The sequence below is a fragment of the Longimycelium tulufanense genome, from assembly GCF_014645795.1.
In the GTDB taxonomy this organism is placed as follows: domain Bacteria; phylum Actinomycetota; class Actinomycetes; order Mycobacteriales; family Pseudonocardiaceae; genus Longimycelium; species Longimycelium tulufanense.
The window spans coordinates 1-52,547 of record NZ_BMMK01000036.1 but is presented as its reverse complement, the minus strand read 5'-3'; the positions used below and the strand labels follow the sequence as shown (position 1 = coordinate 52,547).

The 52,547-nt window shown below is 70.1% G+C and carries 46 protein-coding genes; 31 read left to right on the top strand and 15 right to left on the bottom strand.

The genetic code is table 11. The features are described 5' to 3' along the window. Positions 1-172 precede the first annotated feature (172 nt). The gene (locus tag IEY55_RS26205) at positions 173-1,384 is read right to left on the bottom strand and encodes a sensor histidine kinase (protein WP_189061222.1); all 1,212 of its coding nucleotides are present in this window, start codon (positions 1,382-1,384) and stop codon (positions 173-175) included. A gap of 601 nt (positions 1,385-1,985) precedes the next feature. On the opposite strand from IEY55_RS26205, the gene IEY55_RS26200 reads away from it, so the two are divergent. The 14 genes from IEY55_RS26200 to IEY55_RS26135 all read left to right on the top strand — a co-directional run bounded on the left by IEY55_RS26200 (position 1,986) and on the right by IEY55_RS26135 (position 19,575). After that, positions 1,986-3,551, top strand: coding sequence for a dynamin family protein (locus IEY55_RS26200; RefSeq protein WP_189061221.1), 1,566 nt, complete (start codon positions 1,986-1,988; stop codon positions 3,549-3,551). A gap of 34 nt (positions 3,552-3,585) precedes the next feature. Beyond that, positions 3,586-4,050, top strand: coding sequence for a nucleotide exchange factor GrpE (locus tag IEY55_RS26195; RefSeq protein ID WP_189061220.1), 465 nt, complete (start codon positions 3,586-3,588; stop codon positions 4,048-4,050). Next, positions 4,047-5,885 (top strand): dynamin family protein, encoded by a 1,839-nt coding sequence (locus IEY55_RS26190; protein WP_189061219.1) that lies wholly within the window; start codon positions 4,047-4,049, stop codon positions 5,883-5,885. The genes IEY55_RS26195 and IEY55_RS26190 overlap by 4 nt, the downstream gene beginning before the upstream one ends. Before the next feature lie 168 nt (positions 5,886-6,053). Beyond that, positions 6,054-6,761 (top strand): DUF6802 family protein, encoded by a 708-nt coding sequence (locus IEY55_RS26185; RefSeq protein ID WP_189061218.1) that lies wholly within the window; start codon positions 6,054-6,056, stop codon positions 6,759-6,761. A gap of 902 nt (positions 6,762-7,663) precedes the next feature. Then, positions 7,664-9,478 (top strand): phosphoenolpyruvate carboxykinase (GTP), encoded by a 1,815-nt coding sequence (locus IEY55_RS26180; protein WP_189061217.1) that lies wholly within the window; start codon positions 7,664-7,666, stop codon positions 9,476-9,478. Between the two features lie 823 nt (positions 9,479-10,301). Further along, positions 10,302-10,475 carry a hypothetical protein gene (locus IEY55_RS26175; RefSeq protein WP_189061216.1) on the top strand — a complete coding sequence of 58 codons (174 nt, stop codon included), beginning with the start codon at positions 10,302-10,304 and terminating at the stop codon, positions 10,473-10,475. 348 nt (positions 10,476-10,823) lie between these two features. Further along, positions 10,824-11,657, top strand: coding sequence for a LytR/AlgR family response regulator transcription factor (locus tag IEY55_RS26170; protein ID WP_189061215.1), 834 nt, complete (start codon positions 10,824-10,826; stop codon positions 11,655-11,657). Beyond that, complete coding sequence (locus tag IEY55_RS26165; RefSeq protein ID WP_229686765.1) at positions 11,654-12,082, top strand: hypothetical protein; 429 nt, start codon at positions 11,654-11,656, stop codon at positions 12,080-12,082. Before IEY55_RS26170 ends, IEY55_RS26165 begins: the two co-directional genes overlap by 4 nt. Before the next feature lie 9 nt (positions 12,083-12,091). Then, positions 12,092-13,867, top strand: coding sequence for a sodium/solute symporter (locus IEY55_RS26160; protein ID WP_189061214.1), 1,776 nt, complete (start codon positions 12,092-12,094; stop codon positions 13,865-13,867). A gap of 258 nt (positions 13,868-14,125) precedes the next feature. Continuing rightward, positions 14,126-14,476: a DUF485 domain-containing protein gene (locus IEY55_RS26155; RefSeq protein WP_189061213.1), complete on the top strand. Its 351-nt coding sequence runs from the start codon at positions 14,126-14,128 to the stop codon at positions 14,474-14,476. After that, on the top strand, positions 14,473-16,104 hold the full coding sequence (locus IEY55_RS26150) for a monocarboxylic acid transporter (RefSeq protein WP_189061212.1): 1,632 nt from the start codon (positions 14,473-14,475) through the stop codon (positions 16,102-16,104). The genes IEY55_RS26155 and IEY55_RS26150 overlap by 4 nt, the downstream gene beginning before the upstream one ends. 453 nt (positions 16,105-16,557) lie before the next feature. Further along, positions 16,558-16,896, top strand: a complete 339-nt coding sequence (locus IEY55_RS26145; RefSeq protein WP_373290063.1) for a rhodanese-like domain-containing protein — start codon at positions 16,558-16,560, stop codon at positions 16,894-16,896. 3 nt (positions 16,897-16,899) lie between these two features. After that, positions 16,900-17,817 carry a DUF4328 domain-containing protein gene (locus tag IEY55_RS26140; protein ID WP_189061210.1) on the top strand — a complete coding sequence of 306 codons (918 nt, stop codon included), beginning with the start codon at positions 16,900-16,902 and terminating at the stop codon, positions 17,815-17,817. A 780-nt stretch (positions 17,818-18,597) separates the two neighbouring features. Continuing rightward, positions 18,598-19,575, top strand: coding sequence for a choice-of-anchor P family protein (locus tag IEY55_RS26135; RefSeq protein ID WP_189061209.1), 978 nt, complete (start codon positions 18,598-18,600; stop codon positions 19,573-19,575). Between the two features lie 112 nt (positions 19,576-19,687). On the opposite strand, the gene IEY55_RS26130 is transcribed toward IEY55_RS26135, so the two are convergent. Continuing rightward, positions 19,688-20,677, bottom strand: coding sequence for a TIGR03557 family F420-dependent LLM class oxidoreductase (locus tag IEY55_RS26130; RefSeq protein WP_189061208.1), 990 nt, complete (start codon positions 20,675-20,677; stop codon positions 19,688-19,690). A gap of 642 nt (positions 20,678-21,319) precedes the next feature. Continuing rightward, the gene (locus IEY55_RS26125) at positions 21,320-22,558 is read right to left on the bottom strand and encodes a cytochrome P450 (RefSeq protein ID WP_229686764.1); all 1,239 of its coding nucleotides are present in this window, start codon (positions 22,556-22,558) and stop codon (positions 21,320-21,322) included. A 120-nt stretch (positions 22,559-22,678) separates the two neighbouring features. Between IEY55_RS26125 and IEY55_RS26120 the strand changes: the two genes are divergently transcribed. Next, entirely contained in the window at positions 22,679-23,533 is an 855-nt protein-coding gene (locus tag IEY55_RS26120) for a glycerophosphodiester phosphodiesterase family protein (RefSeq protein ID WP_229686763.1), read from the top strand. A gap of 59 nt (positions 23,534-23,592) precedes the next feature. Beyond that, a complete protein-coding gene (locus tag IEY55_RS26115) occupies positions 23,593-24,543 on the top strand; it encodes a DUF5926 family protein (RefSeq protein WP_189061206.1) in 951 nt (316 codons plus the stop codon). Positions 24,544-24,803: 260 nt separating this feature from the next. Here the strand turns inward: IEY55_RS26115 and IEY55_RS26110 are convergent, their stop codons facing one another. Further along, positions 24,804-25,364: a ferritin gene (locus IEY55_RS26110; protein WP_189061205.1), complete on the bottom strand. Its 561-nt coding sequence runs from the start codon at positions 25,362-25,364 to the stop codon at positions 24,804-24,806. Positions 25,365-25,604: 240 nt separating this feature from the next. Here IEY55_RS26110 and IEY55_RS26105 point away from each other — a divergent pair, with 240 nt between their 5' ends. The 4 genes from IEY55_RS26105 to IEY55_RS26090 all read left to right on the top strand — a co-directional run bounded on the left by IEY55_RS26105 (position 25,605) and on the right by IEY55_RS26090 (position 28,388). After that, complete coding sequence (locus IEY55_RS26105) at positions 25,605-26,378, top strand: putative hydro-lyase (protein ID WP_189061227.1); 774 nt, start codon at positions 25,605-25,607, stop codon at positions 26,376-26,378. A 263-nt stretch (positions 26,379-26,641) separates the two neighbouring features. Next, positions 26,642-27,145 carry a hypothetical protein gene (locus tag IEY55_RS26100; RefSeq protein WP_189061204.1) on the top strand — a complete coding sequence of 168 codons (504 nt, stop codon included), beginning with the start codon at positions 26,642-26,644 and terminating at the stop codon, positions 27,143-27,145. Then, positions 27,133-27,810 carry a hypothetical protein gene (locus IEY55_RS26095; protein WP_189061203.1) on the top strand — a complete coding sequence of 226 codons (678 nt, stop codon included), beginning with the start codon at positions 27,133-27,135 and terminating at the stop codon, positions 27,808-27,810. The genes IEY55_RS26100 and IEY55_RS26095 overlap by 13 nt, the downstream gene beginning before the upstream one ends. An 11-nt stretch (positions 27,811-27,821) precedes the next feature. After that, positions 27,822-28,388: a hypothetical protein gene (locus IEY55_RS26090; RefSeq protein WP_189061202.1), complete on the top strand. Its 567-nt coding sequence runs from the start codon at positions 27,822-27,824 to the stop codon at positions 28,386-28,388. Between the two features lie 54 nt (positions 28,389-28,442). Here the strand turns inward: IEY55_RS26090 and IEY55_RS26085 are convergent, their stop codons facing one another. Together IEY55_RS26085 and IEY55_RS26080 are read right to left on the bottom strand one after the other, a co-directional pair. Then, entirely contained in the window at positions 28,443-28,601 is a 159-nt protein-coding gene (locus IEY55_RS26085) for a hypothetical protein (RefSeq protein WP_189061201.1), read from the bottom strand. A 104-nt stretch (positions 28,602-28,705) separates the two neighbouring features. Continuing rightward, positions 28,706-29,953 carry an arginine deiminase gene (locus IEY55_RS26080; RefSeq protein WP_229686762.1) on the bottom strand — a complete coding sequence of 416 codons (1,248 nt, stop codon included), beginning with the start codon at positions 29,951-29,953 and terminating at the stop codon, positions 28,706-28,708. A 95-nt stretch (positions 29,954-30,048) separates the two neighbouring features. On the opposite strand from IEY55_RS26080, the gene IEY55_RS26075 reads away from it, so the two are divergent. Then, complete coding sequence (locus IEY55_RS26075; RefSeq protein ID WP_229686761.1) at positions 30,049-30,591, top strand: DM13 domain-containing protein; 543 nt, start codon at positions 30,049-30,051, stop codon at positions 30,589-30,591. A gap of 66 nt (positions 30,592-30,657) precedes the next feature. On the opposite strand, the gene IEY55_RS26070 is transcribed toward IEY55_RS26075, so the two are convergent. The 3 genes from IEY55_RS26070 to IEY55_RS26060 all read right to left on the bottom strand — a co-directional run bounded on the left by IEY55_RS26070 (position 30,658) and on the right by IEY55_RS26060 (position 33,938). Then, complete coding sequence (locus IEY55_RS26070) at positions 30,658-31,416, bottom strand: CPBP family intramembrane glutamic endopeptidase (RefSeq protein ID WP_189061200.1); 759 nt, start codon at positions 31,414-31,416, stop codon at positions 30,658-30,660. A 107-nt stretch (positions 31,417-31,523) separates the two neighbouring features. After that, positions 31,524-32,342: a DUF2470 domain-containing protein gene (locus IEY55_RS26065; protein ID WP_229686760.1), complete on the bottom strand. Its 819-nt coding sequence runs from the start codon at positions 32,340-32,342 to the stop codon at positions 31,524-31,526. A 399-nt stretch (positions 32,343-32,741) separates the two neighbouring features. Next, positions 32,742-33,938, bottom strand: a complete 1,197-nt coding sequence (locus IEY55_RS26060; protein ID WP_189061198.1) for a homogentisate 1,2-dioxygenase — start codon at positions 33,936-33,938, stop codon at positions 32,742-32,744. A 69-nt stretch (positions 33,939-34,007) separates the two neighbouring features. Between IEY55_RS26060 and IEY55_RS26055 the strand changes: the two genes are divergently transcribed. The 3 genes from IEY55_RS26055 (at position 34,008) to IEY55_RS26045 (ending at position 36,877) form a co-directional block, all read left to right on the top strand. After that, on the top strand, positions 34,008-34,886 hold the full coding sequence (locus IEY55_RS26055) for a hypothetical protein (RefSeq protein ID WP_189061197.1): 879 nt from the start codon (positions 34,008-34,010) through the stop codon (positions 34,884-34,886). Next, entirely contained in the window at positions 34,883-36,088 is a 1,206-nt protein-coding gene (gene fahA / locus IEY55_RS26050; RefSeq protein WP_189061196.1) for a fumarylacetoacetase, read from the top strand. Before IEY55_RS26055 ends, fahA begins: the two co-directional genes overlap by 4 nt. Before the next feature lie 129 nt (positions 36,089-36,217). Continuing rightward, positions 36,218-36,877: an IclR family transcriptional regulator gene (locus tag IEY55_RS26045; protein WP_189061224.1), complete on the top strand. Its 660-nt coding sequence runs from the start codon at positions 36,218-36,220 to the stop codon at positions 36,875-36,877. A gap of 259 nt (positions 36,878-37,136) precedes the next feature. Here the strand turns inward: IEY55_RS26045 and IEY55_RS26040 are convergent, their stop codons facing one another. After that, positions 37,137-37,739 (bottom strand): TMEM165/GDT1 family protein, encoded by a 603-nt coding sequence (locus IEY55_RS26040; protein WP_189061195.1) that lies wholly within the window; start codon positions 37,737-37,739, stop codon positions 37,137-37,139. A gap of 609 nt (positions 37,740-38,348) precedes the next feature. Here IEY55_RS26040 and IEY55_RS26035 point away from each other — a divergent pair. The 4 genes from IEY55_RS26035 to IEY55_RS26020 are packed head-to-tail and all read left to right on the top strand — an operon-like array spanning position 38,349 to position 45,308. Further along, the gene (locus tag IEY55_RS26035; protein WP_189061194.1) at positions 38,349-39,863 is read left to right on the top strand and encodes a cytochrome ubiquinol oxidase subunit I; all 1,515 of its coding nucleotides are present in this window, start codon (positions 38,349-38,351) and stop codon (positions 39,861-39,863) included. 14 nt (positions 39,864-39,877) lie between these two features. Further along, the gene (gene cydB, locus IEY55_RS26030; RefSeq protein ID WP_189061193.1) at positions 39,878-40,885 is read left to right on the top strand and encodes a cytochrome d ubiquinol oxidase subunit II; all 1,008 of its coding nucleotides are present in this window, start codon (positions 39,878-39,880) and stop codon (positions 40,883-40,885) included. Further along, entirely contained in the window at positions 40,882-44,160 is a 3,279-nt protein-coding gene (gene cydD / locus IEY55_RS26025; RefSeq protein ID WP_189061192.1) for a thiol reductant ABC exporter subunit CydD, read from the top strand. Before cydB ends, cydD begins: the two co-directional genes overlap by 4 nt. Before the next feature lie 5 nt (positions 44,161-44,165). Further along, positions 44,166-45,308 carry a GAF domain-containing sensor histidine kinase gene (locus tag IEY55_RS26020; RefSeq protein ID WP_189061191.1) on the top strand — a complete coding sequence of 381 codons (1,143 nt, stop codon included), beginning with the start codon at positions 44,166-44,168 and terminating at the stop codon, positions 45,306-45,308. Positions 45,309-45,368: 60 nt separating this feature from the next. Here the strand turns inward: IEY55_RS26020 and IEY55_RS26015 are convergent, their stop codons facing one another. From IEY55_RS26015 to IEY55_RS26005, 3 genes are all read right to left on the bottom strand, one after another. After that, positions 45,369-45,893: a DinB family protein gene (locus IEY55_RS26015; protein ID WP_189061190.1), complete on the bottom strand. Its 525-nt coding sequence runs from the start codon at positions 45,891-45,893 to the stop codon at positions 45,369-45,371. A 98-nt stretch (positions 45,894-45,991) separates the two neighbouring features. Further along, a complete protein-coding gene (locus IEY55_RS26010) occupies positions 45,992-47,035 on the bottom strand; it encodes a zinc-binding dehydrogenase (RefSeq protein WP_189061189.1) in 1,044 nt (347 codons plus the stop codon). Positions 47,036-47,222: 187 nt separating this feature from the next. Continuing rightward, entirely contained in the window at positions 47,223-47,876 is a 654-nt protein-coding gene (locus IEY55_RS26005) for a response regulator (protein WP_229686759.1), read from the bottom strand. A gap of 147 nt (positions 47,877-48,023) precedes the next feature. Between IEY55_RS26005 and IEY55_RS26000 the strand changes: the two genes are divergently transcribed. Continuing rightward, on the top strand, positions 48,024-48,575 hold the full coding sequence (locus IEY55_RS26000; RefSeq protein WP_189061187.1) for an Hsp20/alpha crystallin family protein: 552 nt from the start codon (positions 48,024-48,026) through the stop codon (positions 48,573-48,575). 306 nt (positions 48,576-48,881) lie between these two features. On the opposite strand, the gene IEY55_RS25995 is transcribed toward IEY55_RS26000, so the two are convergent. Beyond that, positions 48,882-49,496, bottom strand: coding sequence for a macro domain-containing protein (locus IEY55_RS25995; protein WP_189061223.1), 615 nt, complete (start codon positions 49,494-49,496; stop codon positions 48,882-48,884). Positions 49,497-49,645: 149 nt separating this feature from the next. Between IEY55_RS25995 and pheA the strand changes: the two genes are divergently transcribed. Beyond that, positions 49,646-50,581, top strand: coding sequence for a prephenate dehydratase (gene pheA / locus IEY55_RS25990; protein WP_189061186.1), 936 nt, complete (start codon positions 49,646-49,648; stop codon positions 50,579-50,581). Between the two features lie 270 nt (positions 50,582-50,851). On the opposite strand, the gene IEY55_RS25985 is transcribed toward pheA, so the two are convergent. Further along, positions 50,852-50,992, bottom strand: a complete 141-nt coding sequence (locus IEY55_RS25985; RefSeq protein ID WP_229686758.1) for a metallopeptidase family protein — start codon at positions 50,990-50,992, stop codon at positions 50,852-50,854. On the opposite strand from IEY55_RS25985, the gene IEY55_RS25980 reads away from it, so the two are divergent. Further along, entirely contained in the window at positions 50,991-52,514 is a 1,524-nt protein-coding gene (locus IEY55_RS25980; RefSeq protein ID WP_189061185.1) for a recombinase family protein, read from the top strand. The two genes, IEY55_RS25985 and IEY55_RS25980, sit on opposite strands and share 2 nt — an antisense overlap. Positions 52,515-52,547: the final 33 nt, after the last annotated feature.

Below are 52,547 nucleotides of genomic sequence, written 5' to 3'. Positions count from 1 at the left end.
ACACCTACAACCATCACCGCCACCACACCGCGATCGGCGGCCCACCCGCCCACCGCATCCCCAACCTCACGGGACAGAACACCTAGGCCGTGTCCAGGTGTTCCTGCTGCGAGCCCTATGACAGGTGGCCCAGGTCGCTCTCGCGGTCTTACCTCGGAGCAGCGGAAGCGCCCTACGACGCCTCCTCACCACGGAACGGCAACACGGCACGTACGCGCCAACCGCCGCCGGTCCGCGGCCCGGCCTCCAACGTGCCGTTGTAGACCGCGACCCGCTCCCGCATCCCGATCAGGCCGTTCCCACCCGAGACCATCCCCGGGCCGACGGTGCCCGACCCGTCGTCGATCACCTCGACCTCGACCCGGTCCTCGAAGCGTTGCACGGTCACCTGCGCCGAAGCCCCCGGACCCGCGTGCTTGAGCGTGTTCGTCAACGCCTCCTGCACCAGCCGGTACGCGGTCAACCCCACGCCGGCCGGCACACCGCTCAGGTCACCGCTCATGCTCAACCGGACCGGCAGCCCGACCTGGTGCATCTTCTCCACCAGCTCGCCAAGCGCCTTGGCATCGGGCTGTGGCGCATATTCGGCGCTGCCCTCCTCCGCACTGCGGAGCACCCCGACGAGCCGACGCAGTTCCCCGAGCGCCTTGCGCCCGGTCTCGGAGATGGTGCCCAACGCCTTGCCGGCCAGATCCGGGTTGCTCTTGATCGCATAGGTGGCCCCATCTGCCTGCACGATCATCACGCTCACCGCATGCGCGACCACGTCGTGCAGCTCCCGCGCGATCCGGTTGCGCTCCTCGACGACCGCGATCTTCGCCTGCTGGTCCCGCTCGTGTTCCAGCAGCCGCAGCCGCTGCTCGACCTCGCGCTGGTAGGCCCGTCGCGCACCGATGAACTCACCGGTCAGCCAGAACACCGCGAAGGTCAACGGGGCGAAGACCAACACGGCGAACGCCCCACCCACGTCGCCGCCCCGCGCGACGACCCCGGCGTAGAGCACGGTGCCCAGCAGCAACCAGGCCGCGTACGCGACGGCGGACCGCCGGGTCGCCTGCGTGAGCAGCGTGTACAGCATGATCCCCAGCGCGAAAGCACCGGGACGCACCGCCGCCTCCCCGTGGGTCACCAGCACGAAAATGCCGCCGACGAGCGTGATGTAGGCGGCCACCAGCGGTCTTCGTCGCCGGATGACGATCGGGCAGATCAGCAGGAGCCCGCCGATCAGGTAGTCGGCGCCGGTGACGATGGTGACGTACGACTCGGTCACGGGGTCGTAGCGCTGACGCCCGGCGACCAGCAGGTCGGACGAGAGCAGGAAGAAGGCGAGCAGGGAGTCACCCACCACGGGATGGGCGCGCAGCCACAGACTCAGCCTTCGCACCCCATGAGGTTAGGTGCGGCCGTTCGGCCGATGCGTCGGTCCAGGGGCTGAGATACGCGTACGACCAGCGGCGGACCCGGATCGGGCGACACCGCGCGGTGTCCTCAGTGGCCTGGTCCGGGCCTCGACGGGCTGGCCCACATGATCGGCTGTCCCGGTCCGCCCGGGCGCTCCCCGGTACCCGTGGTGCGCCCCGCCCCGTCGCCCCAATGCTCTCCTGGCGGTTGCGGTCACATGGTCGGTCAGCAACGTTGTGTGCCCCGAGCCCGTGAAGCTGGTACCCCGAGCCGGGGTAGGTGGAACGGCACGGCGACCAGCCGACCGGCCGAGTCGACGATGAGGCCGGGACAACGCCGCGGAGCATGGCCCACCCGCTACCACGCCTACTGCCATCGTCGACATCAACATCGCCCCGAGCAGCAGGAACAACAGCAAGCCCGCTGTCCCTGGCCCGCGGCCGGGCGAAGTCATCGCCGACTACCTACCGCGAGACCTGCGGGCGAACGCATCTGTGGTGTCACCCGGCGCGGACCTGCACGTAGCGCGATCGTGGCACGATTTCCGGCGTAGGTGCCCGGATCGGCGAGGGGTGCGACAAGGCGTGAGCACGGCATCGCAGGAGCAGCGCTTCGCCGGTCCGCTGTCGGCCGCGGTGGCGCAGCTGTGCCACGGGCTGCTGCCCCAGATCTCCCAGCGCACGTCCGCCGGCTTCCGTGAGGTCCTGCGCCGGCTGTCGGCCCCGCTGCAGGTGGCCGTCGCCGGCCGCATCAAGTCGGGCAAGTCCACACTGGTCAACGCCCTCATCGGGCGGCGGGTGGCGCGCACCGACGTCGGGGAGTGCACCCGTCTGGTGACCCGCTTCCAGTACGGGACCGTCGACCGGGTCGAGGTGGTCTTCACCGACGGCCGCAAGCAGGTGCTGCCGTTCGACGCCGACGGGACGATCCCGGCCGACCTGGGGGTGGACATCGCCCAGGTCTCACATCTGGAGGCCTACCTCACGAACGCGGTCCTGCAGGAGCTGACCGTCATCGACACCCCCGGGCTCGGCTCGCTCGATGCCGCCTCGGTCTCCCGCACCGAGCAGCTCCTCGGCGCGGCCCGGGCTCGGCACGCCGACGAGAGCGGCAGCGACGAGCTCGACCCGGTGTCCCGCAGCGCGGTCGCGGGCGCGGAGGCCGTGCTATACGTCGTCACGCAGGCGGTGCGCGCCGACGACCACCAGGTGCTGGCCGCGTTCACGGCGGCGACCGCCAGCCGGGATGCCGGCCCGGTGAACGCCATCGCGGTGCTGAACAAGGCGGACACCGTCGCACCGGAGTCCGTCGAAGGCGCCGACGGCGATGTCTGGAAGGCCGCCAGCATCCTGGCCGAGCGGCAGGCGAGCAGCCTGCAACCGCGGGTGGCGGACGTGCTGCCGGTCATCGGCCTGCTTGCGGAGACCGCCGAGAGCGGCGGCTTCACCTCCGCCGACGCCGACGCGTTGCGGCGGCTCGCCGAGCTGGACGGCGCCACGCGCGAGACGATGCTCGTCTCGGCCGATCTGTTCACCACCTGGGAGTGCGACGTTCCCGCGCCGGTCCGCACCCGGCTGCTCGAACGACTCGACCTGCACGGCATCCGCTGTGCTTTGTCGGCCCTGGAGGCCGAACCCCAGATCACTGCCGGCGCCCTGCGCCGCAAGCTGCTCGACGCCTCCGGCCTGGCGGGTGTACGCGAGCGGCTGGACAACGTCTTCCGGGCACGCGCGGACGGCATCAAGGCCGCCGCCGCGCTGGCCTCGGTCACCGCACTCGTGCACGCGTCCGGCGATCCGGGCGAGCGGCAACGTGTGCACGATGCGATCGAGGTGTTACTGGCCAAGCCCGAAGCCCACCAGTTGCGGGTCCTGGAGGCGTTGACCCTGGTCGCCTCCGGTGCGGTCGACATGCCGCCGGACCTGGCCGCCGAGGTGGTGCGGGTCGGCAGCACCGCCGATGTCGGCGCACAGCTCGGGTTGCCCGGGCGGCCCCGGCACGAGCTGGAGGCATACGCCCTGGAGCGGGCCGGTTGGTGGCGCTCGTTCGCCGCGTTCGGCGCCACCCCGGCGCAGAGCCGCGTCGCGCACGTCGTCCATCGGGCGTACTTCCTGATCTGGCAGCAGCTGAGGGGGACGCGTGCGACGTGATGCCGGCGTCGTCGCGACGGGGAGAGGTCGGGACGTGAGTTGGTTCCGCAGGCGTGACCGCGACAACGGTGTTTCCGGGCGATCCCTCGGCGAGGGGAACGCGTCGGCGTCGCCGAACGTCGATGACGGTGTGCGAGGTAGTGAGGGGGCGGCGGGGAACCCACTCGCCGCGGCAGACCTGCCGGTAAACCGGCTCGAGCAGGTGACGCAGGAGCGGGACGAGCTGGTTCGGCTCTGCCTCTATGCGCTGGACCGCGCCCGGAGCGCGGGTGTCGCGGAGCGCATCGAGCAGGGCCTGGCCCGGGTGGGGGTGATGCCCATCCGGCCGGACGGGGAGCGTTTCGACCCCGGCAGGCACGAGGCCGGCGGGACGGTACCCACCGACGACCCGGCCCTGAACGGCGTCATCGCCGAGACCGAGCTGGTCGGGTTCGCCGATCAGGGGCGCCTGCTGCGCGCCCCGATCGTCACCGTCTACACCGCCCGGGGCACCTCATGACCTCGGCCGCTCCGACGTTGCCCCAGTTGGTCAAGCAAACCCGGGAACGCATGGTCGGCCTGGTCCGGGAGATCCAGCCGCAGGCCGCCGACTGGGTGGAGCGGGTGCGGCGGACGCGGCCGCCCGAACCCACGGTGGTGGTCGTCGGCGAGACGAACCGCGGCAAGAGTGCACTGGTCAACGCGTTGCTGGCTGCGCCGGGACTGTCCCCTGTGGACGCCGACGTGGCCACCGCGGTGTACCTGGTGTTCCGGTACGCCGAGGAATGGGGCGCGAAGGCGTGCTATCCCGGCGACACCCCACCGGTGCCGTTCGAGCTGAACGACCTCCCGTCGTGGGTCTGCGCGACGAAGGAACTGCCCCAGGGCCAGCTTCCACCCCGCCACGTGGAGGTCAGCGCCCCGATCCCGTTGCTGGAGCGGGTGCGAGTGGTGGACACCCCGGGCGTGGGCGGCCTGGACGAAGCGCACGGCGAGCTGGCAGCGGAGGCCGCTGCCGCGGCGACGGCCCTGCTGTTCGTGGTCGACGCCTCGGCCCCGTTCACCCAGGGCGAGCTGCGCTTTCTTCGAGACGTGGGCGAGCGCGTGGAAACCGTCGTCTTCGCGCTCACCAAGACCGACCAGTACCGGGGCTGGCGCGAGGTCCTGGAAGCGGACCGCCGGCTCCTGGCGGAGCACGCTCCCCGGTTCGCCGAAGCGGTGTTCCATCCGGTCTCCGCGCGCATGGTGGAGATGGCGAGCAAGGCCCCCAACCCAGAAGCTGCCGCCCTGCTCCGTGAGCGGTCGGGCGTCGCCGAGTTGCAGACAGCTCTCCAGCAGCTGCTGATCGGGCGCTCGCGGATGCTGGCCGAGGCGAACACGTTGCGTGCGCTGGCCACCGCCCTGGACGAGGCCGTGGTGCGGCTGGAATCCGAGAAGCGGGTGCTCAGCACGGGCGAGGCCGAGGCTGAGTCGCTGCGCGCGCGGCGGGACGAGCTGAACTCGCAGCGCCGGTCGTCGACACGCGGTTGGCAGGTGAAACTGCGCGGCGCCGTGCAGCGCTGCCGGGTGGAGACCAGCCACGAGGTCGCCCGCCAGATGCTCGACGTCACCTCGTGGTTCCGGCGCGCCATCGACGCGGCCGACCGGGAACAGCTCCAGCAGCTCCCCTACCACGTGGATGCTGCGCTGCAGATGGCGTCGGCACGGGTGAGCGGCGCGCTCGCGACGCGGCTGGGCGCGGTGGCGGACGCCGCGCTGGCCGAGCTGTTCTCCGCCGAGGAGCTGGCGGTCATCCGGGCGCAACTGGCGCGTGGCACCGGTCCCCCGGTGGTGCTGCGGCCACCGGACCGCCGGCCGCCGACCTCGGAGGACAAGCTGCTGGTCTTCATGGGTCTCTCCGGCGGGCTGGGCATCGGCCGGGTCGCGGCGATGCCACTGGCCGGCCTGGGCGTGGCCGCGCTGAATCCCTTCGTGCTCCCGGTGACGATCGCGTTGGGGCTGGGCGCGGGGTGGTGGATGGCGCGTACCCGCCAGCACGCCGCCGACAAGCAGCACATGAAGCAGTGGCTGACGGAGGCGATCGCGGACGCCCGCTCGACGCTCGACCAGCTCGTGGCGGAACAGCTGATCGAGGCCGAACAGCAACTCTCGCTGGCCCTCGACGAGGCGTTGGGCAAGCGGATCGACGCGATCGAGGCGGAGCTGCGGGAGGTGGACAAGGCGTTGCGGATGGATGCTGCCGAACGCAACCAGGAGCTTCAGGTGGTCAACAGGCGGTTGACCGAGGTCACCGCCGGACGGGAACGCGTGGAGCAGCTCTTGGGCCGCATCCGTGAGCTGCGCGATCGCACCTGATGTCACTGAACGGGGATTTGGACACCGCGCGGGAAAGCGTCAGGTACGAAATCTCGGCCAGGCCCCGAGTCGAACCCCGAGGATTCCGCCGGGAACCATCCGGGCCTACCGTGAGTCCTACTCAGCGACCACGTCCTACACCTGCCAAGACGCCTTGAGGGGGATCTGGTGTACATCGAGGACCACGCCGGCGACGGCGACATCAAGATCACCGTCGAGGGCGAGGAGTACACGGCCGAGGCCAACTTCGACGCCGACCACGACGGGGTCGAGGACACCGCGCTCGTGGAGACCGACAGCGGATACATCGCCTACACCGACACCGACCACGACGGCACGGCCGACACCGTCACCCAGCTCGACGATCGGGGGAAGGTCGTCGGGCAGGCGAAGTTCGACGAGCGCACCGGGGAGTGGGTGGACAGCCGGGGCACCGGCCCCGACGACGCCGAGCGGCGCACGATGGGCCGCGAGCGCGACGACATGATCGTGGAGACCAGGGACGGCGAGCACCGGGTGGGCGCGCCGACCGAGGACCTCAACCGGGACGGCCAGGCCGACACCACGGTGGTCCGGGAGAGCGACGGCGACGTGATCCTGTACACGGACACCGACGGGGACGGCGACGCGGACACCTCCGCGGAGATCGCCAAGGACGGCAAGGTCATGATCTCCGAGCATCGGGGTGCCGGTGAGTGGGAGGTCGTCGAGAAGGGCCACATCTCCTCCGACGGCAGTTACCAACGCGACGCGCTCAACAACGCCCCCGGGGCCGCTGCCGACGACAGCCTGTGGGCTGACGACGGTGAGCAGACCGCGGCCGACCGGGACAAGGAGATCGTCAGCACTGACCCGGCCACCGGGCGATGGATCTGACCGGACGACGGACAGCTGAGACGGACCAGCGGTCGGAGCTGCGAGCCCTCGTACCCACAGCTCCGGTGGGCCTGGTCGAAGACTGCCGTCGAGCCTGAATGCCGGAGCCTGGGCAGAGGCGGCAAGTTCCGCTCGGTGCTGTGGTGGCCGTCTCCGTACTGAACCTCACGTATCGAGATCTGCGCGTCGCGGGGAGGCACAGGCGCCCCAGGTGCGGGTACCAGCTCGTTGGTGGTGACTGCGTTCACTGCCGGTGGTCACCGCCTTCGCGTGCGGACATCTCCTGGCACCGGCCCTCGGACGAGCTGTGGGGCGGTGGTTGTTGCGGCGCACAACCGGCTGAGCGGCTGGCTGCAGCGATGTGGACACCATGCAGCGGGCTCCCCGGAGCCCGGGCCGGGGAAGGCGTCCGGCGTCCCGCTCGCCGGGCCCTGCTTCAGCTGGCTTGGCCCCGCCCGGCAGAGGTGCGGGCGGTGCTTCTACGAGACGCGAGTGCGCCAACCGGGTTCCCCGCCAGAACTGACCCATCAGTCCAAATAACCTGCTCCGGCGTCTCTCGTTTCCCGTCACCACCCACCGCCCGGGTCTGTTGTCACCGAGAACGAATCCGTCGAATCCCTTGCCGTATAGGCGATGTGTTGCCGGTCGCACCCATATGGGGTTCACCCGTTTTTCGTCACCTACCGCGTCCTGAATCGATTCCCTGATCGTTCTTGTGAGAGAACCGACAGGGTGGGCGAGGGTTTTCCTGGACGCACGTGGTTAACCTGCAAAACATCCCTTTCCCGAGCGCGCCCGTCCCCCGGGCGGGGCGGAGCCTTTCCTGCAGGCGTCGCCCGCCCCGGCCGTAGGTCGGTCGCGCGGCACGGGCTTGATGGCGCCCAGTCAGGAGACGAGACGAGATGACCGCGCTGACCATCCCCGGTCTCGACCACGCACCGACCACGCACGAACGCCTGCTCGCCTGGGTGCGTGAGGTCGCCGAGTTGACCACGCCCGAGCAGGTCGTCTGGTGCGACGGCTCGGACTCCGAGTGGGAGCGGCTGACACAGCAGCTGGTCGAGGCCGGAACGTTCACGCGGCTGTCGGGCAAGCCGAACTCGTTCTGGTGCGCCTCCGACCCCAGCGACGTCGCGCGCGTCGAGGAGCGGACCTTCATCTGCTCGGCCGACCCCTCCGGTGCCGGCCCCACCAACAACTGGATGGACCCGGACGAGATGAAGGCCGTCATGACCGAGCTCTACCGGGGCTCGATGCGCGGCCGCACCATGTACGTCATCCCGTTCTGCATGGGACCGCTCGACGCGGAGAAGCCCATGCTGGGCGTGGAGATCACCGACTCCGAGTACGTGGTGGTCTCCATGCGGGTCATGACCCGCATGGGCAGCAAGGCGTTGGCGCGCTTCGGCGAGGACGCCGACTTCGTGCCGTGCCTGCACTCGCTCGGTGCGCCGCTGGAGCCCGGGCAGGAGGACGTGCCCTGGCCGTGCAACCAGACCAAGTACATCACCCACTTCCCCGAGGAGCGCATGATCTGGAGCTTCGGCTCCGGCTACGGCGGCAACGCGCTGCTCGGCAAGAAGTGCTACTCCCTGCGGATCGCCTCGGTGATCGCCCGGGACGAGGGCTGGCTCGCCGAGCACATGCTGATCCTCAAACTGACCTCGCCGGCCAACAAGGTCTACTACGTCGCGGCCGCCTTCCCGTCGGCCTGCGGCAAGACCAACCTCGCCATGCTCGAGCCGACCATCCCCGGCTGGAAGGTCGAGACGCTCGGCGACGACATCGCGTGGATGCGGTTCGGCGAGGACGGTCGGCTCTACGCGGTGAACCCGGAGGCCGGATTCTTCGGCGTCGCCCCGGGCACCGGCTGGAAGACCAACCCGAACGCGATGCGCACCATCGAGAAGGGCAACTCGGTCTTCACCAACGTCGCGCTCACCGACGACGGCGACGTCTGGTGGGAGGGCTACTCCGAGGCGCCGCCGGCACACCTGACCTCGTGGAAGAAGCAGGACTGGACCCCGGGCTCCGAGGAGCTGTCCTCGCACCCGAACTCCCGGTTCTGCACGCCGATCGCGCAGTGCCCGATCGTGGCGCCGGAGTGGGAGGACCCCGAGGGCGTGCCGATCTCGGCGATCCTGTTCGGCGGCCGCCGCGCCACCACCATCCCGCTGGTGACCGAGTCCCGCGACTGGCAGCACGGCGTGTTCATGGGCGCCACGCTGTCCAGCGAGACCACGGCCGCCGCCGCGGGCAGGGTCGGTGTGGTGCGGCGCGACCCGATGGCCATGCTGCCGTTCATCGGCTACCACGCCGGTGACTACTTCCAGCACTGGATCGACACCGGCAAGAGCGCCGACGCCACCAAGCTGCCGCGGATCTACTACGTCAACTGGTTCCGCCGCGGCGACGACAGGCGGTTCCTGTGGCCCGGCTTCGGCGAGAACTCCCGCGTGCTGAAGTGGATCGTCGAGCGCATCGAGGGCACGGCACCCGCGGTGGAGACCGCGATCGGCCACGTGCCCACCGCCGAGGCGCTGGATCTGTCCGGGTTGGACGCTCCGGGGGCCGATGTCGAGGCCGCGCTGCGGGTCGACGTCGAGGAGTGGAAGGCTGAGGTCCCGATGATCGAGGAATGGTTCGCCAAGATCGGCGACAAGCTGCCCACCTCGCTGCGGGACGAGCTGGAGGCGTTGAAGCAGCGCCTCGGCTGAGCACAGGACTTCGCGGCACAGCGCGGGCCGGTTCGGCGAAGCAGGCACGGCGACCGGCCGCACGCCAGCTGCGAAACCGCGGCGCGTCACAGCCGTGGGAAAGGGAGACGAGCCCCGGGACAACGGCGTCCCGGGGCCGTCCACTTTTCGGGTTTGTTGGGTCGCATCCCGTACCCCCAACAAACCGGTCGCTTTTGTCGGAATCGTGGTGGCCTGGTGTCGGTCGAAAAGCGGTCGTCACATCGGTGGCATTTCCTTCCGGCGCAAGAAAGGTCCGCAAACGCCCCCAATGGTGGCCGCGACGAGCAGCTGGCCTCGCGGCAGGCGTGAGACCGGCGGTGGCAGGCTGCATCGCAGGATCGGCGGGATGCCCCGTTGACGCTCCAACGTGCTGGGCCACAGCCCGCGGGGTACCTGCTCCGCAGCCGCGATCGACGTTTCGCCGACGTCGTCGCCATCGGTTGCGGGCAGTGTGGAACCGACCGGCGAGCCGGCCAGCCGGCGTACCACCCTCACTCTGGAGGCTGATATCCGCCCGGCAGAGGGGTCTTCCGGCCGGCCCTGGGCCCTAACGTGACGCGTGACACCCCCGCTGGGGGAGCCAGCCACTCGACGGAGGTGCGGGTTGAGGTTCGCGGTTCGCCGGCCCCGGCCCGTCCTCGCCGCGACCTCCGCGCGTCGGTCCCCACGCGGATCGCGCCGCAGCGTACCCGCCGGTTCGGCGGTGCCTGGCGTCGCGCTGGCGAACGCCAACCCGGCGTGGCCGGCAGCCACGGCCCCACCGACGCCGGCAACGCCGGGGCATCCGCGGATTGGAGAACCCATGGACCCCAAGGTGATCGAGGTGACCGACGCGGAGATCCGGATCATCCGCGCGGCCCTGCGCCACTACCTCGCGGAGTTCGGACACGAGGAGGCCGACATCCTGCGGGACGTCAAGAAGCTCATCGCCAGGCTGCCGGAGGCCGACGCCTCCCCGAAGCCCACACCCGGCTGAACCCGCGCTGCGCCGAATGGACGTGCCGGACCCGCGGAAAGCCGTTGTGCGCCGGGAAGTTGAACCCGTGGCCGCGGACGCGTCGTAGTCGGGGACAGGACGTCGGGGGTGTCGTGGAAACCGCGACGGGGGTGCGTGACCCGAGGGTCGCCAGGTCGTTGATCCGGTCGGGTGGTAATCAACACGGGATGGGTGCCGGTATCGCGCGTCGTGCGGCGCGTACCACCCGCCGTCGTTGATCATCTTCTTCCGGATCGAGCACGACTGGCCGAGCGACCGGCGCCGGTCACCCTGCGGCCGGATCACCGTGGACAGTCAGGTAGGCGATCGGCAGGATAGGGCGTCACAGTGGGTACCGAAGCGAGCACCGACGGCCTCATCGTCCTCGCCGTGGACGACGAGCCCCGCAACCTCGAGGAACTGGCCTACCTGCTCGGGTGCAACCCGCGGGTCAAGGAGGTCATGACCGCGTTCGACGCGGCCGAGGCACTGCGGGTGATCCGGGGCGGCGACACGGACCCGGAGGGACAGCGGGTCCGCAACGGGACCTGCCCGGTGGACGTGGTGTTCGCCGACATCTCCATGCCCGGCCTGTCCGGCATGGAACTCGGGAGAGTGCTCAAGGCGTTCCGCGAGCCACCCGAACTGGTTTTCGTCACCGGCTACCCGGAGCAGGCGGCGCTGGCCTACGAGTTGGGCGCGTTGGACTACATCCTCAAGCCCCCGCGCGCCGAACGCATCGAGCGCGTTCTGCGTATGATCGAGAAGCTGCGGGGAGGTGGCGCGGCCGCCGCGCGCACCACCGGTGGACGTCCCCAGGACGACGAGGTCATTCCCGTGGAGCTGGCCGGCACCACCAAGCTGATCCCCCGGGCGTCGGTAATGTGGGTCGAGGCGCAGGGCGACTACGCCCGCCTGCACACCACCGACGGCAGTCACCTGGTGCGGATCCCGTTGGCGCAGCTGGAAGAGCACTGGGCCGACGCCGGGTTCGTGCGCATCCACCGCTCGTACCTGGTGGCGTTGCCGCTCATCACCGAGCTGCAGATGGGCACGTCCGGCTACCAGGTGGTGATCGGCCGGGGCGAGCACGCCAAGACCCTGCCCGTCAGCCGGCGTCACACCCGGGAGCTGAAGGACCGCCTGGTGCGTGCGCCCAAGAGCAACTGGGGGAACCGGTGAGCCGGCACGGTGCCGCCGAGCCCGCCCCGTCCGGGCGGGAACGCGACGAGTGGAAGGACGTCACCCGCAAGCCCCGCCGGGTCAAGGTGGTGCTCGCCGACCGTGCGGGCTCCCGCCGGCTGGTGCGCAATGCGGCACCGACGATCGAGCCGAACTCCGCGGGCGAGACACTGGTCCGCGAACTGGTGAGGTCGCAGCTGCGCATGGCGCTCGGCCTCGCCGCGGTGGCCGTGGTGTTGCTGGCCGGCCTGCCGGCGTTCTTCCAGCTGATGCCGGAGGTGGCGAACGGCACGGTGTTCGGGGTCCGCGTACCGTGGCTGCTGCTGGGTTTCGTGGCCTACCCGGTGCTGGTCGGGGTCGGCCTGCTGCACAACCGGTTGGCGGAGCGCAACGAGCGGGACTTCGTCGACATGCTCGACCGCTAGAGGTCGCCGATGGGGCTGAACGTGTGGGCGCTCGGCGGGATCGCCGCGGTCGCCGTACTCACCTTCGGCCTCGGGGTGTGGGGGTCCCGGCGCGCCCGCACCACCTCGGACTTCCTGGTGGCGGGTCGAGGCGTGTCCGCCCGGATGAACGCCGCGGCCATCTCCGGGGAGTACCTCTCCGCCGCGTCCTTCCTCGGCGTTGCCGGGCTGGTGTTGAAGGACGGCGTCGACGCGCTGTGGTACCCGGTCGGCTTCACCGCCGGCTACCTGGCGTTGCTGCTGTTCGTGGCCGCGCCGCTGCGCCGGTCCGGCGCCTACACCCTGCCGGATTTCGCCGAAGCTCGGCTGGGATCGGTGCGGTTGCGCCGGCTGGCGACCGGGTTCGTCGTCGTGGTCGGCTGGCTGTACCTGGTGCCGCAGCTGCAGGGAGCCGGCCTCACCCTCGCCACGATCACCGAGCTCAAGCCGTGGGTCGGCGCGGTGCTGGTGGCCGTCGTGGTGGTACTGAACGTTGTCTTCGGCGGGATGCGCGCGGTCACGTTGGTGCAGGCGTTCCAGTACTGGCTGAAGTTCACCGCGATCGCGCTGCCGGCGTTCCTGCTGTTCCTCGTGTTCGTCTCGGACCGAGGCGCGGGGCAGCGCGCGCTGGGCGAGCCGCTGCCGCCGGTGTTCACCCAACAGACCACCGTGGACATCGAGACCGACGTCACGCTGCAGGTGGCCGAGCCGGTGATGCTGCAGGCGAAGGGCGAGATCGGCGGGCAGCCGGTCGACGGCAGCGTGTACTGGGGGCGCGGCCAGCACGACGTGTCGGAGGACACCAGACTCACGTTCCCGGCGGGCGCATCGGCGCCGAGTGTCGTCGGTGCGCCGGCGGACAACGCGGCGTGGATCAACCCGCTGGGCGCGGACAAGTCGCTGCTCCACATCTACTCGCTGATCTTTGCGACCTTTCTCGGCACCATGGGCCTGCCACACGTGCTGGTCCGCTTCTACACCAACCCCAACGGCAGCGCCGCCCGCGAAACCACGCTCTACGTGTTGATCCTGCTCGGGCTCTTCTACCTGTTCCCGACGATCCTCGGAGCGTTGTCCCGGCTGTACGTGCCGCAGTTGCTGGTGACCGGCAAGACCGACGCGGCCGTGTTGCTGCTTCCCACCGCGATGCTGGACAACTGGCTGGGCAAAGGGCTGGCCGCGCTCACCGCGGCCGGTGCGTTCGCGGCGTTCCTGTCCACGTCGTCCGGGCTGGTGATGAGCGTGGCCGGGGTGCTGTCGACGGACGTGTTGCCCGGACGTGTCCGTGATTTCCGGCTCGCCACGCTGATTGCCGGCATCGCGCCGTTGGCCGCCGCGCTCGCCGGGGCGACGTTGGACCTCTCGCAGAGCGTCGGGCTGGCCTTCGCCACCGCGGCATCGACGTTCTGTCCCTTGCTCGTGCTGGGAATCTGGTGGCGTGGCCTGACCGCGCCCGGCGCGGCGGCCGGCATCATCGTGGGGGGTGGGCTGGCGGTGGCGGCCACCGTCACGACGATGCTCGTGGCTACGGCTGGGGGTTGGGTCGAGCCGTTGCTCGCGCAGCCTGCCGCAATCACGGTTCCTGCCGCGTTCGTCACGATGTTCGTGGTGAGCAAGCTGACGCGACGACGGATACCGAGGGATGTCTCCCGCACGATGTTGCGGATGCATGCGCCCGACCCGCTGGGGTTCTCGCAGGACCGGGAGGGACAGGTGGGTGCGCTCGCGGACTCGAACCTTCCCGGAGAGGGCCGTCATCGCGCGTGAGCCGGGGATGGTCTGTCCGGCCGGCTGTTCGGGTGTCCCAGCTGGAACTTGCTCGCCACCGCGGGTGATTTGGTGCGGCTGAACGGGTGAGCAACGATCCCGTCGATCGGCCGTATGCCGTTGATCGTCCGCTGGTCGCTCAACACCGACCGCTCGTCGACTACACCGTCGGTTCGGTCAGTGTCCTCCGTTCGGAGTCTTACCACGTGACCCGCGTCTCTTTACGGTTCGCGTACCAGGGCGGCGAGGGAGGTCGGAGTGAGCACGACGGAGCGCGCTGCGGAGAGCGGTCCGCCCGGTACCGCGACCTGGGCCGAGGTCCAGGCCGACCCCCGGTTTCGTGAGCTGCGCCGGCGGTTGCGCGGCTTCGTCTTCCCGATGACGGCGTTGTTTCTCGGCTGGTACCTGCTCTACGTGCTACTTGCCGACTACGCGCACGAGTTCATGAGCATGCGGGTGGTCGGGAACATCACTGTCGGGCTGGTCCTCGGACTGCTGCAGTTCGTGTCGACGTTCGTGATCACCACGCTCTATGTCCGGTACGCCAACCGCAGGCTCGACCCGCTCGCGGATGAGATCCGGGGCGAGATCGAGGGAGGGGGCCGGTGACCCTCGCCCAGGCAGCCGGTGGCAGTCCCGCGCTGAACCTCGGCATCTTCGCGGTCTTCGTGGCCATCACGCTGGTGGTCGTGTTCCGTGCCAGCCGGAACACCAGAACCGCGGCGGACTACTACGCGGCGGGCCGTGCGTTCACCGGACCGCAGAACGGGGTCGCCATCTCCGGCGACTACCTGTCCGCCGCGTCATTCCTGGGGATCGCGGGCGCCATCGCGATCAACGGGTACGACGGGTTCCTGTATTCGATCGGGTTCCTGGTCGCCTGGCTGGTCGCCCTGTTGCTCGTGGCCGAGCTCCTGCGGAACACCGGCAAGTACACGATGGCGGATGTCCTGAGCTTCCGGATGCGGCAACGGCCCGTCCGGACCGCGGCGGCGACCTCGACGCTGGCGGTGTCGTTCTTCTACCTGCTGGCGCAGATGGCCGGGGCCGGTGGCCTCGTCGCGCTGCTGCTCGATGTCGAGGACAAGGGTGGGCAGGCGATCGTCATCGCGGTCGTCGGGCTGCTGATGATCCTGTACGTGCTCATCGGCGGGATGAAGGGTACGACCTGGGTGCAGATCATCAAGGCGGTGCTGCTGATCTCGGGCGCCGCCGTGATGACGCTGTGGGTGCTCGGAAAGTTCGGGCTGAACCTGTCGACGCTGCTGGGTGAGGCGGTCAGCAGGAGCGGCGACGGTGGGGACGGGCTGCTCGGCCCGGGGAAGAGGTATGGGCTGTCGGAGGCCAGCAAGCTCGACTTCCTGTCGTTGTCGCTGGCGCTCGTACTCGGCACGGCCGGGCTGCCGCACATTCTGATGCGGTTCTACACGGTGCCGACCGCGAAGGAGGCGCGCCGGTCGGTGGTCTGGGCGATCTGGCTGATCGGGATCTTCTACCTGTTCACGCTGGTGCTCGGATACGGGGCGGCGGCGTTGGTGGGGCCGGAGGCGATCAAGACAGCGCCCGGTGGGGCGAACTCGGCGGCGCCACTGCTGGCGGCGGAGCTGGGCGGGACGTTGTTGCTGGGGTTCATCTCCGCGGTCGCGTTCGCCACGATTCTGGCGGTCGTGGCTGGGTTGACGATCACCGCGTCCGCGTCCTTCGCGCATGACATCTACGCGAACGTGATCAAGCGGGGTGCTGCGGACGACAAGGCGCAGGAGGTGCGCGTCGCCCGGATCACCGCGGTGGTGATCGGGGCGTTGTCGATCCTGGGCGGAATCCTGGCCAACGGGCAGAACGTGGCGTTCCTGGTGGCGCTCGCGTTCGCCGTGGCGGCGTCGGCGAACCTGCCGACGATCCTGTATTCGCTGTTCTGGAAGCGGTTCAACACCCGCGGGGCGTTGTGGAGCATCTACGGCGGGTTGGCGAGCACGGTGGTGTTGATCGTGTTCTCGCCAGTCGTGTCCGGGAAGCCGGTGGATGAGACAACGGGGCGGAGCGCGTCGATGCTGCAGGGCGTGGACTTCCACTGGTTCCCCCTGGACAACCCGGGGATCGTGTCGATCCCGCTGTCGTTCCTGCTGGGGTACCTCGGGACGGTGCTGTCGCGGGACAAGGCGGACGAGGGGAAGTACGCGGAGATGGAGGTGCGTTCGCTGACCGGCGCCGGTGCGGAGAAGGCGGTTGCGCACTAGCCGGTGGCCCACCCCCTTCGCCGCGGACGAAGACCTGGTCGAGGAGGAGTGAGCCCCTTCGGAACGGGCCGCCGCCGCGGAAACGAGACCTCCTTCGAGGCTGGCGGGCATCGACGTCGGGGCGGTGCCCGCCAGCCGCCCTTTTCCATCAGGTCGAACCCTCACGACAGCCGACCGGGGCGTCCTGACGCGGAGGAGCAGTCGTGACGCTGGCCGGACGCTCCCCGATGACCGCCGGGCTGCCCCTGTCCCCACCGCCAGCGGCAGCCCGATACCTCGCCGGGGTGCCCACGGTCCCAGCCCGTCGGCACCTCGCTCCCCGCCCGAGCCCCACAAACCTCCGAGCCAAGCCCTCGCGTCGCACCCGGGCGGGGCTGGGCTCCCGCACGCGCGCGGGCGACGGCCTCACAGCACCGCCACCGCCCCTCGTGGCAGCATCGGGGTGTGATGCCGATGCAGGTACCCGAAGTCCAGGTGGACGAGGTCCCGGTCCAGCCCACGGAGGGCAGCGTGCTGCTCGACGTCCGCGAGGACGACGAGTGGCAGGCCGGCCACGCGCCCGGCGCCCTGCACATCCCGATGGGCGACATCATGGCCCGGCTCTCCGAGCTGCCCGAAGACGCCGACGTCTACGTCATCTGCCGCACCGGCGGCCGCTCGGCCCGCGTCACCGCGTTCCTCAACGACAACGGCTGGGACGCGGTGAACGTCTCCGGCGGGATGCAGGCGTGGGCGTCGACCGGCCGACCCATGGTCGGCGAGCAGTCCGGGGCCGAGCCCCGGGTCCTCTGACCGATGCAGCAGCAGGCGCAGCCGTGGCAGGTGGAGTGGGTGGCCACTCCACCCACCCCGTCACGTCCGGCCGCGGCTGACGTCGCGCCCACCGCGAACACCCGCTACACCGGCCCGCCGTCCTATCCCGCCGTGCCGCGGTGGGGGTTCCCGATCCTGGCCTGGCGCCGCCCGACCGTGCTCCCGCACCCGGCGCTCTCCACCAGGAGCTCAGCGGAACGGTTGCGCACCCTCGCCAGCACCGCGCTGGCCCTCCTCCTGGTCACCGGCGTGACCGCCGGCCTTGCCGCCATCGCCGAGCTGTGGCGCTACATCCTGCTGTGGATCAGCCAGAGCGCCCTGCTCTCGCCCGGCGTCGTACACGTCTCGACGGTGGCGGTCACCGCCTCCGCCGTGATGGCACTGCTGACCGGCGCGGCCGCGGGAGCGTGTCTGCTGTTCTGGTTCCTCCGGGCACGGCAGATCGCCGCCGACGTCGCCGGGCTCGCACCCTCCCGGCCCACCTGGCAGGTCCTTCTCGGCCTGCTGCTCCCCGGCGTGAACCTGATCTACGCGGGACAGGTCCTCACCGAGCTGGAACACACCGTGCTCCGCCGCCGCCATAGCACACGTCGCCCACGGCCCTCACGGCTGGTCGGCACGTGGTGGGCGGTCTGGGCCGGCAACGGCCTACTGGCCGGTCTGACCGTGCTCTGGCAGCTGCGGGACAGCCTCCAGGCCCAGGCCGATGCCGTGCTCCTGCACGGCCTGACGAACCTGTCGGCCGTGGCAGTCGCCGTACTCACCGCCCGACTCGTCGCCACCCTCACCGGACTGCTGTCACCGGTCGACCCGACCACGATGCGGCGCTCCCGCGTCGTACGCGTGAACAACGCCGAAGAGCCCCAGCTGCGCCCCGCGCACCCCACCTCTCGCCGCTGACCCCTGCTCGGAGCCGAAGGAACCAGGTGGTGCTCGCGCTCGGCAGCTAACGCGGTGTCTCGTGCGCGAGCGTGCACACACCGCGGTCGCGATCCCCATGTCACGGTAGGAGTGGCCTCGCTTGCCCGAGATGCCCTGCCCTTCTCGATGTTTCGAGGTTGTGCACCACCTCGACGGCCAACCAACAACACGCCCGGACAGCCGTGAATTCCTACCCAGAAAATCCTGGCGAACGGAGCCTGTCGGCAAACCGTGGTTGGCAAACTCGGATTGGGTCGAGTCACACTCCTGGGGACACTGCATCGCGCCGCAATGGGCTTCTCGCCGGTAGCATCCCGGGTGCGGGTGCCGTTGCCGGCGCGCACCGTGCGGCCGGCCGTTCATGCTCTCGGCACGAGCGATCATCCCGCGTAGGGTGAGCTTCGTCGGCAGCGACGAGCCCGTCACTGGGCTCGGGCAGGCGGGAAGGGGCGTTCGCTGCGCCCGGCACGTCCCGCCTCGGGGCGCCGACCGAGGGTGACCCGTGATCGTGGGTATATATAACGAGCGAACCCATTGTTGGTTACTGCCAACTTTTTGATTGTTATCATTGCTTGTCCTGATTCACCCTAAAGTTGTTCAGATTTGTTACCCCGAACGGTCGACGTTGTCCCCCGGTTGTGCCATGATTCTCCCGGCCAGCTGGACGAAGGAGCTCCAGGCCAATTCACGCTGCCATTTTTTCGTTGTCTTAGGGGAATTTCCTTGCGCGCAAACAGGAGAATGCCGCTCGTCGGCGGGATGACCGGTGCACTGTTACTGGGCGGCCTGGCCGTCGCCCCGGTGGCGACCGCGGAGGCCGACGAGCTGACGGGCTCGGCCTTCGGGATCGGGGTCAACGTCAAGCTGATCAACGGCGCGGTCACCGTCTCGCTCCCGCCGCTACCGAAGGCCACCTACCCGGCCGGCGACAACAAGTCGCTCGTCAAGCTCAACAGCCACGAGGTCACCAAGCTGACCAACAGCAAGGTCCAGGCGAAGGCCGTCAACGCGTCCTCGGATGTCAGGGACGGCACGCTGGTCAGCGAGGCCAGCGCCACCAAGCTGCACCTCCAGCTCCAGGACAAGCCCGGTCGGGACGACAAGAACGACAAGCTCGGCCTGGACGCTGAAGCCGTCACGGCGAAGTGCACCCTCGGGCCCGAGGGCATCACCGGTACCACCGAGCTGCTGCGGGCGGATCTACACCTCCGTCCGGACCAGGAAAAGACGCGGCTCGCCAACGGGTTGACCGCCGTCACCCCCGAGCCGAACACGACCGTCGACCTTCCCGGCGTCGGCAAGGTCGTGCTGAACGAGCAGGTCCGGGACGATGACGGGATCACCGTGAACGCGGTGCACGTCTACCTGGACGTTGCGGGCAAGCTCGGCCAGGGCGACATCATCGTGGCGCAGACCCGGTGCGCGGAGGACGACTCCGACTCCGACGGCCCGGACCCGGAGCCGACCAAGCCCACCCTGACCGCGACCTCGACCCCGGTGCAGCCGACCGGCACCTCCACCCCCGAGGCTCCGACGACCTCGCCCGGGACGCCCGGTGACGACTCGTCGAGCACGACCGCGCCGGGTGCCGGTGACGGCACCGACGACACCGACACCGAGCGGCTGGCCAACACCGGCGTCGACGGAGTGCTGACCCTGACCGGCATCGCGGCCGGCCTGCTCGCGGCCGGCGGGGCGACCTTCTACTTCCTCCGTCGCCGCAAGATGAGCGCCTGACGCTGGACACGGGGCCGGCAACGCAACACGCACTCCCCGAACCGGGCATGCCTCTCCCATCCCCGCTGGGAGAGGCATGCCCGCGGCCGTGTCGTCGGCGTTGTCGGCCCGGCTAACTCGCGATCGCGTTGAACTCGGCGCGGAGGGCGGGCAGGAGTTCCTTCTTCGCCCAGTCCAGGAACGGCTCCTGGTGTTGGCCGCCGATCTGCACGAGGGCGACATCGGTGAACCCGGCGTCGACGAAGCCCCGTACCGCCTCGATCACGCGCTGCGGGTCGTCACCGCAGGGGATGCCCTCCGCAACATCCTCCAGCCGGGTCGATTCGGTGGCCGCCGCGAAGCCGGCGGTCCCGGGAAGCTCCGCCATGACCTTCCAGCCGAGGCTGAACCAACGGAACTGGTCGTGGGCGCGGGCGACGGCCGCGTCGCGATCGTGGTCGAAGCAGATCGGAAGCTGCCCGATCCGCCGGCTCCGGGGCTCGTCCTGCCGCGCGGCATCCCACCACCTGCCGAGCTCGGGCCGCGGCTCGACCGCGATCATGTGGTCGGCCAGCGGGGCGAAGAGCCGGCAGGACTGCCGGCCGGAGACCGCGACGCCGATCGGCACGTGCCGCCGCGGTGGGTCCCAGAGCTTGGCGGAGTCGACGTCGAAGTGGGTGCCGCGGTAGTCGACGTAGCCACCGTCCAGCAGCCGGCGGATGATCTCGACGGCCTCGACCAGCATCTCGTGCCGGATGTTGACCGGCGGCCAGCCCTGGCCGATGACGTGCTCGTTGAGGTTCTCCCCGGAGCCGAGGCCGAGCAGGAACCGGCCGTCGGACAGCAGGTCGAGGGTCGCGGTCTGCTGCGCCACCACGGCGGGGTGGTAACGCATGATCGGGCAGGTCACGTAGGTCATCAATTCCACGCGTGACGTGGCGTGCGCGGCGGCGCCGAGCATCGTCCAGGCGTGGCAGGCGTGACCCTGGCTGTCCAGCCAGGGGAAGAAGTGGTCGCTGGCGACCTCGAAGTCGAAACCCGCCGCCTCGGCGCGAATCGCGTGGGCCACGAGCTCCTTGGGGCCAGCTTGCTCGGTCATCAGGGTGTATCCGATGGCGACCATGCCTCGACTCTGGCCCGCTACACCGGACCTCGCAGCGCGAGCACTCGGCGATCAGCAACCCACACCCAACCGGCGGTCGCGGGTCGGTCATGAGCGTGGCCTGACGGGCTTACCCGCTACCCTCGCTGTATGACCACGACCGAGCAGCCTGCGGCTGTGTTCGAACGCTCGCCGGCAGCCATTCGGGCGGCGCTGGCCGAACACGCACCGGAGGACTGCGCGCAGTTCGAGCGGGAGTTCCAGGCCGCTCTAGCGTGGCTGAATGGCTGCCCCGCGCGTACCTCGCCGCGAACCCTCCGACGGCGCAGGAGCGCGCCGCAGTGGAGCGAGCCAGGCATGGTGACTTTGCTGGTTTGTGGGAGCGCGACGACCGTGGCGAGTGGAGACAGCTCAGCTGATGCCCCGCCATACAGTGCGGTTTCTTGAATATGCTCGTGACCAGTATGCAGGTCTGGACGCCGAGACACGGGACCAAATTGATCAACTGATCGAGTGTCTTGCCGAAAATACGCGGGAATGCGGCACCTACGATGCGTGCAGTGACTGGTGGTCCACCACCGTTTCGAGCGGCCGGGTGTTGGTTACCTACACCGTCGTGCCATCGCCGCCAACGATGATCGTTCTGCGCCTCCTCCTGTTTGGCTAGCGGTTCTCCGCCGTGACCGGGAGGTCGCGGAGGCCGCGGATGACGAACTCGGGTCGTCGGGTGGGTTCTCCGGCCAGCGTCAGGCCGGGCAGGCGCTCGATCAACGCGTCCAGCGCCGCCTCCACCTCGACCCGGGCCAACGGCGCGCCCAGGCAGTAGTGGATCCCCGCCCCGAAACCCAGGTGCGGGTTCGGCGACCGCCCGACATCGAGCCGATCCGGCTCGGCGAAGACCTTCGGGTCCCGCCCGGCCGCAGCGAGCAACGCCGCGATCTTCTCCCCTTCCCGCACCCGGAAACCCGCGATCTCCACGTCCGCCGTCGCCGTGCGCTCGAAGAGCTGGAGCGGCGAGTCGTAGCGGATCAACTCCTCGACAGCCGACGGCAACAGGCTCCGGTCGGCGATCAACCGATCCCACTGATCCCGGTTCCGCATCAGGGCGAGCACCCCGTTGCCGACGACGTTCACGCTCGCCTCGTGCCCGGCCATCAACAACAACACCGCGGTGGCCACCAGCTCGTCCTCGCCGAGCTTCCCCCCGTCGGTGTCGCGCACCGCCACCAGGTCGGTGACCAGGTCGTCCGCGGGCTGTCGCCGCCGCAACTCGACCAGCTCCCGCAGGTAGGCCACGAACTCCGTGCTCGCGCGCTCCGCCGCGTCCTGCCGCTCGGCGTCCAAGCCGTACTCGTACATCTTCACGATCGCGTTCGACCACGGCTGGAGGAGCCCGCGGTCCGCCTCGGGCACCCCCAACAGTTCCGCGATCACCTGCACCGGCAGCGGCGCCGCCACGTGCCGGATCAGGTCGGCCGAGCCCTCGCCGTCGATCCCCTCGACCAGATCGGCGACGAGCCGTCCGGCCAACTGCCGCACCCACGGACGCATCCGTTCCACGTGCCCACGCCCGAACGCCGCCGACACCAGCCGCCGCAACCGCGGGTGCGTCGGCGGCTCGCTCTCCAGCAACGAGTTCCGATGCAGCAGGTTGAACGCGGCAAACCGATCAACAGGTCGTGCGTCCGTCCAGATGCGACCGAGCGCACGATGCCGCAGCAGGGCAGAACACGCAGAATGGGACACGGCGACGGCCAGGCCGAGCCCGTCGTGGCGATGTACCTCGGCCCGGTCCCGTAGCCGCGCGAATACGGAGTACGGGTCGGCGATGAACGTCGGGTCGGCAGGGTCGAACGGGATCCGGTCGGCGTCCCGCGGCCCGGACAGGGGAGCATGGCTCACGGCGTGAAGGTAGCTCGAGCGGTGGAACCGGTCGGTTGCACCTCGATAACCACTTCGCAGACGCCGATCCGTCGATCGGCGGTCACCTTGTCGTCACCCGACTCGCAGATGGTGATACCTGTGCCTGCAGCCGCCTCGGGAGGCACCGAAGTCGTCGCGCACAGGGGAGCCTCGGCGCACCGCGCCGAGCACACCCTCGCCGCCTACGAACTGGCCATCGAGCAGGGCGCCGACGGCGTCGAATGCGACGTCCGGCTCTCCCGGGACGGCCACCTGGTGTGCGTGCACGACCGCCGCGTCGACCGCACCTCCAGCGGCCGTGGCGTGGTGAGCACCCTCCCGCTCGCCCAGCTCGCCGAGCTGGACTACGGGCACTGGCACGACGAGCTTCCGGAGTCCGCCGACGGCCTCGTCCTCGAGCCGCTGGCGGTGCCCTCGTCGCACCCGCACTCCCGCGGCCTGCTAACCCTCGAGACGCTGCTGGGCCTGCTGTCCGACATCAGTCGCCCGGTACGGCTGTTCGTCGAGACCAAGCACCCCACCCGCTACGCCGGCCTGGTCGAGGCGAAGCTGGTGGCCCTGCTCGCCCGGCACGGGCTCGCGTCCCCATCCCGCCGCGAGGAGTCGGCCGTCGTGATGATGTCCTTCTCCTCCCGCGCGGTACGCCGCATCCGCGAGTACGCGCCGCAAATCCCCACCGTGTTACTCCTCGACCGGTTGTGGCCGGCCCGCCGCGACGGCTCGCTACCCCCGTGGGCGGACATCGCCGGCCCCGGCGTGCACCTGCTGCACCGCGATCCCGAGTACGTTTCGCGAGCGGCCGAACGCGGTTACGACACTTACTGCTGGACGGTGGACGACGTCGCCGACGTGAACCTGTGCCGGGACCTCGGGGTCCGATACCTGGCCACCAACGCCCCCGCCGCGACCCGGTCCCTCCTGACCGATCGAGTGTCGGCTAACGTCGCCCCCTGACTTCAGCCGGGTGCGGTGCGCCGCCGCGCACCGGCCACGCGGTTGGCGAGGAGGAAGCTGTGGCGAAGCGGACGGCGGCCAGGCGGGCCAAGTCGAGCGACGGCGTCAACCCGCGCCAGCCCTGCCCCTGCGGCTCGGGCAAGCGGTACAAGGCGTGCCACGGGGCCGCGGGCGGCGCGGCCGACGTGATTGTCACCCGCCCCTTCGAGGGCCTGGCCGCCGAGTGCGAGCTGGTGGCGCTGCGCGAGTTCGTGCCCTCGGCGACCGCGCCCCTGCCGCTGGCCAAGCCGGGCGATCGTCAGGTCACGCTGGCCACCGTGCTGCCGATGGCGGCGGCCGGGTTGGTGCGCGCCGACGGCACCGCCCTGGTCGGCCTGCAGGTGCAGACCAAGTCGGGCGACATCAGCCGGGACGCGGCGCGCGCGGTGAACTGGGCGCTGACCGCCGAGCCGGGCGACGCGCTGCCCGTGGTCGGCCCGGCCGGCCCGGAGGACCAGGTGCGCCTGCAGGACCTGCTCGACCCGCATGCCTCCCTCGACGTCACGCTGCACGAGGACTTCTCCTGGTGGCTGCCCGGGGATGTGGAGCCCACCGGGGAGGTGGCGATGTCGCTGGAGCGGGCCAACGCCGCGATCATGCCGACGCAGCGGCTCGAGGCCGAGGGCGTCGTCGCCGCCTACTGGGTCGACACCCGCGACAAGGCGCACCTGCGGTGGGTGCGCCCGGAGCCGGAGGAGAAGCTGCTCGCCGCCATGGCGCGGCTGGCCGCGCGCGGTGAGCTGGCCCTGGGCGAGGACTCCCGCTACGTCGGTTCGTTCCGGGCGCACGGCCTGCTCGTCCCGGTCTGGGACCTGGACCGGGAACGGCACCACCGGGAGTGGGCCGAGCCCGCGGCCGCGCTGGGCCGCCGCATCGACGAGGCCGTGGCCTCGCTGGACGACGAGGCACTGACCGAGGCGGAGCGCCGGGCGCGGGAGGGCCTGCGCGGCCGGCAGATCACCGTCCGCTGACGAACCGGGGGCCTTGTTTCGCGCGTGAGCCAGGTGGCCGGGCCGTATCGGGCCCATCGGCATGAGGAAGGGACGCGCGTGGAGGTGGGCTTCGTCGGGTTCGTGCGCACGGCGATGCCCGGCCTGCTCCGGCACGGGCACGCGTTGATTGGCAACCCGCACGTCGCCGCGCGGTGAGCGATGTCCCGCAGACGAAAACGCCTGGGTGCCCCGTACCCGGGGCACCCAGGCATTGACATGCCGGCAGTCGGTTCGCGGTGTCAGCCGACCTTGCCGCCGGCCACGTGCGGCGCGGTCGGGTCGTCCGCGCCGTCGTCGCCCACGCTCTCCCGCGCCAGGAAGTCCTCGACGTGGAAGAGGTTGTCGCCGGCCCGCTCCACCACGTGCAGCAGGGTGGACATCTGGGAGACCTCCTCCACCTGCTCCTTGAGGAACCAGTGCAGGAACTGCTCACCCAGGTAGTCGCCCTCCTCGCGGGCGGTGCGGGCGAGGTCGGTGACCTCCTTGGTCACCTCGCGCTCCTGCTCCAGGGCCAACGCAACCGGCTCCCGCACGCTCTTGAACTCGTTGCGCACGTCGTCGACACCGGGGATGGGCGCCTCGAGGTCGGTATCCAGCAGGTACCGCACGATCATCATCGCGTGGTTGCGCTCCTCGAGCGCCTGCCGGTAGAAGTGATGGGCGAGCCGCGGCAGGTCCTGCGCATCGAACCAGACGGCGATCGCAATGTACTGCTGGGACGCGGTGAACTCGTGACGAATCTGCTTCCGGAGCAGCTCGTGGAACTTGGACCCGGAAGACTTCTTGCCGATCAGCGCCATGAGCTGGACGCTACCCGTGGACCCCGGGTAAGGATGTCCTTCGAAGCGACCTATTTCACTCTTTTGGCGTATTGAATCCATCGCCCTTGGCGAGTAAGGCATTCCTATCCTAAGTAGTTGATCAACGGATCGGCACGGGTGTTGTGCACGGGACAAAGTCGAACAATTCTCGATTTCGAACTCCGGAAAGCAGCTGATGGCCGACCCCGTAGCCCCACCCCCACCCCGGACCCGTCCCGACTGGCCCCGCCCGCGGCGCGGTCGCTCTTCCGCGCCGGTCTCCGCGTTTCGACGAGCGGATGGTGCGCCGGCTGGACCCAGGCGAACCTCGTCGCGGTGCCCCGCGACCTCGCCTACGACCTCCTCGTGTTCGCCCAACGCAACCCGAAGCCGTGCCCCGTCCTGGACGTCACGGATCCGGGTGTGGCGCGGAGCGCCCTGTTCGACGGTGACCTGCGCACCGATCTGCCCGCCTACCGGGTCTACCGCGACGGTGAGCTGGTGGACGAGGTCACCGACGTCCGCGAGCTGTGGCGGCCCGATCTCGTCGCGGTCCTGCTCGGCTGCTCGTTCACCTTCGAGGACGCGCTGTTGACGGCCGGCGTCCCGGTCCGCCACCTCGAAGTCGGCCGGAACGTGCCGATGTACCGCACCTCGATCAGCTGCCGTCCGGCGGGAAACCTTCGCGGACCCCTCGTGGTCACGATGCGTCCGGTGCCGGCCGCGAAGGTGGCGACCGCGGCTCGGGTGACCGCCCGCTATCCCGCCGTACACGGTGCGCCTGTGCACGTCGGTGATCCCGCGGCCATCGGGATCCACGATCTCGACGCGCCCGACTACGGCGACCCGGTGCCCGTCCATTCCGGCGAGGTCCCGGTCTTCTGGGCCTGCGGCGTGACGCCGCAGGCCGCGATCCAGGCGTCCCGCCCGCCGTTCGCTCTCTCCCACGCACCCGGCTACATGGCGATCACCGACGCCCGCGACACCAACTACCTCGTTCCCTATGAGGAGTGATCGCTTGCCGGTGCGGGCGGATCTCACTCGCTTGACGCTGTGATGCCTCCGTTCGGCCGATAGGAGCTGGTGCCGCACCCCGCTACGGTCCTACTCGGGCACAGGGATGCCGAATCTGGGGTCTGGGGTGATCTCGTCCACTATGGACGGGTCAGTTTTCTATTGATCTTTCCGTTGCGTCGTCGCGGGTCTTGGTGCTGTTGGTCGAGTCTCCGACCCCGTGTGTGTCCCTGGCCACCTTGGACGATCGAGCGAGGGGGATCATGAAGTCGCGTTCCATCCTGATTGCCACTGTCACCGCGGCAGCGCTGTCGGTCCTGCCCGGCGTGGCGCACGCTGCCGACGTGGACGAGTCCGCCAACATTGGTTCGCGAGGCGCTTCCTCGTATACCGCCGAGGGTGCCGTCGCCATCCAGGCTGCGAAGGAGAACTGCGGCGTGCGGGTCAACCGACCGCACCCGTCGGGCACCACCCCGCGCCAGATCCACACCCGCGTCGAGTCGTTCTGCAAGACGGGCGTGGTCACCTCCAACAAGATCACCGGCAAGAGCTACCGCTCCCGGTGGTACGGCTGGGAGCACCGCAAGACCAAGTCCAACGGCCCCAAGGCCAAGAGCTACATCCGGGTCACGGTCGACCCGAGCTGCAAGCCCGGGGACAAGCACCGTTGGCGCACCGAGGGTTACGGCCGCGCCGTGATCAACGGGAAGGCATACACCGCGTCCGCCTACGAGCAGAACGACAAGGAGATCACTTGCCGGGGCTGACCTGCTCCGGTCGGAAGCGGCCGTGCCGGACGGGCGTGATCGGCGTGGCGCTGCTCGTGCCGACGCTGGTCTCCTGCACCGGCGAGCCCGGCGGGCCCGGCGGGTCTGTGTCGGCCAACGCCGGGGCGAGCAGCGCCTCTGCTCGCCCCGGCGTCCCGTTCCTGCCCGAGGAACGGATGAGCGCACCGGAACAGCCACCTGGTGTGGCAATCGCGTCGCCGGTGGATCAGCGGAAGGTGGTGCCTCGTCGGGTCGCTTTCGACTGGTCGGCCCGGGGTGGCGGAGTAGAGCTTCCACCCGACCGGGTGGACTGGCCCGTCACCCCGATCGGGAACGGTACGGCAGAGATGGTCTTCGGCCTCGGCACCGAGCAGGTTCCGTCGCGCGTCGTCTTCTACGAGTACTCCGATGTCGGTGAGTCGGGAGTGCCCGAGGAGGACGCGGGCACGGAGTCCCTGTGCGGCTACGAAGATCCGGCGAACCGCTGCTACTACGAGATCGACCGGGAGCGACGCAACGTCCGGCTGCATGTCCCGATCGAGGACGACCATCTGCCCTACTGGGTTCTCCAGGCCGCGTGGCCCGTTCCCGGGGCGGGCGGTTCCGGCGGCGAGGAGCCCCGCGAGGGCTCGGTATCGTGGTTGCTCCGAGTCGACCGGCCGTGAAGGAGCCGATCTTGCGGGTCGATCTCAACGCATTCCTCGCCATGGCCACGAACGTGCGGGCCGGAAGCGTTCGCGCCATCGTGGAGACCACCGACGAGACCGGTGCTCCCACCACCGAGTCCGTTCACGAGCTCGATGCCGAGGACCTGCTGCACTGGACGCACCGGATGCGGGACGAGCGCAGCGGGGAGACGCTCGAAACCGCGTGCGACGGTCGGGAACTCACGCGCACGAACGGCACGCATACGGCCGTCAGCGACCTGCCCGCCGAGTGGAGTCTCGACGATCCGCGCCACTTCTATACCTGGCTTGCTATCGACGACACGTGGCTGGTCGAGATGATCCGTCCTTTCGACTTTCTCGCCAAATTGCTCCTTACCGACCAGCGGGCTGAGGGGGGCAACCTGATTCTGGCCGGCGAGCCGCTGGGCAACGAACCTTCCCCGTACAACGGCTTCGCCGTGCCGGACGGGCGCCAGATCGTCGCGTTCCTGGAACCGGAGCACGCGGGACTGTCTCAGGTGGAGATCTACCACGGGGATCGACTGACCGCCCGTTTCACCCTCACCCGGGGATAGCTGTACACCAGCGGACGAAGGAGCCGCCCCGTGGCTGGGGCATCGGGGACATTCCTACGGGGCCGGTGTGGCTCCCCAGCGAGAATTCTTCTTCTCGTCGAGGGGCAGGTGCTGGCGCGGCAGGATGCCCTCGCGTCGAACGTCGAATACACCAGGCTGGGCGAAGATGTTCGGTCCGGCGAGGAAGTCGGAACTCGGCAGCGGCGTGGTCAAGGCCGCCACCGCATTGCTCGCATTGCGCTCGTCGCGAAAATGCTCGCGTGTGCAGGTGCGTGCACTGGTGGTGGGGGGTCGAGCGACCTCCCACCACCGATGGGTCAGACCAGCGGGGCGCGGTCGATGGGGCAGGACATGCAGCGCGGCCCACCACGACCGGAACCCAGCTCGGAGCCGGAGATGCGCAACACCTCGATACCGGCGTCCTCCAGCCGCGCGTTGGTCTCGACGTTGCGCTCGTAGGCCATGACGACGCCGGGCTCGAGGGCGAGCGTGTTGTTGCCGTCGTCCCACTGCTCCCGCTCGGCGGTGATGGGGTCCAGCCCGGTGTCGATGACACGCAGCCGCTCGATCCCCATTGCCTCAGCGGCGGCTTCCAGGAACGGCACGGGACCGTCGACCTGTACCCCGCCGCTCTCGTCGGGACGCAACGGATAGGCGGACAGCGAGTCACGCACCGCCGGGTACATCACCACGGCGTCGCGGTCGACCATCGTGCAGACGGTGTCGAGGTGCATGGTCGCCCGCTCCTGGGCGATGGGCACCGCGAGCACGGTGTGCGCGAGGCCGTCGGCGAACGCGGAACGGGCGAACGACTCGGCGCCCGCCGGTGTCGTCCGCTCACCGACGCCGATCGCCAGCACGCCCGGCGCCAGCAGCAGGACGTCGCCGCCCTCCAGCGGAGCAGAGTGCGCGCCATAGGCGCGGTCGGTGCGGGAGAAGCGCGGGTGGTAGGCGTAGATCAGGTCCATCAACGAGGTCTCGCGGCGCCGAGCGGGCATCGCGAGCGAAGTGATCGCCACCCGGTCGCCCACCCACACCGACGAGTCCCGGGTGAAGAGCAGGTTCGGCAGCGGCAGCACGGCGAAGTCGTCCGGGTGGTGCATCCGGCGCACCAGCGAGGCGCCTTCGGCGGCCGGCAGCTCCGCGAACGTCATCCCGGCCGTCAGCACGTGCGAGAGGCTGGCCGCGTCGAGTCCGGTCAGGTGCGAGCGCAACGCGTCGGAGAGGTCGAGTCCGAGCCGCCGCTCGTCCACCGCGGACAGCACGCCGGCCGCCCGCGCCCGCCGGTCGGCCAGCGCCTCCTGGAGCACTTCCGACAGCAACAGCACCTCGACGCCGCGGGCGGTCAACGCCGCGGCGAAGGCGTCGTGCTCGGACTGGGCGCGGTCCACCCAGGGGATGCCGTCGAAGAGCAGCTGGTCGTTGTTGCGCGGCGTGAGCCGTTTCAGCTCGGCACCCGGCCGGTGCAACAGCACCGTGCGCAGCGGACCGACCTCGCTGTCGACGCGGGGCGCGGCACCGGGCTGGGCGGTGGGGATCGCCGGTTCGGCCTGTTGGGCTGTCACGCCGCGAGCGTAACCCCCTCGTAAGGAGAAATCTGCATACGAAGGGCCCCCTTTTGGCGTTGTATGCAGTGAACTGCCAACTAGAGGAGCGAAACGTGAACCAAAAGGCGGCTAGAGACAGAGGATCGTTGCGTCGCCGGGTGGCCTGGATCGTGATTGTCGTCGCGGTCCCGGTGCTGGTCCTGGGGCTGTGGGCATTCCAGCCGTGGAAGGCGTTCACCAGCAGCAACATCGACGAGGCATTGCCAACGGCGCCCGTGGTGACCAACAGCACCGCGGCCGACACGCGGAGTGGCCCCGAGGTGCTTGCCGAGGGGCGGTTCGTGTCGCAGGAGCACGAGACCAGCGGGGTGGCCAGGGTGGTCCGGCTGGCGGACGGCTCGCGGGTGTTGCGGCTGGCGGAGCTGGCCGGCAGTGACGGGCCAGACCTGCACGTGTGGCTGACCGACCAGGAGGCCGGCGGCGACTGGTTCAAGTACGACGACGGCCGCCACGTGCCGCTGGGCAAGCTCAAGGCCACCCATGGCAACCAGAACTACGAGATCCCCGCCGACCTCGACCTCGGCGGGCTGCGGAGCGTGGTGATCTGGTGCGACCGGTTCAACGTGGCCTTCGGCTCGGCGCCGTTGGCGCTGTGAGCCCCGCCCGGCCCCGGGCGGCTCGCCGGCAGTGGTTCCTGTCGGCGAGCCGGCCGGCAGCGCCGGCTAGTGGAGCCAGGAGACGTGGCGCATCAGCACGGCTGACCCGACGAAGGCGACGATGTCGATCAGGGCGTGCCCGACGACCAGCGCCCACAGCCGGTTCGTGCGCTGCCAGACCCGGCCATAGACCAGGCCCATGACGATGTTGCCGAGGAAGCCACCGAACCCCTGGTAGAGATGGTAGGAGCCGCGGAGCACCGCGGAGACCAGCAGTGAGCGGTTCTCCGACCAGCCGAGCTGCCGCAGCCGGGTGATCAGGTACCCGACGACGAGCACCTCCTCCGCCCACGAGTTGGCGATTGCGGACAGGATGAGCACCACGGGCCGCCACCACGACTCCCCCAGCGTGGACGGCAGCACGGTGAGGTTCAGGCCCAGCGCCCGCATGAGAAAGTAGAAGCCCAGCCCGGGTAGGCCGATCACGGCCGCCAGCCCGGCGCCCCACGCGCCGTCCCGCCAGGGCCGTGACCGGTCCAGACCGATCGAGGCCAACGTGTGGCCGGCCTTCCACAGCAGGTAGGCACCGAGCACGCCCCACACCACGAGCTGTAGCACCCCGGTGAGCTGCTGAGCCATGTCGATCAGGTCCACGGCACCGCGGGGCGCGTGGATCGCGACCTTCTGCTCGGACAGCGGGGTGGGACGGAGTAACGCGTCGAGCAGTGAGAAAAGGCTTCGTAGCCCGGAAAGCCCGAGCGTGGCGCCGAACACCAGCACCAGCTCGAGCTTGATCGTCCCGCGGTTCTCCACCGTCCCGGTCATCGCGGCCAATCTAAAGGCCGGTGATCTCCGCTGACGCGATGGCCTTCAGCGGGCTCGTCACACACGGCGTGAACTCGTGGGGACTCCGTGACGCGTTGCGGTGGGGGTCAGGTCCGGGCCCCGGTCAGGAACGGGCAGCCGACGAGGCGACGGAGCTCCAGGGAGAGCTCGCGCGTGTCGGCGATCGGGTGGGAGAAGGCGAGCCGGACGTCGTGGTCGCCGGACTCGGCCTCCACCCGCAGCCGCAGGCCGAACCGGTCGATGCCCAGTGGCCGGACATGGCCGCCGCGCAGGTCCTCCGGCAGGTGGCGGGCGAGCAGCCCGACCACGTCGCGGTGCGAGAGCTCGAGGTGCTGCAGCCAGCTCTTCTCGAGCTTGCAGAACGGGTCGGGGCGGGCCGCGGCGAACTCGGCGACCGTGAGCGAGCTGGTGCCCTCGGCGTCGGCCAACACGAGGGAGACCGGGTGGAGGCCGAGCAGGGTGGCGCCGTGCCCGACGTCGAGCAGGCGCGGGTCGGGGCGCTCCGCGGCGACCGCGAGCGCCGCGGCCCGCTGGTCGTCGCTGTTCGGGGCGCGCAGCCAGCCGGTGATCCACAGCAACCCGCGGACCGGCTCGCGGAGGCGGACCGGGGCCGGGTCGGCCAGCTCCAGCATGACCGGCAGCTCGCTGCGCGGCGCGAGGAAGGCGTTGGCGACGAGCGGGTGGTCGTCAGCGAGGAGGACGGCCGCCGTGCCGTCCGGGTGGACGTGGTGCAGCAGCGGCACGACCCGGGCGGTGTGCTCGCCGGAGGGGACCAGCGCGGCCCGTCCGCCCCGGGCGACCAGCGAGCGGGCGCGTTCGGCCGGGTCGGGCACGGCGGGTCGCCGGTCCGGCACGGACTGTCGGGACTGCTCCGGCACGGCTGGCAGATCAGGGCTCGTCGGCACCGGCCTCACCTCCAACTTAGGGAAGCCTAACCTGCCTCCTCGTTCCAGGGGAAGGCTGCCCACTCCGGCCAGGTCCCGGCCGCACGTCCGCAACGGACATTGCGGACGGACATCGAGGACTACGGATGCGACGCGGCCGCGGACGCACATTGGGCGGATCCGGTCGTCAAGGTCTCCGTCCCGGCCGCGGCCGTCCTGGCCGGGAGTGCCGGTCGGACCGAAAGGTCCGACGCCAGGGTCCCTCGTTCCGGAGCGCACTTGCGGACCACAACAGCGGAGCTCGCAGGCGATGGGGCGCCGCACCGCCAAGCCCGGGGCCGACTTGAGCAGCGAGCTCCAAGCGACCCCGGGCCTCCAGTGAGTACTCGGCGGTTTCCGCGGTCAGTGTTGCAGCAGCGGTCAGCCCCAGTCGGGGCCGCGCTGCGCCCAGCTCCACGCGTAACGCGGGTCTTCGCACGCCTGCCCGCCCTCACCCAGTTCCAGCGGGCGGAACGTGTCGACCATGACCGCGGTCTCGTCGAAGAACTCCGCGCCCAGCGAGGCTTCCACCGCACCCGGCTGCGGTCCGTGCGTGCATCCCGAGGGGTGCAACGACATCGAGCCGATCCCGATGCCCGATCCCTTGCGTGCCTCGTAGTTCCCGCCCACGTAGAACATCAACTCGTCCGAATCCACGTTGGCGTGGTTGTACGGCACCGGAATCGCCAGCGGGTGGTAGTCGACCTTGCGCGGGCAGAACGAGCAGACCACGAAGTTCGGCCCCTCGAACGTCTGGTGCACGGGCGGCGGCTGGTGCACCCGCCCCGTAATGGGCTCGAAGTCCCGAATGTTGAACACCCACGGGTACAGGCACCCGTCCCACCCGACCACGTCGAACGGATGATGCGCGTACGTGAACCGCGTCAACCCCGCCCGGTGCCGCACGAGCACTTCGGTGTCCTTGTCCGCCTCCGCGTCCGATGCCAGCAACGGCTCGCCCGGCCCACGCAGGTCGCGCTCGCAGTAGGGCGCGTGCTCCAGGAACTGTCCCTTGGCCGACAGGTAGCGCCTCGGCGGCCCGATGTGGCCGGTCGCCTCCAGTACGAGCAGTCGCATGGGGTCTCCCCCATCCGGAACGACCCGATAAGTGGTGGAGGTCGGGAGAACCACGTAGTCCCCGTCCGCCACGGTCAACGCGCCGTAGATCGTCTCCACCACGCCCGAGCCGGACTGCGCGTAGAGCAGCTCGTCTCCGAAGGCGTTGCGGTACAGCGGGCTCGGCCGCGTCGCCGCGGCGAAGCAGATCTTCACGTCGCCGTTGCCGAACAGCAGGCGACGCCCGGTCACCGCATCCACGTCCGCCGGTGCCTCCCACTTCAGATCCTGCGTCCGGAAATGGCGTGGCTTGAGCGGAAGGTTCGCAACTGTGGAACGGTCGTCCGTGACGTGCTCGGCGTTCACGATCGCCGTGGGAAGGTGCCGGTGGTACAGCAGCGCGGAATCGGAGGAGAAGCCCTCCACCCCCATGAGCTCCTCCGCGTAGAGACCGCCGTCCGGCTTCCGAAACTGCGTGTGGCGCTTTCGGGGGATCTCGCCGACGCTGCGGTAGTAGGGCATTGCTCCCTCCGAGTGTTCGGTTAGCGGACAGCTTTGTTCACCTGTCCGAACACCACTAGCGTTGCAGCCGTGTCAAGCGCCGTTGAGCTCCGCGCGCCCGGTCCGCGCGGCATTCCCCCACTGCTGGCCAGGCTCGTTGACGACGCCGCGTTGTTCCCGCCGGGCAGCGCGGAGATGCCGGACGCGGTCCGCGGTCACCTGGAATCCCGGACCGGCCCCTACGCCGGTGTGCTCGGGCTGTTCCTGTGCCCGGCGTCCCGGTTGCCCGAGCTGGTCACCGAACTGGTCAAGGCCAAGCCGGCCAAGCCGGTGGCGCTCTCCCTGGTGATCGACACCGGACTGGGCGGGGTGCCCAAGGCGGTGTCGCTGGTGGAGTCCCGCCGCGAGCTGCTCGCCCTGCGCATGGTCGAGATGCCCGCGCCCACCGACGTGGACGACATCTGGCTGGAGCGGGTCGCCGAGTTCGTGCCGGAGGACGCCATCCGCGTGGTGGAGCCCCGCCGGCCCAGCCCGGGTGACCGCGGCGAGTGGCTGACCAGCGTGCGGAAGGTCGCCGAACACGGATGCTGGCCCAAGCTGCGGTGCGGTGGCCTGACGCCGGAGGCGTTCCCGAGCGTCGAGGAGGTCTCCGACTTCCTTTCGGTGGCCACCACGACCGGGGTGCCGTTCAAGGCCACTGCCGGCCTGCATCACGCGGTCCGCTACGTCGACCCCGAGACCGACTTTGCCCACCACGGCTTTCTCAACCTGCTGGTGGCGACCGGTCGCGCGTTGTCCGGCAAGGACGTGAAGACCGCCCTGGAGTCGACCGACAGCGTCGCGCTCGCCGCCGAGGCCCGTGGCCTGCCGGAGGCGGCGGCGAACGCGGTGCGTGGCGTGTTCGCCTCCTACGGCTCGTGCTCGCTGTCCGAGCCGGTGCACGACCTGGAAGGGCTGGGGCTGCTGTGAGCTGGATCGACGATCCCGAGTTCCGGCCGGACCGCCCGTTCGGACCGCAGACCCTGCCCTACGGCGTGGTGACGGTGGACGGTGCCGACGTGGTCGCCGTGCGCGTGGGTGACCATGCGCTGCCGTTGCCGCCGCTGGCCGGCTCGCTCGACGAGCGTGTCGCCGACCTGGTCACGGCGGGCTCACTGGATCCGTTGCTGGCCGCCGGTCGCGCGGCGTGGAGCGAGCTGCGCGCCGGACTGGTCGACCTGGTGACCGCCGCGAGTGCGCCGCGTGGGGCGCGACTCGTGCCGCTGGCCGACACCACGGCGAAGCTCCCGTTCACGGTCGCCGACTACGTCGACTTCTACTCGTCCCGGAACCACGCGGAGAACGTCGGCCGCATGTTCCGGCCGGACGGCGACCCGCTGATGCCGAACTGGACCCACCTGCCGGTGGGGTACCACGGCCGCGCCGGCACGGTGGTGGTCTCCGGTACCGACGTCGTGCGGCCCAGCGGGCAGAGCCGGCTTAAGGGCAGCGACAACCCGGTGTTCGGCCCGAGCCGCCGGCTCGACATCGAGGCGGAGGTCGGGTTCGTCTGCGGCGGCCCGGTGCGCTCCCGGGTGCCGGTGTCCGACGTTGCCGAGCACGTGTTCGGCGTCGCGCTGGTCAACGACTGGTCGGCGCGGGACATCCAGGCGTGGGAGTACCAGCCGCTGGGCCCGTTCCTGGGAAAGTCCTTCCTGACCTCGATCGGCGCCTGGATCACGCCGCTGGACGCACTGGCGGTGGCTCGGGTGCCGGTCGCGGCACCCGAGCACCCGCTGCTCGACTACCTGGTCGATCCCGAGCCCTGGGGCCTGGATCTCCGGCTGGAGGTCAGCTGGAACGGCAGCGTCGTGGCCCGCCCGCCGTTCGCCGAGATGTCCTGGACGTGCGCGCAGCAGCTCGCCCACATGACGGTCAACGGTGCGACGGTCCGGTCGGGTGACCTGTTCGCGTCCGGCACGGTCTCCGGGCCGCAGAAACACCAACGAGGTTGTTTCCTGGAACTCACCTGGGGCGGTAGGGAGCCGGTGCGGCTCGCCGACGGCAGCGAACGCACCTTCCTGGAGGACGGTGACACCGTGGTGATCACGGCGACGGCCCCCGGCGAGGACGGTTCCGTGGTCGGGTTGTCCGAGGTGGCCGGCACGGTGCGGCCGGCGGAGGAGGGGTGAGGCGTGCGGAGCGCTGTCTTACCCGGTTCGCCCGGCCACCGGCCGGGTGCGGGTCCCCCGCGGGAACAGGAGTAGCCGGTGGTTGCCTCGAGCGCGCGGGCCGGCGACCCCGGGCACGGGGCGCCGGGAATGCCGGTGCCCCGGCCCGTCGGCAAGGAGAGCTCGCTGACCCTGGAGCGGGGCCTGGCCCTGCTCCAGGCCGTGGCCGACGCCGACAGCGAGGCGCCCAACATCAGCGACCTGGCGGCGGCGATCGGGGCCAGCCGGGCCGCGGTGTACCGGCTGCTGGGCCCGCTGCAGGCGCGGGGCCTGGTGCGGCGGGAGGGCTCGCGGGTGCGGCTGGGCCTGGGCGTGCTGCGGCTGGCCGCCCGGGTGTTGCCGCAGCTGCGGTTCGCGGCCCTGCCGATCCTGCGTGACCTGGCCGAACGGGCCGGTGCGACCGCGCACCTGACCGTCGCCGAGGGCGGGGAGGCGCAGGCGGTGGCCGTGGTCGAGCCGAGCTGGACGACGTTCCACGTCGCCTACCGGGTCGGCAGCCGGCATCCGGTGTCGCGCGGGGCGGCCGGCCGCGCGATCGACCTGCCGCCGGCCGATCCGGGCACCCGTCCACAGTGGGTCACCACGCACAGCGAGTTGCAGCCGGGCGCCTACGGCGTGGCGGCACCGGTGCGCGGTGTGGCCGGGCTGCGGGCCAGCGTCGGGGTTGTCGCGATGGAGCAGTTGGAGGCAGAGGAGATCGGGCCACAGGTGGTGGCGGCCGCGGCCGCCGTTGCGGCCGCCCTCAGCTAGCGGGGGCGGCCCGGCAAGCCGGCACCAGGGTGCCGGCCGTGCCCACCGCACCATCGACGTTGTCCTCGGCTGTGTGCCGCGTCGTCGGTTCCTGTCGCGGGTGGACGGAAACCGCGAGCGGCCCGGACCACCAGCCGCGAACAGAACCGCGTTTCGGGGCCAGTACTCGGGTACCTGTCCCGGCCGTCCCTGCCGGACCGGCGGAGAGACCTCCGGCGGTGGCACCACGAGAACAGGCTGCCCGGGCGGTCGCCCCTCATCACCCCGTGGCGGCCTGCAACGCGGCTGCCGCCGCGAATCCGGCGAAGACGAAGCCCGCTCCCCGGTGCACCCAGTGGGCCGGAACGCGTTCCCGGATCCGGCCGCCGATCGCGACCGCGAGCAGGGTCACGCTCACCAGCGCCAACCACGAACCCAGCCCGACCGCCAGCGGCTCGGCGTACCGGGCGGCCACGCCCGCCGCGGTGAGCTGGGACGCGTCTCCCCACTCGGCGGCGAAGATCGTGCCGAAGGACGTGATCGCGGCACGCGGGAACGTGGCCTGTGGCCGGATGGCGGCCGCCTGTCCCGCAGCGTCCGTATGGCCGTTGGCGAAGCCCTCGCGCAGCAGCATAAACGCACCGATGGCGAACAACACCGCCACCGTGATCGCCACCATGCGCTCGGGAAGCAACGTGATCGCACTGCCGACGGTCACCGCGATCGTGGCCTGCAAGGCAAACGCGACCGCGCAGCCGACGACCACGGGCAACGCCCGGAAGCGCGTCGTCAGAACGAGTGTGAGTGCGGTCGTCTTGTCCGGCAGCTCGAGCAAGAACACGGCGCCGAACGCGACCGCGAGCGCAGTCAACCAGGAAACCATCGGGGTCCCTCCACGTCCGGCCCGGACGGGGGGAAAGGCGACCCCGACCGGGCATTACTACCCGGCCGGAGGTCTCGTTCGCCCAGTTGCTTCCTGGGTGAGGGACCGGATCGGCGCGAAGCCGATCAGTATGTCGATCACCTCGCCGGACCGCTGACGCGGTCACGGGAACTACTCCCCTCTGGCAATCGCCGATGCTATCCCGCGCATGGGCCGGGAAGTCCGGTGACTTCCGGCACACCCGCCCGTCTTCCCGGCCACCGGAAAGTTGCGGCGTCGGTAACAAGTCGCTGTGGGCGATTTGGCCCCGTGGCCAGCCGTCGGCGCCGGGGGAGAGCACCCGTTCCCCCGCCGGCCCAGGGTTGGATTGCTCGGCTGGGGGCTTTACTGCGCCTTGCCGGCGCGATGCTCGCTTCGCCCGTCACCTCGCGGTGTCGGATTGCTCGGCTCCGGGCTTCGCTGCGCGCCTTGCCGACGCGATGCTCGCTTCGCCCGTCACCTCGCGGTGAGCGGTTTCACCTTGTCCTGGGCGGGTCGGGACCTTGGTCCCGCGGTCTTCGGGACCGCCGTACCCTGCGCGGATGTCGGCTCCGGGGAAAGATTGATCTCGTGGACGTCCTCGACGTGGCACGGTGGCAGTTCGGGATCACCACCGTCTACCACTTCCTGATGGTGCCGTTGACCATCGGCCTGTCGATCCTGGTCGCCGGTATGCAGACCGCGTGGGTGCGTACCGGTAACCCGCGGTACCTGGCGATGACCAAGTTCTGGGGCAAGCTGATGCTGGTCAACTTCGCCATGGGCGTGGTGACCGGCATCGTGCAGGAGTTCCAGTTCGGCATGGCCTGGAGCGCCTACTCCCGGTTTGTCGGCGACGTGTTCGGGGCGCCGCTGGCGATGGAGGCGCTGGTGGCGTTCTTCGTCGAGTCGACCTTCCTGGGCCTGTGGATCTTCGGCTGGGACCGGCTGCCCAAGCGCGTACACCTGGCGTGCGCGTGGGCGTTCTCCCTGGCCACCATTGCCTCCGCGTACTTCATCCTGGCGGCCAACTCCTGGATGCAGCACCCGGTCGGCATCGAGTTCGTCGACGGCCGGCCGCGGCTGACCTCGATCTGGGCCGTGCTCACCAACAACACGGTGCTGGCCGCCTTCCCGCACACGGTCGCGGGCTCCTTCGCCGTGGCCGGTGCGTTCCTGGTCGGCATCGCCGCGTGGCACCTGTGGAAGAAGCACCGCGACAGCGCCGAGGACGACCCGGACCGCCGGGTGTGGCGGGCGTCGCTGAAGCTCGGCAGCTGGGTGGGCATCGTCGCGTTCGCCGGCCTGGCGATCTCCGGTGACCTGCAGGGCAAGTTGATGTTCGAGCAGCAGCCGATGAAGATGGCCGCCGCCGAGGCCCTGTGCCACACCGAGGAACCGGCCAGCTTCTCCGTCTTCGCCGTCGGTGACGTGAGCCGTGCGGACTGTGAGAGCGTCAAGAGCATCACCGTGCCGGCCCTGCTGTCCTTTCTGGCCAAGAACGATTTCAGCAGCGAGGTGAAGGGCGTCGAGGATCTGGTGCAGGAGTACCGGGCCAAGTACGGCGCCAACTACCCGGACGACCCGCGCCTCGGCGAACTGGCCGGCAAGCCGATCGACTACGTCCCCGCGCTGCCCGTCACCTACTGGGGCTTCCGCCTCATGATCGGGTTCGGCGCGATCTCCGCCGGGATGGCCGTGCTTGCCCTGTGGTTCACCAGGAAGAACCGAGTGCCACCGGGCAGGTGGTTCCCGTTGTTCGGGATCCTGTCGATCGTGACACCGTTCCTGGGCAACAGTTTCGGCTGGATCTTCACGGAGATGGGCCGGCAACCCTTCGTCGTGGTGCCCAACCCGACCGGCGTCGACGGGGTGTGGATGTACACCGCGCAGGCCGTGTCCGCCGGGGTGAGTGTTGGCGAGATGTTGACCTCGCTGGTTGCGCTGACCCTGGTGTACGGCGTGCTCGCCGGCGTGGAGGTCTTCCTGTTGCGGCGGTATGCCCGCGCCGGTATCCCCGGTGTGCTCCCGTCCTGGAACAAGCCGCCGGAACCGGCCGGGGCGGACGGGAAGAAACCCGAAGATGTCCTGGCCTTCGCCTACTGAGGAGCTGCGCAAAAATGGACCTCGCGACCTTCTGGTTCATCGTCATCGCGCTCTTCTGGCTCGGCTACCTGTTCCTGGAGGGCTTCGACTTCGGCGTCGGCATGCTGTTGCCGGTGCTGGCCCGGGACGAGACCGAGCGCCGGGTCATGATCAACACGATCGGCCCGGTGTGGGACGGCAACGAGGTGTGGCTGATCGTGGCGGCCGGGGCGATGTTCGCCGCGTTCCCCGGCTGGTACGCCTCCCTGTTCAGCACCGCCTACCTGCCGCTGTTGCTCCTGCTGCTCGCGTTGATCGGGCGCGGGGTGGCGTTCGAGTACCGGGGCAAGGTGAACACGGCGCGGTGGCGTTCGGTGTGGGACCGCGTGATCATGATCGGCTCCTGGGTGCCACCGCTCATGGTGGGACTCGTGCTCAGTGCGAACGTTCTCGGCCTGCCGCTGAACGAGTTCGGTGACCGGGTCGGCTCGCCGTTGGTGATCCTGCGGTGGGAGACGCTGGTCGGTGCGCTCGCGGTGGTCGGGTTCAGCCTGGTACACGGTGCGGCCTTCATCGCGCTCAAGACCGACGGCGAGATCCGGCACCGTGCCCGGCGCCTCGCGGTCCGGCTCGCCCCCGTCGCACTCGCCCCGCTGGTCGTGCTGCTCCTGCTGGTGCAGTTGCGGGAGGGATCGGCGTGGTCCTGGGTCCCGCTCGTGCTGGCCCTGCTCGCGGCCGTGGGTGCGGTCGGTTTCCTGCTGCGGGGCCGGGAAGGCTGGGGGTTCGCGTCGTTCGGTGTCGTGGTGGCCGCCTCGATGGTGACCCTGTTCGGCGCGCTGTACCCGAACGTCATTCCATCCACTTTGGACACCGTCTACTCGCTGACCGTGCACAACGCGTCGTCGAGCCCGTACACCCTGACCGTCATGAGCTGGATGGCCGCTTTCGGAGCACCCGCGGTCCTCATCTACCAGGCGTGGACGTACTGGGTCTTCCGCAAGCGCATCGCCACCCACCACATCCCTCCGGTGCACGCGCCGTGACCACCCGAGGCCCACTCGGTGCCCTGCCGAGACTGTCCCGGTCGACGCGGATCGCGTTGGGGGCCGGCGCGGTTCTCGCGGGGCTCACCGGCGCGGCCCTGATCGCCCAGGCGTGGGGCCTGGCCACCGCGCTGGCCGCGGTGGTGACGCGCGGCGTGGGGACGGACGCGCTGCGCGGCCCGGTCACCGTGCTGGCCGTCGCGGTGGTGGCCCGTGCGGTGCTCGGCTGGGCCACGGAGGCGGTCTCGGCGCGGGCGGCGGCCAGTGCCAAGGAGGAGCTGCGGTCCGCTCTGCTCGACCGGGCGCTGGCGCTCGGGCCGGAGTGGATCTCGCGGTCGGACCGGCCGGATCGGGGGCCGGCCGGCCTGACCGCGGTGGCCACCACCGGGCTGGACGCGCTCGACGCCTACTTCACCCGCTACCTGCCGGCACTGGTGACCGCCGCGGTCGTGCCACCGTTCGTCGGCGCCTGGATCCTGGCCATCGACTGGGTTTCCGCGGCGCTCGTCCTCGTGACGGTCCCGCTGGTCCCGCTCTTCGCGATCCTGGTGGGCAAGTTCACCGAGGCCCGCGCGGCCCGGGCGGCGGACGCGACCGCACGGCTGTCTGGCTACCTGCTGGAGCTGGTACGCGCGCTGCCGGTGCTGGCCGCGTTCGGCCGGGCCGCCACGCAGGCACGGACGGTGCGCCAGGTGGGCGAGGCGCACCGGACCGCCACGATGCGCACGCTTCGGGTCGCGTTCCTGTCCGCGCTGGTGCTGGAGCTGATCGCGACCCTGTCGGTCGCGCTGGTCGCGGTGGGCATCGGGATGCGCCTGGTGAGCGGCGAGCTGGACCTGGCCACCGGCCTGCTCGTGCTGGTACTGGCGCCGGAGTGCTACCAGCCGCTGCGTGCCGCGGGTGCGGCCCACCACGCCAGCGAGGACGGCCTGGAGGCCGTACGCCGGGTCGAGGAGGTGCTGGCCGAGCCGGAGCCGGATGGCGGTGACGCCGAGCCACCGCGTTGGCGCGAGCTGCGGATCGAGGCATTGCGGGTGCGTCGGCGCGGCGGGTTCGCGCCGGACGGGCTCACGGTGGTGGCCCGCCCGGGGGAAGTGACACGGCTGGATTCGCCGAGCGGGGCCGGCAAGTCCACCACTTTCGCCGTGCTTCTCGGTTTTGCGGCTCCGGACTCCGGGCGGGTCACCCTCGACGGTGTCGATTTGTCCACAATAGACAAGACCGCATGGCGTCGCCGGGTGGCCTGGGTGTCGCAGCGCCCCGCGTTCAGCGGTGGGACGGTCGCGGACGAGCTGGCCTTGGCCGTTACTGACCGCAGTGGAGGAGCGTCGCTCTCCGAGGCGGAACTTCGCGCCGTGCTGGCGGAGGCTGCTGCCGAGCACCTGCTGGACCGTCGGGTGGACCAGCTTTCCACCGGTGAGCGGCAGCGGGTCGCGGTCGCGCGTGCGTTGTTGCGCGTGTGCCACGGGGCTGAGCTGTTGTTGCTCGACGAGCCCACCGCGCACCTCGATCCCGCGACGGCTGGGCGAGTTTCGGCTGCTGTACAGCGGGCCGCTGAGTCCGGTGCCGCTGTCATCCTCGCCAGCCATCGTAGTGCCTCGCCGGTTGCTGAGCCGGAGCACGAGCAGGCGGTTCCGGAAGTGTCCGAAGTGGACACACCCGCCCGTGTTCCGCTGCTCCGCTTGCTGGACAGGCGATTGCTGGCGGGTGCTGGGCTTGGTGCGCTGGCTGTTGCGTCCGGCGTCGGCCTGACGGCCGTTGCCGCGTGGCTGATCGCACGTGCCTCCCAGCAACCTCCGATCCTGACCCTGACCGTCGCCATCGTCGCGGTCCGCACTTTCGGTCTGTCCAAGGGAGTTCTGCGATACCTGGAGCGTCTCGTCTCGCACGACGGCGCGTTCCGGCTCGCCGAACGGCTGCGGCTCGGACTGTGGGAGACGCTGGTTCGGCTCGGCCCCGCTCGTACCGCACGGCTGCGGCGCGCGGACGGTCTCCAGCGGCTCGTTGCCGACACCGACGCGGTGCGTGACCTCGTGCCGCGGGTGTTGTTGCCACCGATGACGGCGCTGGTGCTCGCGATCGGCGCCGTGGTGCTGGAGACCTGGGTGTTGCCGTCCGCCGGGCTCGTCCTGGCCGTGGCGTTGCTGGTCGCCGGGATCGGCGCGCCGCTGGTGGCCCTCGCCGTCGAGCGCCGAGCGAGCACGGTACTGGCCGCGGGCCGGCGCAAGGTCGCGGCGGGCGTACTCGGGTTGCTCGATGCCGCGCCTGACCTGATCGCTTCCGGGGCGCACCGTGTCCGCCGGACGGAGTTGGCGTCCGCCGATGCGGAGCTCGCCGCACGTAGTCGCCGGCAAGCAGTGGGCACCGGCGCCGCTACGGCCGTGATCGTCGCCGCCACCGGGGGAGCAGCGCTGGTCAACACCGTGCTGGCGGCGTCCGCAGTGGCGGCCGGGCAACTCGATCCGGTGCTCGCGCCGCTCCTCTCCCTGGTCCCGCTCGCCGTGGTCGAGGCCGTGGCCGGTCTCCCGTTGGCCGCCCAGCTCTCCGGCTCGTTGCGGGCTGCGCATGGCCGCGTTGCGGCCCTGAGTGCCCAGCCAGGCGCACAGCGCGGGAGCGAGCGGACGGAACACCGCGGGGTTCGCCTTGCCGACGTCGAGGTGCGGTGGCCGGGGGCAGTTGAGCCCGCACTGCGGGGTGTCGATCTTGATCTGCCGGACGGGGCGCGCGTTGCGGTGGTGGGTCCGTCGGGTGCCGGGAAGTCGACCTTGTTCGCGCTGCTGCTGGGATTCCTGGTGCCGGAGCGAGGCCGTGCGGAGCTGCCCGGAAGGGTCGCCTGGTGCCCGCAAGAGCCGATGCTGGTGTCCACGACCATTCGGGAGAACCTACGGCTCGGCGACCCACGCGCCGGTGACGACGACCTGAGGTGGGCTTTGCGCGCGGCGCAGCTTTTCGGATGGACCGAGCGGCTCGACGAGTTGGTGGGTACCGGTGGAGCCACCGTGTCGGGCGGGGAGGCGCACCGGCTCGCGATCGCCCGGACGTTGTTGCGGGCCAGGGAGTGCGATCTCGTCCTGCTCGACGAGCCGACCGCGCACCTGGACGTGGAGACCGCGGACGCGTTGCTCGCCGAGCTACGTCGGGTTCTGGACGGCCGAACTGTCCTGCACATCACGCACCGGCCGGAGGAGGCCGAGGCGGCTGATTTCGTGGTTGAGGTCACTGGTGGCCGGGTCAGTGCGGCCGCCGCGCAGGGGACAGGACTTAGCCTGGCATGAGGACCATGGACCCGACCCTAGCCACCCGCGCACTCGCCGCCTCGACGGAGATCACCACGGCGGCGTTGGCCGGCGACGACCCGGACTCGGTGTTGCCGCTGGTGGTTCGGCGTGCCGCGGAGCTGACCGCATCGGATCTAGGCGTGCTGACCGTGCGCAACGACGACGGCCGGCTCACGGTCGAAGCCGCGCACGGGACCGGGGGCGACGCACAGACCGTGCTCGGCAACGTGCTCTCGGGAAGGTCAGCCGCCGCACGAGTCGCGCGCAGCGGCGTTCCGATCGTCGTCGACGATCTTACCGCCGACCCCCGGACGGCGCCGTTCGTGCCGCCGACCCTGCGGGGGTACGGGCCGTTCGTCGTGGTGCCGTTCGGGACGCGTGAGCGGCGGCTGGGTGCCTTGGCTGTCTACCGGCGGCGTGGCGGGCAGCCGTTCACGCCGGTGACCGTGGACCTGCTGCACTCCTTCGGCGCGCAGGCGGGTCTGGCGATCGTGCTCGCCGAGGGGGCGACCGCGAGGCAGCGGGTCGCGGTCTACCAGGAGCGTGACCGGATCGCACGTGACCTGCACGATCTGATCGTGCAGCGGTTGTACGCGGCGGGCGTGCAGCTCGACCTGCTCGGCCGGCGGCTGAGCGGCCAGCTCGATCCCGCCGACGCCGCACGGCTGGCTGAGGCCGTCGACCAGCTCGACCAGACCATGGCCGAGGTGCGGGCGACGGTGCGCGCGCTGACCTCCGCCGACCCGGGCGAGCAGGTCAAGGCGCCGGACCTGGTCGACTCGGTGCGCGCCGAGGTGGACACCGCGGGTGAGCTGCTCGGTGTGCGGCCGACGCTGGAGATCTCCGGGGACGTGGCCGGGGTGCCGGTGCCGGTGGCCGACCACGCGCGAGCCGCGTTGCGGGAGGCGTTGTCCAACGTCGTCCGGCACTCCGGGGCGCGGTCGGTGGTGGTCCGGCTGGTGCGGGATGTCCACGGGCTACGGCTCCAGGTGGCCGACGACGGCTGCGGGATCCCGCCGGGGGTCACGCGGCGCGGGCTGCGGCACCTCGAGGAGCGCGCGACGGCGGCTGGTGGCCGCTGCGTGGTGACCTCCTCACCGCGCAGCGGCACCAACGTGTCGTGGGAAGTGCCGTTGCCGGGTTGATCAGCTCGCCCACTGCAGTGTTGGACTGCTCGCCTCCGGGCTTCGCTGCGCGCCTTGTCGCTACGTTGTGATGCTCGCTTCGCCCGTCATCGAGCGTGTCGTGTTCGCACCGTCGAGAGCTTCCCGGATTATGTCGGCGTGGCCGCAGTGATGCGCCGTCTCCCGCAGGAGATGGAGCAGGATGAAGCGGATCGACCAGGCCGGCGGCTCGGGCCACCATGGAGCCGCCGGGAGCTGGATCACGCGGTCGAGATCGGTCAGCGTGGCGACGGCTTCCTCGGTTTCCCGCGCGGCCGCCGTGTAGTCGGCGACGAGCGAGGCGAGGGTTTCCCCTTCGCCCATGCGGTATTGCTCCTCGGAACCCGGCCAGCCGGGAGGGTTGCCGTCCCGCTCGGTCACGATGTGGGCCCAGGTGCGCTCGCACGCCGTGAGGTGCTTGACGATGCCGGCGAGGGTGAGGTCGCTGACGGTGGTGCGTTGCGTGGCTTCCTCGTCGCCGATCCCGCGGACGGTGATCAGCAGGAGGTCCCGCTGCTCGGCCAGAATCCGCAGGATCGTGGCACGCTCGCCGCTGAGGCTGCTCATGGTCGCTGGTCCTTCCCCCAGGAACTGGATGCAAAGGACCGTAGGCGAGACACCTGACAGTCAGCGCCGGCCTGCGGGCCATGCCGGGAGGGACTTCGTCAGGGTGTGGAGACCTCGACCAGGGCCTTCAGCGTGGTGCGGGCGGACATGTCGCGGTACGCCCGGGGAACCTCGGCCAGCGGGTAGGCGTGGTCGAACACCGGCACCGGGTCGAACCGACCGGACAGCACGTCCGGCAGCAACTCCTCGATGTAGGCGCGCGCCGGCGCGACCCCAACCCGCAGACCAAGGTTGCGCGAGAACATCTGTTGCACGTCGATCGTGCTCACCTCGTACGGCACGCCGACAGCACCGACCTGCCCGCCATCCGTCGCGATCCCGAGCGCGGTCGCCATGGCCTGGTCGGTGCCGACGCACTCCAGCACGCAGTCCACGCCGATCCCGTCGGTGATCTCCCGAACCCGCGCGATCGCCTCGTCCCCGCGCTCGGCCACCACGTCGGTGGCGCCGAACCGCTTGGCCACCGCCGCGCGATCCTCGTGCCGACTCATCGCGATGATCCGCGACGCCCCGAGCCGGGCGGAGGCCAGCACACCGCACAACCCGACCGCGCCATCCCCGACCACGGCCACCGTGGCGTCCTTCGCCACGCCCGCCATCTTCGCCGCGTGGTGCCCGGTGGGGAACACGTCACTGAGGGCGAGGACACCGCGCAGGCGCTCCACCGGCGTGCCCTCCGGCAGCGGAACCAGCGTGCCGTCGGCGCAGGGCACCCGCACGGCCTCGGCCTGCCCGCCGTCGGAGGTGCCCTCACCCCACACCCCGCCGTTCACGCACGAGGTCTGCAGCCCACGCCGGCAGTAGTGGCAGGTGCCGTCCGACCACGCGAACGGCGCGACCACGAGTTGCCCGGGACGCAGATCGCGTACCTCGGGACCCACCTGCTCCACGACACCGAGGAACTCGTGCCCGGTTCGCCGCCCGGGGCTGAACGGCGCGATCCCGCGCCACCCCCATAGATCACTGCCGCAGACACAGGTGAGGACGACCCGCACCACTGCGTCCGTGGGCTCGACCACAACGGGATCGGGCACCTGCTCCACCCGAAGGTCCCCGGGTGCATACGCGACGGATGCCAGCATGAAGTCCTCCCAACGGCGGGCCGCGTTGCGCCAGGTACAGCAATCACGGCCACCGGTATTTACTTTCGCTCCCTAATTAATTGTAGTGCCGGCATACGGTAGATGGCCGCAGGTAGTGGACTTCTTCACGATCGCCTGGACGCCCGGCCGGCTGGTCGTGATGCTGGAAAGCGGACGAAGGGCCTGGTCAGCGGGGCTCGTGATCGCGGAACCGGCGGGCGACCCACGCGGCCGCCTGGGTGCGGCGTTCCATGCCTAGCTTGGCCAGTACCGAGGTCACGTAGTTCTTCACCGTCTTCTCGGCCAGGAACAGCCGCGCCGCGATCTGGCGGTTCGTCAGGCCCTCGCCGATCAGTTCCAGCACCCGACGTTCCTGGTCGGTCAGGGCCGCCAGCTCGTCGTCCGGCCCGCCGGCCGCCTCCCGGCGCATCCGCTCTAGCACCCGGCCCGTGGTCACCGGGTCCAGCAGCGACCGGCCGGCCGCCACCTCACGCACCGCGGTCACCAGGTCCTGGCCCCGCACCTGCTTGAGCAGGTAGCCGGCGGCCCCGGCCAGGATCGCGCCGACCAGCGCCTGCTCGTCGTCGAACGCGGTCAGCACCAGGCAGTGCGGTGGCCGGTCGAGGTCGCGCAGCTGCCGGCACAGGGCCACGCCGTCGCCGTCCGGCAGCCGGACGTCGACCACCGCCACGTCGGGCCGGTGCGCCCCGGCCTGGGCCAACGCTTCCCGGGCGCTGCCCGCCTCGGCGACCACCTCGATGTCGTCCTCGGCGGCGAGCAGGTCGCGCAGGCCGCGCCGGACCACCTCGTGGTCGTCGACAAGCAACACCCGCACCCGCACGAGGACACCGTACGACGACCCGCACCACGCCCGGACGGCCGCGTTGCCGGGAACACCGGGAGGGGACGAAGTGTTGGCACTCATGTAGGGCGAGTGCCAAGAGGCTCGCCAGGACCCATAGGTTCGTCCGGACAGGAGGGATGCGACATGACGCTCGTTCGTCGGTCGATCTGGGATCCTTTCACCTCCCTGGTTCGGCAGATGGACCGGGAGTTCGACTCGCTCGTGCGGCGCGCGTTCGGCCCCGGCGCCGGGACCGAGGTGACCGGGTTTGTGCCCGCCGCCAACATCGCGCGGGAGGGCTCGGACGTGGTGATCACGCTCGAGCTGCCGGGTATCGACGTCGAGCGCGACGTCGACGTGGAGGTGGCCGGGGGACGGCTGGTGATCAGCGGCCGCCGGACCGAGGAGCACGAGGACACCGAGGGCGGCCTGGTCGTCCGGGAGCTGCGCTCCGGTGAGTTCCGCCGCGAGTTCGCGCTTCCCGAAGATGTGAGCGCCGACCGGGTCGAGGCCGACTACGACCGCGGCCTGCTCCGGGTCCGGGTGCGCGACATCGCCCGGCCGGCCGTGTCACCGGCGAAGATCAAGATCCGTGGTGCCGGCCGCGCGGAGAAGCCGGCGGTCGAGGGCGCCCCCGCCGAGGAGAAGGACACCCACGCCGAGGAGAAGGACACCCCCGGCGACACCGCTCGGTGACGGGCGAAACGAGCATCGCTGCGTAGCGGCAAGGCGCGCAGGGAGGCCCGGAGCCGAGCAACCCGACAACTGGGCAACCGTGGCGGCGACCAGGCGGCGCCGACCACGGCCCAACCGACGACGAGGGTGGCGCCACCTGACGCCACCCTCGTCGTTTCCGTGGGACCGCCGGGGGATGATCAATGCCGCGCCACTGCGGAGGCCGTCGGCGAGTGCTCGACCGAGGCCCCGGCCCGACACATCGGCGACATACCGATCGTGGCTGTCGAGCAGGTACCTCACGAGTCCGAGATCGGCCGGCCAGGGTCATGGCCGGGTCGTCGCTCCCCCAAAGACCTCGTCCCAGGCCGCGGCCACCTGCCGGGCGCAGGTCTTCGGCTCCACCCCGCCGACGCCCGTGCCCAACCCGGGCATGGCCATCGCCCGCACCGCGCGCCACACCGGCGTGCCGTCCTCCATCCGGCCGTCACGCCACAGCCGGAAAACCGCGCGGGCGGCGAGGTAGGGGTGCACGGTGTCGCCGGGCAGCCGCTCACCGGGCGTGCGCATGGTCGGCGCGCTGATCAACCAGGCGGGTGCCGGGACACCGGTCGGCACCACCAGCGCCTCGCCCACCGGCAGCTCGCCGCCGTGCAGGGCGAGCACCGCGCTCCGGACGTTCTGCTCGACGTGGGGAAACGCCCGGGCATACAGGGCGTCGATGCCGCCCCGCATCCAGCCGTAGGAGTTGGCCGGGCTCACCACGGCGTCCACGTCGAGGTCGAACACCGAGCCGGGATGCACGGTGATGCGCGGGCGGTCGTCGGCCACCTCCCGCCATACCTCGGCCAAGGGCGCCTCCACGGCGCACAACACGAGCTGCGGTGCCAGTACCGCTCCGTTCGTCGGGCCCTCCGAATCGGCGGTCACGCCGAACAGCATTGCAGGAACTGACACGGCCCGTAATGGGGAGGCATACCCCACCGGGGAGCGGGCCGCAGCCTAGGCTGACGCTCTTATCCCGTGCGGCAGCCCGTTCCCGCATCGCGAGGGCGACCGGCACCCGGGGCCGGCTGTTCTAGGCTTGGCCCGTGCCGCGCATCGGATACTTCGGCCCAGAGGGAACGTTCACCGAGCAGGCGACGCGCTCGTTCTGCACTGATGCGGGCCCAATTCCGCCGGACAGCGCGCTGGTGCCACTGGAAACCATCGGCACCGCGCTCGACGCGGTGCGCGCCGGTGAGGTCGAGGCGGCCTGCGTGCCGGTGGAGAATTCGGTCGAGGGATCGGTGGCAGCCACGCTGGACGCCCTGGTGTCGGGCGAGCCTCTGGTCGCGGTGGCCGAGACCGTGTTGCCGATCCGGTTCACCGTGCTCGTGCGGCCCGGGACCACAGCCGCCGACGTGCGGACCGTGGCGACCCACCCGCACGCCGCCGCGCAGGTACGCAACTGGTTGTCGGAGCACCTGCCGGGGGCCACGGTGCTGCCGGCGTCCTCGACCGCGGCAGCGGCGGTCGGGGTGGGACGGGGCGAGTTCGATGCCGCGGTGGCGGCTCCACCGGCGGCCGAGCGGTACCCGCTGGACGTGCTCGCCTCCAACATCGCCGATGTCCGGGACGCGGTCACGCGATTCCTGCTCGTGCGGCGCCCCGGGACGCTGCCGGAGCGGACCGGGGCGGACCGGACCGCCCTTGCCGCGGTAACGGCGGATCGCATCGGTGCGCTCTCCGAGGTATTGACCGAGCTGGCGGCGCACGGGATCAACATGACGCGCATCGAGTCGCGCCCAACCCGCAACCGGCTCGGCGAGTACCGGTTCTTCGTGGACTTCGAGGGGCATGTGGCCGATGCGCGCGTCGGGGCGACATTGGCGGCGCTTCGGCGGCGGTGCACAGAGGTCCGGTTCCTGGGCTCGTTCCCGCGTGCGGACAAGGTGCCGAACACGGTGTTGCCGACCAACGCGGATACGGATTTCGCGGCGGCGGCGAAGTGGCTCGAGGACGTGCGCGCGGGCCACAGCGCCTGAACTCGGACGAACTCGGAGCGCGTGGACTCGGAGTCTTTGATCGGGAGCCGCTCAACCAGAGTCCCTTCCCGCATCCCTGAACCGGCATCGCTGCACCGGAGTCCCCGCGCCCGGCGGGCACCACTTCGCGTTATCCAAGTTGTTCGCCAGCATTTCGACAGCTTCTTCCCGGAGCCTGCCGAATGCCGACTGCCATGGCGATTCGCCCGGGAAGCACCGTGGCCGGCGCCAGGCCAACGCACCAATACCTTCCGCAACTGCGGCCGACCGTCAGCCCCAACCCAGCTCGTGGAGCCGCTCGTCGTCGATCCCGAAGTGGTGCGCGATCTCGTGAACCCAAAAAAGCTCGTGAGACATCTCTTCACCCCGTAGGGTGACCACGCTGGTCACGGGCAGGACGAGAGGAAGCATGTCAAGACGGCAGCCAGCGAAGCGCGTGCTTCGCGCGGTGTTGTACCTCCGCATCTCTGACCTCACCGACACCTCAACCTCCATCCCCCGGCAGGAGAAGGCCGGGTGCCGCAAGGCTGAGGACGTCGACGCGAAGGTTGTCGAGGTCTACAAGGACGAGGACAAGTCGGGGTACCACGAGTATGTCAAGCGTCCGGGCTTCGATGCGGCCCTTGACGCGCTGCGGGACGGTCGTGCCGATGTCCTGATCGTATTCAAGGTTGATCGGGCGACACGGCAGGGAATTCCGCAGGCAGCGGAGATTATCCGTATTGTATACATGACCGGCTGTCGCTTCATTTCCATCATGGACGGTATCGATTCCGCGAATGAGGGCTGGGAGCTACAGCTGACAATCGCGGCCCATCAAGCGCACAAGGAGTCCAAGAACACGGCAGATCGAGTTGGGGATCTACGTCGTAATGAACGTGATGCCGGTCGGTGGATGGGGCACCGTCCCTACGGGTTTCGTGTGACGCCGGAGCGGAAACTGGAGCTACATCCGGAGGAAGCGGAAACCATCAGGGTTATTGCTGCGAGGGTGCTCGACGGTGAAACGCTACGCTCTGTTGCAAGGTGGCTCAACCTTCAAGGGTACGACTCTCCGAGATGGGCAAGCAGGAAGGAGAGAATTAAGCAGCTTGAATCCAAGGGGGAGCCGTTGAAGGTCCAGAAACTTCGAGAAAAGCCAATGAAGAGTCCCAATTCATGGTCGTGGCCGGTTATACGGCGGTTGCTCACCTCGCCGACCATGGCAGGCTATCTGCCCCACAAAGGTGAGATTTACCGGCACGCGGAGACTGGAGAGATGGTCCGGGTAGGACCCGAAATACTTTCGTTTGCGGATTATTCGCAACTGCGTGCCATGTTCGGTCATCCTGTTCCAGTTCACTGGACTCGCGCAGCGATTCCGGGAGGCAGGTCCAAGGATACCAAGCGCCCTATTAGAGGACTCTTGGCTGACTTCCTGTACTGCGGTGAATGTGGGAGTCGAATGGAGTACGACACCACGTTTTCGCGCAACGGCTCCCCTGTCCCCCGCTACCGGTGCAAGCGGCGAAGCATGGGTGGACGATGCCCGGGTGTTCTTATGTATGCCCACAACGCGGAAGACCTTGTTGCCGCCGCCGTGCTAAGCCGGATCGGTGCTCTTGAACCTGATGACCCGTCGCTCCTGGCGATTGCTCAACGTTGGGCCGATCAAGCAGAACCAGATGCTGCGGCGCGAAGGGCAGAGCTTGAGGGGTTAATTCAAGAGGAGGAGAGGTTTCTAGAGCGTCTGGAAGACGAAAAGCTAAATGGGCTGTTCAAGGGGCAGCGGGGTGAAGCTCGTTTCCGGCGTCGCTATCAAGCGAGTAATGACCGCCTCGAACAGTATGAGAAGGAACTGGCAGGATTGCCGAGTCAACAGTCCGTCAACATCGGGTTTATCGACGAGATTGAGTCCCTAGCTAAGAGCGTGTCTCACTTGGTAGATCGTTGAGGTGGGGTAGATGATCTCCACTCGTGGACGATC

Excerpts from the sequence above, each read along its gene's own strand:
- IEY55_RS26135 (WP_189061209.1), top strand. The coding sequence starts at position 18,598 with ATGACCGGTGCACTGTTACTGGGCGGCCTGGCCGTCGCCCCGGTGGCG.
- cydB (WP_189061193.1), top strand. The coding sequence starts at position 39,878 with ATGGACCTCGCGACCTTCTGGTTCATCGTCATCGCGCTCTTCTGGCTC.
- IEY55_RS26130 (WP_189061208.1), bottom strand. The coding sequence starts at position 20,677 with ATGGTCGCCATCGGATACACCCTGATGACCGAGCAAGCTGGCCCCAAG.
- IEY55_RS26100 (WP_189061204.1), top strand. The coding sequence starts at position 26,642 with ATGAAGTCGCGTTCCATCCTGATTGCCACTGTCACCGCGGCAGCGCTG.
- IEY55_RS26180 (WP_189061217.1), top strand. The coding sequence starts at position 7,664 with ATGACCGCGCTGACCATCCCCGGTCTCGACCACGCACCGACCACGCAC.
- IEY55_RS26020 (WP_189061191.1), top strand. The coding sequence starts at position 44,166 with ATGGACCCGACCCTAGCCACCCGCGCACTCGCCGCCTCGACGGAGATC.
- IEY55_RS26010 (WP_189061189.1), bottom strand. The coding sequence starts at position 47,035 with ATGCTGGCATCCGTCGCGTATGCACCCGGGGACCTTCGGGTGGAGCAG.
- IEY55_RS26045 (WP_189061224.1), top strand. The coding sequence starts at position 36,218 with ATGCCGGTGCCCCGGCCCGTCGGCAAGGAGAGCTCGCTGACCCTGGAG.
- IEY55_RS26000 (WP_189061187.1), top strand. The coding sequence starts at position 48,024 with ATGACGCTCGTTCGTCGGTCGATCTGGGATCCTTTCACCTCCCTGGTT.
- IEY55_RS26160 (WP_189061214.1), top strand. The coding sequence starts at position 12,092 with ATGGGGCTGAACGTGTGGGCGCTCGGCGGGATCGCCGCGGTCGCCGTA.
- IEY55_RS26190 (WP_189061219.1), top strand. The coding sequence starts at position 4,047 with ATGACCTCGGCCGCTCCGACGTTGCCCCAGTTGGTCAAGCAAACCCGG.
- IEY55_RS26110 (WP_189061205.1), bottom strand. The coding sequence starts at position 25,364 with ATGGCGCTGATCGGCAAGAAGTCTTCCGGGTCCAAGTTCCACGAGCTG.
- IEY55_RS26140 (WP_189061210.1), top strand. The coding sequence starts at position 16,900 with ATGCAGCAGCAGGCGCAGCCGTGGCAGGTGGAGTGGGTGGCCACTCCA.
- IEY55_RS26040 (WP_189061195.1), bottom strand. The coding sequence starts at position 37,739 with ATGGTTTCCTGGTTGACTGCGCTCGCGGTCGCGTTCGGCGCCGTGTTC.
- IEY55_RS26060 (WP_189061198.1), bottom strand. The coding sequence starts at position 33,938 with ATGCCCTACTACCGCAGCGTCGGCGAGATCCCCCGAAAGCGCCACACG.
- IEY55_RS26015 (WP_189061190.1), bottom strand. The coding sequence starts at position 45,893 with ATGAGCAGCCTCAGCGGCGAGCGTGCCACGATCCTGCGGATTCTGGCC.
- IEY55_RS25985 (WP_229686758.1), bottom strand. The coding sequence starts at position 50,992 with ATGCTTCCTCTCGTCCTGCCCGTGACCAGCGTGGTCACCCTACGGGGT.
- IEY55_RS26145 (WP_373290063.1), top strand. The coding sequence starts at position 16,558 with ATGCAGGTACCCGAAGTCCAGGTGGACGAGGTCCCGGTCCAGCCCACG.
- IEY55_RS25995 (WP_189061223.1), bottom strand. The coding sequence starts at position 49,496 with ATGCTGTTCGGCGTGACCGCCGATTCGGAGGGCCCGACGAACGGAGCG.
- IEY55_RS26070 (WP_189061200.1), bottom strand. The coding sequence starts at position 31,416 with ATGACCGGGACGGTGGAGAACCGCGGGACGATCAAGCTCGAGCTGGTG.
- IEY55_RS26175 (WP_189061216.1), top strand. The coding sequence starts at position 10,302 with ATGGACCCCAAGGTGATCGAGGTGACCGACGCGGAGATCCGGATCATC.
- IEY55_RS25980 (WP_189061185.1), top strand. The coding sequence starts at position 50,991 with ATGTCAAGACGGCAGCCAGCGAAGCGCGTGCTTCGCGCGGTGTTGTAC.